Origin of the sequence: Sorangium sp. KYC3313, from assembly GCF_052075895.1 — a bacterium.
In the GTDB taxonomy this organism is placed as follows: Bacteria; Myxococcota_A; Polyangia; order Polyangiales; family Polyangiaceae; genus Sorangium; species Sorangium cellulosum_B.
Genome location: NZ_CP197255.1, coordinates 8,078,822 through 8,136,492 on the forward strand (window position 1 = coordinate 8,078,822; position 57,671 = coordinate 8,136,492).

Genomic DNA, 57,671 nt, shown 5'->3' on the forward strand with positions numbered 1-57,671 from the left:
GACGGCGCTGACGACAGCCTCCGAGGTGCAGCTCTCCGGCGTCCCGTCGCCGATCACCGTCGTCGGTGACGACGTGTCGGCGGCCTGAGCCTCGGCCGGAACAGCGCAGCTCCCCTCTGCGTTGCCTGCCGCGGGGCCATCGCCCTCATGCACCGGAGGCTCCGGGGTCGAGCCGCCCGAGCCCGGGCCGGCCCCCGAGGCGCTCGTCGCTCCGGCGCCGCCCGTGCCTGTCCCCCCGTCGCCCCCATCCGGGTCGTCCCCGCAAGCCGCAACCCCGGTCGCCATCGACAAGCACAAGATCAGTCCCAGCGATCGACGCATCACGCCCTCCTCGATCCGAAAGGTTTTGCTCAGCGGCGTGGACACCTCTCGGGCGGCCGCTCCTCGCGTGGCCAGTCGCCAGCATCATCGCAGAGTACCTCCGTCGTGCGGCGGTCCGCTCATCGATCCCACAGCGACCGAAGAGCCCATGGCACACCCGCGACACGGATGTCCCCCGAGATCAACCGCTGCGCCCTGTGAGGTTGGGCGCACACACCAGGCACACGCGTTGCAATGATGGCTCATCGGAGGGATGAGATGCGAAACACAGCGTGGATGGTCGCGGCGCTCCTGGTGGTCGGCTGCGGCGGGGCGGACTTGCCCGAGGGCTGGGAGGATGCGGAGGCGATCGAGGGCCTCACCCAGAGCGAGTGCAAGGCGGGCGCGTACGACGACACGGTGCAGGAGGCGCTCGTGGCGACGCCCGAGCGCGGCGCTGTTCACCTCGAGTACCGCGCCGCGCAGTTCCGATGCGATCAGGAGGTGGAAGGGTTCGTCCGGATCGCCGACAGCAGGGTGGATGTGCTCGTACAACCCGTGGACATGGACCCCGGGTCCGTGGCCGGGTGCGACTGCCGCTATGACATCGACATGGCCATCAAGGGCCTGAGCAAGGGGGTCTTTGCCGTCGAGCTGTACCGCCGCTGGGACAACATCAACGATCCGAACGATCCGAAGAAGATCGGCTCCACCGAGGTGCAGATCCCCTGAGGGCGGCCGCAAACCGAGGCGGAAGCCGTGGAGCTCCGCCGCACGGCGAGCGATGTGCACCCGAACCCCCGCCCTTGATCCGGGCGCCGAGGCCGCCGCTGCGCGGCCCACGACGCCAGGCGAGCCCGACGTGGTCCGCTTGCCACCTCGGGAGCGGCCATGCAAACTGGTCCGCACGCCATGGTCGAGCTGAACGATCAACAGATCGAGCGCTTCATCGCCGATGGATTCGTCCGGATCGACGCGGCGTTCCCGCGGGTCCTCGCCGACGAGGGCCGCGCCATCCTGTGGCGTGACACCGGGATGGATCCCCACGATCCGAAGACCTGGACGAAGCCGGTCGTTCGACTCGGGCTGTACGGCCAGCGGCCGTTCGCCGAGGCGGTGAACACGCCGGTGCTGCGGGCCGCGTTCGATCGGCTGGTCGGCCGCGGGCGCTGGCAACCGCTGAACACGCTGGGCACCTTCCCCGTGCGCTTCCCGTCTCCGGACGATCCTGGGGATGCCGGCTGGCACGTCGACATGAGCTTCGGCACCGAGAACCCCGACTTCATGTCATGGCGCGTGAACGTCGCGTCGCGCGGCCGCGCGCTGCTCATGCTGTTCCTCTTCTCGGACGTCGGCGAATCCGACGCGCCGACGCGCATCCGGGCGGGGTCCCATCTGGACATCGCGCGGCAGCTCGCGCCGGCAGGCGAGCCGGGGCTGACGTTGCGTGAGCTGGCCGCGAACGGCTTCGCCGAGACGGCCCAGCGACCGCAGGTGCTCGCGACCGGCGAGGCGGGAACGGCCTACCTGTGCCACCCGTTCCTGGTCCACGCAGCGCAGCCGCACCGCGGCACGCGCCCGCGCTTTTTGGCCCAGCCGCCCCTGCTTCCAACCGAACCGTTGCGGCTCGATCGCGAAGACGGCGAGAGCTCACCCGTCGAGCAAGCCATCCGCGCGGCGCTGCGCGGCGATCCGTGAGCATCGGACACGCCTCGACACACCGGCCGCGCGCGTCGAATCACCGTCAGCCCGCGGCCGCGCGCGCCCCCCGCGCGCGCCGCACCCGGTCGACCGCGACGGCGATCACGATGATCGCGCCCGTCGCGATCTCCTGCACCCAGCTCGGCAACCCGAGGTGGACGCCGCCGGTCCGGATGACCGTGATGAGCAGCGCCCCGATCACGCTCCCCGCGACGCTCCCCTCGCCGCCCGAGAGCGGCGCGCCGCCGATGACCACCGCCGCGATGACCTCGAGCTCCAGGCCGATCGAGTCGGTCGGGTCGCCCACCGTCAGCGTCGAGAACTCCATCACCCCCGCGACGCCGGCGAGGAGGCTCGACAGCGTGTACACCGCGAGCTTCACGCGCCCCGTGTCGATGCCGCACAGGCGCGCCGCGGCCTCGTTGCTGCCGACCGCGAACACGTGCCGCCCGAAGCGCGTGAACAGGAGCACGGCGAAGACCAGGATCGCCAGCGCCGCCGCAATCCACAGCCCGGGCGCGGTGAGATCGGACGACAGCAGCGCGTCGAGCCCGCGCGGATCCGCGTCGATCTTCTGCTCGGACGCGAGCCCCTTCGCGGCGCCGCGCAGCGCGCTCATCGTGCCCAGCGTCACGACGAAGGGCACCATCCGCGCCCGCCCCACGAGCGTCCCGACGAGGGCGCCCACGAGGCCCGCCGCCGCCGCGGCGACGAGCGCCGCCGGGAGCGCCGGCACCCCCGCGCGCAGGAGCTTCGCGAGGACGACCGTCGTGAACGCGACGAGCGAGCCCGTGGAGAGGTCGATCCCGCCGGTCGCGATGACGAGCGTCATGCCGACGGCGCAGATGCCGACCACCACCGTCTGCCGCGCCATCGTGAGCAGGTTCTGGCTGCGCAGGAACGTGTCGGGCGTCAGCGCCGCGAAGAGCGCGTAGACGAGCAGCAGCGCGACGAGCGGCCCCACCCACGGCGGACGCTTCTTCACGAGGATGCCTCCAGGAGGAGCGACGCCTCGGTCCATGACGACGCGGGCCGCGGCGGGTCGAGGGTCCCCCGGCGGAGGACCGCGATGCGATCGCAGGTCGTGACGAGCTCGTCGAGCTGGCTCGACACGAGCACGATCGCCTTGCCGGCGCGCGCCAGCTCCCGGAGCAGCGCCAGCACATGCGCCTTGCTCGCCACGTCGATGCCGCGGGTCGGCTCGTCGACGAGGAGCACGTCGAAGTCCTCGCGGAGCAGCCGCGCGATCTGGACCTTCTGCTGGTTGCCGCCCGAGAGCTCGCCGGCGCGCTGCTCCGGCCCGCGTGCGCGGATCGCGAGCTTCTCGATCCAGCGCGCGCCCTCCGAGAGGACCGATCTCGGCCTGGCGAGGCGCGGGGCGCGCGGCGAGAGCCAGACGTTCTCGGCGAGCGAGCGGCCGAGCATCAACCCTTCCCCGCCGCGATCCTCGCTCAGCAGGCCGATCCCGCGAGGAGCGCGCAGCGCGACCGTCCCGCCGCGCCTCGGATCGAGCCCCGCGAGGATGCGGAGGAGCTCCGTCCGCCCCGAGCCCACGAGGCCGGCGATGCCAAGGATCTCCCCCCGGCGCAGCGTCAGCGACGCGCGCTTCGGCCGCTTCACGCCGGAGACGCCGTCGGCCTCGAGCACCACCTCGCCGCCGTCCGGGCGCGCCGCCTCGGACACCGCGCTCGCGCGTGTGTCGGCGCTCGCGCGCGTGTCATCCAGCGTGCGGCCCAGCATCTCGCGGACGATCTGCGCCGGCTCGATCTCACGCGGATCGCCCTCTCCCGCGACGCGGCCGTCGCGGAGCACCGTGTAGCGATCGGCGTGCGCGCGCACGTCCGAGAGGAAGTGGGTCACGAGCAGCACCGCGAGGCCGGCGCCTCGCAGGGCGCCGACGCGTTCGAAGAGGCGCGCGGCGTCCGACTGGCTCAGGCTCGACGTCGGCTCATCGAGGACGAGGAGCCGCGCCGCGAGCCGCCCGTCCCCGCGGAGGCCACCCTGCGCGAGCGCCCGCGCGATCTCGACGAGCTGCTGATCGGCGACGCCGAGCTCCCCGGCGCGCGCGTCGAGCGGCACGCGGCCCGGATCGGCCGTGACGAGCGCGATCGCCGCCCGCGCCACGGCGCGTGCGCGCGAGCGGTCCCGGATCCCGAGCCGCGCGCGCGCGAGCGGCTCGATCCCGAGCACCACGTTGTCGACGACCGTGAGGTGCGCGCAGAGCGTCCGCTCCTGCGGCACCAGGACGACGCCCGCGCGGCGTGCCTCCTCGGCCGACGCCGGCGCGTACCGCGCCCCTCCGAGCAGGATCGCGCCCGCGTCCGCGCGCTCCATGCCGAGCAGGACGCGCGCCAGCGTGCTCTTGCCCGCGCCGTTCTCGCCGAGGAGCGCGTGGACGCTCGCGGGCGCTACCCGCAGCGAGACGCCGCGCAGCACCGGGTTCGGGCCGAACGCCTTCGCGAGGCCGGTCACCGCGAGGACGGGCGCGCGCTCTCCGCCCACGGGCCGCTCACTCCCCGAGCCACCTGGCGAGGTCGGGTCTCACGATCTCCTGCACCGCCGGGTCGTCGAGGTCCTGCCTCGTGACGACGCGCGAGCCCGTGTCGATGCGCGCCTCGACCTTCTCTCCGTGCAGGTGCGCCACCATCGTCTTGATCGCGACGTACCCCATGTTGAACGGGTTCTGCACGACGAGCGCCTCGATGTCCCCCTCGCGGAGCGCGCCGAGGAGCTTCTCGGACGCGTCGAAGCCGACGAACTTCACCTTCCTCGCGACGTTCGCCTTGCGGAGCGCCTGAAGCATCCCGAACGTCGTCGACTCGTTCGGCGTGAAGACCCCGGCGATGGCCCCTTCCGCCGCCTTCTGCGCGAGCAGCAGGCTCTCGCTCTTGTGGAACGCCGACTCCGTGGTGGCGCCGCCAACCTGGTTCTCGCTCGCGATGGTAATGCCGGGCATCGCGCGGACCGCGTCGAGGAACCCCTTCTCGCGGTGCTGCGTGCTCGCCGAGCCCTCCTGGTAACGGAGCACGACGACCTTGCCGCCCTCGCCGATCGCCTTGCCCAGGTGCTCACCGGCGAGCCTCCCGGCCGCCTCGTTGTCGGTCGCGACGAAGCTCACGTGATCGTCGCTGGCGAGATCGGAGTCGAACACGACCACCGGGATCTTCGCCTGCCTCGCCGCCCGCACCGGCGCCCTCAGCGCCGTGGCGTCGAGCGGCGCGAGCACGATGCCGGACACGCCCTGCGCGACGAAGCTCGAGACGACATCGACCTGCGCCTTGAGGTCGTCCTCCCGGAGCGGCCCTTTCCACACGACGTCGACGTCGAGCTCGCGCGAGGCCTTCACCGCGCCTGCGTGCACGCTCTTCCAGAACTCGTGTGTCGTCCCCTTCGGCACGACGGCGATGCGGAGGCGCGCGCCGCCCCTCGCGCCCGCGCCTGCATCCGTGGACGTCGTCGCCGATGACGACGTCTTGGAGCACGCGGCGAGGACGGCAATCGCGAACGCGCACACGACGACATGGACGCTCATGGGCGCGAGAGGATAGTCGACGGATCGCGCCCACGCTCGCGCGGGCGAGCATGTCGCCGGCGGAGATCCGTCCAACAAGCACCCTGGGAGTTCTCGGCTGCCCCCGGCGCGGGCAAGCTCATCCCGGCGCGACGCTCGCCTGCAGCTCGTCATTCACCCGGGTCGAACCGACGAGCGCGCGCGCCGGTCGACCCGGGTCGGACGGCGCCGCTCAGTCAGCTCGGCGGCGCCGACTTCAATTCAGAGGCCGAAGAGCTCCTGGAGAAACACGCCGCCCTTCCCGGCCCCTGCGTGCGTGAAGAACAGGCGCCCCGAATCGAAGTCGCCGCCCTCCGCGACCCACTCGGCCGCGTGGGCGCGCAGCCGGGCGAGGGCGCGCGGCGGGAACGCGAACGGCGAGCGCGAGCGGTAGACGAACGTGGCGTCGTAGTCGACGGGATAGCTGGTGAGCGTCAGGTAAAACCACCCTTTCCGCTCGAACACGAACGGCGACTCGGTATAACCGCTGTTGCGCATCGCCGTCTCCGGCCCGAGCGTGAGCGCCATGGCCGGCGGGCTCCAGTGGAAGAGATCCAGCGACGTGCGGTAGGCGACGCCGCTCAGCGGCGACTCGATCGACGCGCAGCGCGTATAGTACACAACCCATAGATCGCCGAGCCGGGCGAGCATCGGATCGCGGGCGACGCAGAACTCCTCGAAGAGCGTCCCTCCCTCGCGGCTCCAGGTGAATCCGTCGCGCGAGCGCGCGATCCGGAAGCCGGATCGGTCGGGGTCGTGCGTGCCCACGTGAAAGATCATGACCAGGCTGCCGTCCCGGTCCCGGACCATGTGCGGGGCCCAGATCCAGCGCTCGTCGGAGAGGGCGCGAATCGAGAAGCGCTCCGGCGCCAGCGTGAGGCTCGGCGAGACGGATTCCATCCAGCTCACCGGCCCAGGTCCAGGCGCGGTGGCGAGGACGAACTCGCGCTCGGCGTCCGGTCGATAAGGCTCGCGGTGAAAGATCCCGGTGAGGATCCAGCGGCCGTCGGCGAGCTGGATCATCGCGTGATCGTTCACATAGAACGGCCCCCCGGGGAGGCTCTCCGAGTCGAAGATCTTCACCGCGGGCCCCTGCGTGAGCTGAGGCGCGGGAGGCCCGGAGAAGAACCGCAGCGTGTACCCCCGCTCGCTCCACGGCGCCGGAGACTGTGTCGCGTCGATCTCGAGGACCGGGCGCCTTCCTGCGCCGCACTGCTCGGGGAGGAGGTCGATCCAGAGCGCGTCCTCGGCGAGCGACCGGACAGGGTTCGCCTGCATCTCGTGGAGCACGCCGACCTCCCGCCCGTCGAGCCTCACGCGCGCCGTCTGGGGGGCGTTCGCCGCGGAGTACGCGCGGAGCAGCAACAGGCCGCGCGCATCGGACGGGCATGCGACCTCGATCCGGGTGATCCCGCGGCCCTCGCTGGACCAGGATCGCCGCCAGAGCTCCAGCCGCTCGGCGTCGACAGCCGAACGCACGAGCCGTTGCCGCCCGGCCGCACGGACCTTCTGCTCACCGACCACCTGAAGATCCGAGAAGGCGTAAGAGAGGCCCAGCGAGCGCACCCGCAGCGGCGTGTAGGCGCCGGTCGGCCCGGCCTCCATGCCGAAGCGCAGACCGGAGCGGCTCACGATGGGATCGGCCACGTGCAGGCGGTACAGGGAATGGACGAACGTGGCGTTCCTCCATCCATCCTCGGGATCGACGACGAGGAAGCGGAGCAGCCCGCTGAAGGGGTTATGGTGCGCGCCCAGGAAATAGAAGCCTCCATTGAAGTAGTCCTCGGTGCCGGTCCCTATCTGCAGCGGGTGCGACATCCCGTCGGTCCGGATCATCTCGTCGCCCTCGAGGTACGTCCGATCGTTCGGCCGGCCGCCGCTGATCTCCTCGAGGAGCGCGACGAGCTGGAGCGGCTCATCGCTCTCGAAGAGGGGCATCGTCGTCTCGCGTCCGGGGGCCCTCTGATCGCGGTATTGCGCGATCAGCCGCACGCCTCGGCGGGCGGGCGCGAGGTCGACGGCCGCCTCGACACCCGCGATCTCCCGCCCGGGCGCGGCCTCGATCGAGAGCACCTCGCCTTCGGCCAGCGGGATCGGCAGGCGCGTCGCGAGCCTGCCCGTCCCTGCGGCGTCGGGCGTCCAGGCGGCGTGCAGCGCGCTCCGGAAGGTCGTCCATCCGCCGTCGGCGTCGGTGCCCGAGCTGGCGAGGCCGAAGAAGAACGACGCGGGGATCGGCGGCTGTCCGCCGATCCTCACCGACAGGTCGTTCAAGCGCCCCGCCGGGATGTGAACGTCGATCCCGGATACGGTCGCGGGGCCAGTCGCCAGGACGAGCGGCGCGCTGGCGCTCACGCTCTCCCGGCGCGGCGGGGCAGGCAGGGTGGCTGTCCATTCCTCCGTCATGAATCGCGAGAGCTCCTCGGGCGTCGGTCCCGACGCGGCCCCGGGGCCCTCGCGGTAGGTGATCTGGTAATAGATGGGAACGCCCCGGAAGCGGACCTTGGCCTCGCTCGACCAGGCGAAGGGGACGTAGCTGGTGTACGCGCCCGAGCTCGCGTCCACGTCGAGCACGAGAGGCGATCTCCAGGGGCCCCTGCCCCCGAAGAAATCGCCGGGCGACCCGCGGAACGCCGTGTGTCCGTCGACTTCGATCCAGATCTCCTGGTCCGGCCTCTCGAGCTCCGCGCGGGGGGCGGTCATCCAGATCCGCGCGATTCTCCCCTCCCCGCGGGCGTGAAACAGGACCCGGTGGTCCCCCTCGAGCGCGACCCCCGGGCGATATCCATCCTCGTTGCCCCCTGCAGGGTCATGCGTGGTCACGCTCCGTGTCATCCACCCGGGATGAAAGGAGAGGAGATCCTCCAGCACCGGCGTGATCGACGCGGCGCCCGGCGCGATGGCGAGCGACGCGCCGAGGAGATGGCGGGCCGCGCTCGAGACAATGCGGTCCAGGAGCGCGCGCGCGCCGCGCCCATCGAGACTTCCGGCGTTCATGATCGAAACCTAATGGCGCGGACAGCGCCAGGGGAGCGGGCTCGGCGAGGCACCTCGCTTGCACCGCCCCGAAGCGAGGACATGCGCGGCGCACCGATCGCGCACTCGAGGGGGGTAATTCATGCGCACCCGCCGCGATCGACGCTCTGTCGAAGGCTCGCCCAGCGTCGGGCCACGCGCATGCGCGCGAGGCCTCCTGCTCGCGCTCCTCTCTCTCACGCCGCTCGCGGGCGCCGGCGACGCGCCGCGCCGCGCGCTCGCCGCTCCCATGGAGCAACGGGGCGCCCCGGAAATGTCCCCTGGGCCGCGGCTAGAGCTCGATCGCGCAGCCTACGCCGAGCGGCTCCGCGCGATGTGGAGCGGCGCGTGCATCGCCAACTGGACAGGGCTTCGCACCGAGGGCGTCCGCATCGAGCGCCCCTTCTTCACCGACGCTGATTGGGGAAAGCCCCTGGGGCGCGACGGGGCGCCGATCGACTTCGTCCTCCTCGACCCCTGCCCGGCCGACGATGACACCGACATCGAGTATGTCTACCTCCACCTCATGACCGAGGCGGGGACGCTCTTCCTCTCCCCGGAGCGAATCCGAGACGGATGGCGCGCGCACATCAACGACTTCATCTGGGTCTCCAACCGGAGGGCGCGCGATCTCCTCGAGCGCGGGGTGCTGCCCCCCGCGACGAGCGATCCGGCGCTCAATCCGGACGCGCTCCAGATCGACGCCCAGCTCACCACGGAGATCTTCGGCGCCCTCGCGCCCGGCATGCCGGATCTGGCGCTGCGGATCGCCGACCTCCCCATCCGGACCACCGCGCGCGATCACGCCGCGCACGCCGCGCAGTTCCACGTTCTCCTCTTCTCGCTCGCGGCGACTGTCGATCTGGAGAAGCCGCGGCGACAGGAGATCGTGCGCATCGTCCGTGAGGCCAGGAGCTACCTGCCGGCGGAGTCCAAGGCCGCCGACGTCATCGACTTCGTGCTGTCCGCCTATCTATCGACCAGCGATCGCGACGACTGGGCGCGCACCCGCGATGCCATTGCGGATCGCTACCAGGAGCGGGCCCAGGCGTCGGGCTTCGTCTATCGAGGGTTCACGGAATCCGCGATCAACCTGGCGACAGCGACGCTGGCCCTCCTGTTCGGTGAGGGGAGCTTCCGCCGCACCGTCCAGATCGGCACCCTGTCCGGCTGGGATTCCGACAACGGCACGGCGACCATGGGCTCGCTCGTCGCGCTCATCGGCGGGATGGAGGAGCTGCGCCGCGCCTTCCCCGGCGCGCGCCTGTCCGACCGTTATCGTATCCACCGCACGCGCCCCACCCTGCCGGATCGGCTGCCGCAGGATCGCGAGGCCGAGGACACCTTCACGGATGTAGCGACGAGGATGGCCGCGCTGGTCGACCTCGCCGTGCATGAAGGGGGCGGCCAGGTCGAGCCGACCCGATGGGTCATCCCGCCTCGCCCCCGCGACGGCGCAGGACCCAGCGCGCGCGCCGCACCCGGGTCCGGGCCGCGGCCCCGCGCTCCTCGCTCGGCGAGATGACCTGACGTCCCACGTCTGGTACTTCGAGTCGAGGTCCCCCTGGGCGTCGAACAGCCAATCGCCATCCGGCGTGAGCAAGGAAGCCCCTTGCCAGAGCACGGCGGAATCTTGCCTCGAACCGGCGCGGACGTCGATACGCCGCCCGGGGAGATGCTCGAGTTCACGCCCAGCGGGCGGCGTGGAACCGTGGCAGTTCGATGCGTCGATGAATCTTTGAATGGGGTCGGTTTCCGAGAGGGCGACCCGCACGCGAGCCGCTCTGTCGATCAGCGCGTGCAGCATTGCTGTACGATAACACATCCATTCCCGCGCCTGGAGCGCGCGCCACGAGGGCGCCGCAGCCCAGCACCCACGGCGCGCAGATGTGAGATTTCACGCCGGCGACGATGCTGGCTGGGCGATCGGGATCGCATTGCGCGATGACGGCCACGACTCGACGCTGCGCCTTTTCGGACCGTATCCCGCGCAAAGATCAGCGTCATCGACTATACTCGTCACCGATCCCGGGGCTCCGGCAAGGCGCGTCAATAGAAAATTCCACGTTCGGAGACCTCTCGTTGCCAGATAACTTCGTGCCCGCGGACCGCGCTGGCACGCGTTCGAGGAGGAGTCGGCTCATGAGATTGCCTAGGATAGCCATTGCCTTGCCAATGGTGGCTTTGATCGGCGCAGGGTGCGGCGGAACCAACGACGGCAGCGAGGGCGGAACTGGCTCGCAGAGCAGCACCGGCAGCTCCGGCGCCGGCGCCGGCACCGGTACCAGCACCAGCACCGGCACCGGGAACGACGACTTCGGCAACGGAGACGACCTGGGCTCGAGCGGGAACTCGGGCTCGAGCAACGCCAGCAGCGGGGGCTCGACGGGCGCGGGGGAGGCGTGCGCCACCCAGTCGTCCCAGGCCGGGTTTCAACAGGTGTACCTCGTGTTCGCTTTCGACGTATCGGCCAGCATGACGGCGAGCGACGTGGAGTGGCGCAGGAAGGATCTCAAGTGGGATCCCGTCGTGGCCGCGACGAAGCAGTTCTTCGTGGATCCCGCGTCCACCGGGTTCCAGGCGTCGCTCACGTTCTTCCCTAGCTCGGCTCAGACGACTCAGGCGTGCCAGGCCGCCGACTACTCGACCCCGGATGTCCCGATGACGCCGCTGCCCTCCCCGGCGTTCGGCGAGGCGATCGACGTCATCGAGCCGGAGATCAGCGAGAGGCTCTCGTGGCGCACCAGCACGCCGACGGCGTTCGCGGTCGAAGGCACCGTCGCTTTCATCGAGGCGCAGCGCCAGCAGAACCCCGGGAAATATGCGATCGTGCTCGTGACCGACGGCTATCCGGAGGGGTGCCGGCAAGGCAACACGCTCGCGGACGTCGTGAGTAACGTCGAGGCCGCGCTCTCCAGCAACATCTCGACCTTCGTGATCGGGGTCGACAGTCCGCAGGGGCAAGGCGCGCCGCCCAGCCTCACGAACCTGCACGAGATCGCCGCTGCGGGCGGCACGGGAGAGGCGTCCATGCTGAACACCGGCGATCCCGCGCAGACGACGGCCGCGTTCAAGGCCGCGATCGAGAAGATCCGCGGCGCCGCGGTCTCGTGCACGATCCCGATCCCTCCGCCGCCCGACGGGAGGAGCTTCGACAAGCAAAAGGTCAACGTGACCTACACGAGCGCCACGACCAACATGCCGACGACCCTCACGTATGACCAGGCCTGCGCGGCCGCGGGCACATGGCGCTACGACGACCCTGCGAACCCGACGGCGATCGTCCTCTGCGACGATACGTGCGCCGTGGTCCAAGCCGACGTCGAGGTCTCCTTGGGCGTCGACTTCACCTGCGAGGACGTGCTCCAAGTGCCCCAGTGATCGACGGCGCTCGCTGACCGACACGGCTCTTCGCGAGGAGGCGCCGGCCAGCTGCTCGCCTCCCGATACGCACCCTGCGAGTGGGTTCACGATCCAGGATCGGGTCGTGAACCCGGCTCAGGCCAGAGAGACTGACGCAGACCTGGAGAGAGCGCGCCGGCCTCCGTACGAGATGCGGGCGCGCCCGAGCTCCTTCGGTCGAGGGAGCTCGTAGAGCTCAGCGCGCCGGCTCCGCGTCAACCACCACGGTCCAGGAAGTCCATCAGCCACTGCATCGCCGGCCGCATGGTGCCGTTCTCCTGCTGGAGGCCGGTGCCGGTCCTCCAGGTCTTGCCGACGATGTAACCCCACAGGGTGATCCCCGGGATCTTGGGGTGATTCCAGAACATGGTGAACTGCTCCTCCATGATCTGCTTCTGCCTGTTGTCGTTCGCTTCGCCGATGTCGTACTCCGTGATGTACACGGGCTTGCCCAGCTCGGCGAGCGAGTCGATGTATCCCTTGACCGTGTTGGTGTTGATCTTGAAGGCGTCGTGCGCCTGCGCGCCGAGGGCGTCGACCGGGGCGCCCGCGTCGATCACCTTCTTCGCGATGTCCTTGAAGTGCCTGTGCTCGTTCTCGTACTCGATGTTGTTGTAGTCGTTGAGGATCAGAACGGCGTTCGGGCAGAACTCGCGAGCCCACTTGAAGGAGTTGACGATCCAGTCCCAGCCGCTTGCGCCGTTGCCGCCGAGGCCGGCCGTGTACGAGGGCGTGGTGTGGGGCGGCGGCTCGTTGACGACGTCGATGTACTTCGTGTCCGGGTAGCGCTTGCAGAACTCCTCCATCCAGCTCCGCACGGCTTTCTTCTGCTCGTCCGGCGAGAGGCTCCCGACCCAGGAGGGTTGCTGGCTGCCCCACACGAAGACGTGGTGCTTGAAGATGATCTTGTTGTCCTGCGCGTACTTGTAGGTCCTGTCGAGCGAGCTCCAGTTCTTGTTCCCGCGGGAGCTCTCGACCGAGCCCCACTTGCCCTCGTTCTCGGGCGTGATCTGGTTCCAGTACTTCGCGAAGCCGTCGCGCACGGCGCCGCTCGTCGTGATGTTGCCGACGAACTTCCCCTCGGGCTCGGATCCGCCGGTTCCGGTCGACGCGCTGCTCGACGCGCTGGTCGAAGCGTCCCCGCCGCCTACCCCCGTGGTCGCGCCGCCGGAGGTGGCGCTGGTCGTCGCGGGATCGCCCGAGCTGCTGCTGGTGGCAGGGCCGACGCCGGTCGTCGTGCTGGCGCTGGAGCTGCTGTTCGTGCCGTTGCCGGAGCTCGTGCTGGCGCTCCCCGCCCCGCCCGAGCCGCCCACGCCGTCGTCAACCCCGTCGCCCCCATCGCCACATCCAAGGAGGGTCGCCATGCCGAGCGCGATCCAGGCCGTGCTGCACAGCAATCGAGAAGAACGCTTCTTGTTCATGTTGGACTTCCGCAAATCGGACGATTGTCGTTGGTGAAGCTGGGAGCGAGAACGCCGAGGGGCAGCGGCACGAACGGCGGCGCCCACGCTCAGCGATACGCACGCCGTGCAACTCGCGACGGATGATTCCCGCCACACCTGGAAGTGATCACGACACGCGCGCGAAGCGTCCTACATCGCAAGTTCCTGGCTGACAGGAAACATGCATCGACAGCGCATATCACAATCATGAAGCAACTTTGCAGCTCAAGCGGCAGCCCGGCTCGGTGCCCCTGGCTTGCCCGCTAAAGGCCCGGTCCGTGAACACATCACGGAGTCGGTACGGTAGAGCGCGCACGGTCTCACCGGCGCCGGGGGACGGCCGTGCTCTTGCGCACGACGAGCTCGGTCTCGACCACGACCCGCGACCACGAGCGCTGGCCGCTCTCGATCTGCCCGAGCAGGACGTGGAGGCACCGGCGCCCGAGCTCGGAGAAGTCCTGGCGCACCGTGGTGAGCGGCGGCGTGAAGTAGGCCGCCTCCGGGATGTCGTCGAAGCCGACGACGCTGATGTCGCGCGGCGTCTCGCGCCCGCTCTCGTGGAGGAAGCGGAGGAGGCCGAGCGCCATCTGGTCGTTGGCCACGAACACGGCGGTGACGCCCGGCGTGCGCGTCAGCTGCGGGGCGAGCTCGTAGCCGGAGCGCGCGCTCCAGTCCCCCCGCAGGAGCGGCGGGATCTCTGCGCCGGCTGCCAGCAGCGCCGAGCGCCAGCCGTCGATGCGCTGGTCGGCCTCGAGCCAGTCGGTCGGGCCGGCGATGTGCCACACGGTCTTGTGGCCCAGATCGAGCATGTGGCGGGTCGCGGACACGGCGCCCCCGAGCTGGTCGACCGCGACCACCGGCACCGAATCGTCCGGACCGCCCTCGACCGCGACCACCGGCACATCGGAGGTGACGTGGCGGAGCGCGTCCACCGCCGACCGCTGCGGGGCGATCACGACGATGCCGTCGGCCCCCTGGTCGCGCAGCCGCTGCACGGCCTCCAGCACGGGCGCGCGGCTGAACGATTTCAAGCTGGCGATGCTCACGCCGTAACCCGCGTCGTGCGCCGCCTCCTCGAGCCCCAGGAGCGTCGACGCCGGACCGTAGAGCGTCGTGTCGAAGCTGACCACACCGAGCGTCCGCGACCGTCCGGTGACGAGCGCCTGCGCCACCGAGCTGGGCCGGTAGTCGAGCTGGCGGATCGCATCCAGCACCCGCTCCCTCGTGTCGCGGCGCACGTGGGGGCTGTCGTGCAGGACCCTCGAGACCGTCTGATACGAGACGCCAGCGAGCTTGGCCACGTCGACCATGACCGCGGCCCGCCGCCCGCCGCCCCTCTTGACGCGGCGCATCGGAAGAGATTTGTCAGCCATCGGCGCGGGAGGATAGTCGCGGACCGCTCGATTGGAACGGAGTTCTTCAATGTGAGCGTTCACAAACTGGTCGGAATTCTTCATTTCACTCGGCTTTCGCGTCACTTGGCGGGTGCGCGCCGAGGATCCTCGCCATCGGGATCGAGCGCGGCACCGACGCTGGTCGTTCGTCGTCGTAGATGCCATTCCCGGTGGGGCCGCGATCGATCCCGCATATTTCACGCCGGCTGTCATATCTGACCCATGCGAACGGCATGCCGACGTCTGCTGGCGGGCATGGCCAGCTCGACCAGGTCGGCAGCCCGGCCTCTCCTCCCCTGAGGGCGGCGCTCCGGAGGAGCGCTGCTGGCCCTCCGACTCAACCGGTTCAGAAATCGTTGGGCGCCGGTCGATTCCAGTTGACATGGCCCATGTGAACGCTCACAATTCGGGGGACATCCTTAAAACATTGCGCCGGCTGGGTCATCGTCGTACGCACCTGGGTGTCCGTCATCGATGGCAGCGCGATGAGAGACAGGGGGCCTGACCTGCTGCGCGGCGCGCTCGCCTCCCGCGCCGCAGCCAGCTGGGGTCGGCCGCGCGGCAGCGGCGGTTCGTGGAGGTGTTACGCGGCGCAGCGCCGGCTCGTCTACCGCAGCCCCAGACGTCAGGAAGGCACGTTTTCACAGAGCAGGGCGGACTCACAGGAGGGATCGTGTGAAGCTATCTTCTTTATTGGCCGCCACCTTGGGGCGTGCGCCCCGCAAAGCGCGGAGGTGGCTCGATGGCCGACGTCGCGCAGCCGGAGCCATGAAATCTTCCACTCGCGACAGCGGTCCGAACGCCGCGTGCAATCGATGGGAGGTGAAAATGTCCACTCACAGCGGGGTGGTCTCCCGGCTGTTGCAAGCGGCCGCGTGCACATCGCTCCTCGTTGCAGGGTGCGTGGGCGATATCGGCAGTGGATCGAGCACCTCGGGCTCCTCGGGCTCCTCGGGCGCCGGCGCGAACCCGACGGGCGGCGGCACGAGCTCCTCGGGCGGCGGAGACGCCGTGTGCAACCCGCGGCTCGAACGACGGGTCGTGCTGCTCGCCGACCTGCAGTTCATGAACGCCATCCGGGATCTCCTGGGGGACGAGGCCATCGAGGCGGAGCAGGCGCCGGACGCGCGGATGAAGCCGTTCGCCAAGAAGGGCTTTGTCGTGGGGACCTCCCTTGTGCATACGCGGCTCGCGAGGGCTGCCTACGCGGCCGAGAGCATCTCGGGGCGCTTCGAGCAGGTGACGGGGTGCGCCCCCAACGGAGACGACGCCTGCGCCAAGACGTTCCTGACGAAGTTCGCGCAACGGGCGTTCCGCCGGCCCGTGGACCAGGCGGAGCTCGACAACCTGTGGTCGGTCTATGCGCTCGGGAAGGAGACGAGCTACGAGCAGGGCGTCTCGCTCGCGGTCGAGGCGCTGATCGCGTCCCCCTCGTTCTCCTACCGCACCGAGCTCGGCGGCGACGCGGACGGCGACGTGGTGAAGCTCGCCGCGCACGAGGTCGCGAGCGAGCTCTCGTTCTTCTTGACAGACAGCGTGCCGGACGCGGAGCTCGCCGCCGCCGCCGACTCCGGGGCCCTGAACGATCCGGAGGAGCTGGCGCGCCAGACCGAGCGTCTCCTCGGGAAACCCGAGACGCGCAGCAGCCTGAACACCACGCTGATCGCGGCGTGGGGGCTCAGCAACCTCTTCGGCACGGTGAAGGATCCAGGGCTCTTCCCCGAGTACACCTCCGCGCTCCAGGCGAGCATGTTCCACGAGACCGAGCTGCTCGTGGACGACCTCCTGTGGAACCGCGGAGGGGACGTGTCGGAGCTGCTCACCACGAGGGAGACGTTCGTGAACGACGTGCTCGCGAAGGTCTACGGCGTGGAGCACACGGGATCGAGCCCGGAGGAGTTCACCAAGGTCGAGCTGCCGGCCGACGAGCGCGCCGGGATCCTCACGCAGCCCGGCCTGCTCGCGACGCTGGCCCGGACCGACAACACGAGCGTCGTGGCGCGCGGGCTCTTCGTGCGCGGCGCCCTTCTCTGCCTCGGGAAGATCCCGTCGCCCCCGGAGTCGCTCTCGGACGCGATCAAGGAGCTGCTCGAGGCCGACATGACCGAGCGCGAGCGCGCCGACGCGCGCGCTGCGAACTCCACCTGCGCCGCGTGTCACGCCCAGTTCGATGCGTTCGGCCTGCTGCTCGAGAACTACGATCCGGTCGGCCGGTACCGCGACACCCTCGACGGGGAGCCGATCGACGCGCGCGTCAACCTGGGCAACATCGCCGAGGTCGCGGGGAGCTACGCGAGCGCCGTCGAGTTCGCCGAGGCCGTCGCGCAGAACGACGGGTTCGCCGCCTGCATCACGCGGCACCTGCTGACCTACGGCACGGACGATGAGACGCTCCAGACCCGCGACTGTCAGGTCGAGCGCGTGATCGAGGCGCTGCCAGCGGGCCAGCGGACGCTGACCAACGTCGTGAAAGCCATCGTGACGTCGCCCGCGCTGACCGAGCGCGCCAAGGAGGAATGACCGTGGGCTACAACCTTTCTTACGGATGGTCTCGCCGCCGCTTCCTGCAAGGCATCGGCGCCGCCGCGGGTCTCATGACGGTGCTCAAGGGCCTCGAGTCGGCCGCCGAGGGCGCGGCGCCCCCGAGGCGCCTGCTGATCGTGCAGCGCCCCGTGGGCACCGTGTACGAGAACTACTGGCCGCAAGGGAACGGGACCAACTTCACGCTCTCCCGCATCCTGACGCCGTTCGAGGCGATGAAGGCCCGGATGGTCGTGATGCGCGACCTGAAGCTGCCGCACGAGGGGTCCGTCGGCGGCGGCCACGAGCGCGGGACGGTGCTGATGTGCACGGGGGCGCGGACCAAGCAGCTGTACCCGGGCAACGGCGGCGACGATCCGATGGCCGAGGCGCCGAGCATCGACCAGCTGCTCGTGAAGCAGTCGGCCGAGTTCCAGGGCACGCCCATCGCGTCGCTCCAGGTGTCCTGCGACAACCGCGCCGACACGCCCGAGGTGTCGACCCGCCACATGTCCTATTCGGGCGCGCGGGCGCCGATGAAGCCCTACTACCAGCCGCAAGAGGTGTACCGGCGGGTGTTCGGCACGCTGATGCCGGGCGGCCCGACGAGCGATAACCTGGATGCCCTGGCGCGGGCGCGCCTGCAAAAGAAGAGCGTGCTGGACTTCGCGATGAAGGACCTGAAGCGCCTTCAGAGCCTCGCGCCGAGCTCCCAGCGAGAGGCGCTGGAGGGGCACGCCGCCGCCATCCGCGAGGTGGAGGCGGAGTTCGACGCGGACCCGAGGGATCCCGCGACCTGCGGTATGCCCCAGGAGCCCGAGGTCATCCAGGTGAGCGGGCACATCGATCCCTACGGCAGCTCGCACGTCGTCTCGGAGCGCGACGACGTGAAGCACGCGCGCATCGGCACGCTGCATTTCGCCGTGATCAAGGCCGCGTTCCGCTGCGACCTGACGCGCATGGTCACGTTCCAGTGGTCCCCTGGCACGAACCACGTGAGCTTCGGCGAGCTGTGGCCGCCCAACTCCTCCATCTTCAAGGTGCACCACACCACGAGCCACGATCCCGATACGCCCGACACGCTCGAGTTCCTCACGCGGGTGGAGGAGTTCTACGCCCGCTACGTCGCCGGCTTCCTGAAGGAGCTCGCGGAGACCAAGGACGTGACCGGCGGGACGCTGCTCGACACCACGCTGGTCCCGTACATCACGGAGGTCGGCACGCGGCACCACAACTGGGACAAGATGGCGTGGGTGCTGTTCGGCGGCGAGGGCACCACGCTGCGCGGCGGGCAGGTGTGGACCAACGGCAACCGCGGCGGCCGCTCCACCAACGACCTGTGGATGGCGATCGCGCGCTCCTTCGGGGTCCCGGATCTCGTGATGGGGGACAACGACCAGCACACCACGGCGATCGAGGGGCTGTTCGGCTGAACGTGGGCCAGACGTAGGCGTCAATTAAGCTTCACGCCGCATCTTCTCACATCCGAACGTTTACGTTGGTGAACGATGGTGGGTGAAGGGGGCGGGTTTCGTGCCCTGAACGTGACCGACCGAGCTTGGTGAACGCCTGGGACACCGATCACGTTGATCGAGCGAGAAATGCGCCGCCAAGGCGCCAAGGACGCCAAGAACAAACCACACTCTTGGCGTCCTTGGCGCGCTTGGCGGTTCAAATTCCTGTTCTTTTCCGGGGTTTCCACCCGGTTGTCGCTCTGGGAAGCCTCGGGGATGGGATACGGCGGAGCTTGGCGTGGACGCCGCCTGCGAAAGGTGGTGAGGTGGACATGATGAAGTCGAGCTTCCACCTGCACCTCTTGAGCCTCATGACGCTCTGCGCCTGCGGCGAGGCGCCGGACAGCCCCGCGGCGGCGACCAACGGCGGCGGCACGTCGGAGAGCAGCACCTCCGCGTCCGGCGGCGCTGCCAGCAGCGGAGCAACAGGCAGCGGAGCTCCGGGCTCCGGCGGCGCAGGCGGCGCGGGCAGCGCGGCCGGGAGCGGCCCGACCGGCACGGGCGCCGGGGGGAGCTTCGTGCCCGGCGGCACAGGAGGAGGCGACTCCGCTTACGTCCTCGATTGCGGCGCGAACGGCGTGGCCATCGAGAGCGCGGGCCCACCGGAGAACCGCATCAACTACGTCATCGTGGGCGACGGCTACGACGCCACGACTGTGAACACCACGTACCTCGAGCACATCGAGGAGGCGATGGCCAAGCGCTTCAGCAGCCCGATCGGCGAGCCGTACGGCAGGTACCGCAAGTTCGTCAACATCTGCGCCGTCAAGCTGGTCAGCCGCTCGAACGGCATCCCTGGAGCGCTCGGCTGCACGGGCGACGACGAGAGCCGCCTCGCGGAGTGCGACACCCGCGCGGCGGATCAGGCGCTCAAGGCGAACCTCCCCGAGGAATTCGAGGTCGACTGGCACGCCATCGTCTTGAACAACGATCGTTGGTGGAACACGGGCTCGGCCTGGATGCTCTGGTCCGGCGGGCATGGGGAAGCCGCCGGAGCGGCCCTGCACGAAGGTGGCCACGGCTTCCATCAGCTCGCCGACGAGTATTGCGCCAAGGCGACGGGCTCTGCCTGCGGCGCGAACACGTGCAGCGGCAGCGGCACGGAGTACGTCGAGGTGAACACCACGGGCAACTGCACGACGACGGCGGGCAAATGGGACAAGTGGCTGGAGTACGACGCCGCCGACGCCACGGGCGTCCAGGGCACGTTCATCGGCAGCCGCTACGTGGACAGCGGACAGTACCGCCCGTCCTCGAACTCGATGATGAACAGCCTGTTCGGAGACAACAAGAACACGAGCTTCAACCCGGTCTCGCGCGAGAAGATGATCATGGACATCTGGATGCGCATCAAGCCGATCGACTCGGCCGATCCGCCGGCAGGGGCCGTCACGGATCCGGCGACGCTCGCGGTCAAGGTGATCGATCCCGACGTCATCAGCGTGGATTGGACGCTCGACGGCGAGGTGATCGCGACGGACGGCGGCCCCGTCTACAACGTCGCCGCGGCGGGCCTCGCTTCGGGCACCCACACCATCGTCGCCGAGGCCTACGACAACGCCGGCGAAGAGCTGGTGCGCTACCGCAGCGGCGAGTGCCTCGACCCTCCTCCCTCGACCAATCCCCGCTACTACGATCCCTGCTGGGGTCGCGACAACTGGCCCCGCTCGCGAGAGACGGTGACGTGGACCGTGACGATTCCATGAGGTCGGCGCGCAGGCGCTGGTCCGTCGCCGCGCTGCTGCTCCTCGGCGCGGCGCTTTACCTCGTGCATCGCTCTCGAGAGCCCGACGCGCGACCGCTGCCTTCCTCTCGGCACGAGGCGTCGCGAGAGGAGGCGCCGCGCCGTGAGTCGAACGAACGACCGGCATCGGCCGGCAGCACCGTGCTCGCCGCGGCGATCGACGACCTGCCCGTCATCGGGCCGAGCCCCGACGACCGCCACCACGGCCCCGCCCACCCCCACCCCATCACGCAGCGCCACGTCGAGATCCAGCATGAGAACGGCCTGATCGGGCTGCTCAACGACGCGATGAGCGCGCGGAACGGCGCGCGTATGCGGGAGCTCGTGCACGAATATCGTCGCACGCACCCCGGCGACCCGAACCATCTCCAGGACGGCTACGAGATCATCGCAAACTGCCTCGACGCGCCGGGCGAGGCGTCGAGAGCGGCGGCGGAGGGCTACTACGCCGAGCATCGCGCCTCGACCGTGAGGCGCTTCATGCGCAGGATCTGCCTCGAAGGCGGCTGAACCGCATCCACACAGGCGTTCGCCAAGCTCGTTCGCTCACGCTCAGGGCACGAAGCCCGCTCCAGCACCATCGGTCACCAACGTGAACGTTCACGTGGGCGTGATCGTGGTCGTGAGCGTTCACGTGGTCGTGGTCGCGGTCGTCGCGTGAGCCTGCGGACCATCGCCCCCTCCCGGCCTGACCGCACGAGAGTAGAGTTGCAGCCTGGTTCATCCTCCGGGACGGAGAAGCGTCGCGATCCGGTAGATTGTGATTGACAGTCACATTGTGAACGTTCACATTGAACGCGGGGCACATCCTTAACTGGCTTAGCCCGGCCAACGGGTCGTCATGCGCAAGGGAACATTCGTCATAGGGATCGATTTCGGCACCGACTCCGTTCGGGCGGTCGTCGCGGACGCGCGGAACGGCGAGCTCGCGGGGGCCTCGGTCGCGTCCTACCAGCGCTGGGCGCAGGGCCTCTATTGCGACCCGCGCGCGCACCGGTTCCGGCAGCATCCGCTCGACTACCTGCATGCCATGGAGGCGTCCATCCGCGCGGCGCTGGACCAGGCGGGCAGCGACGTCGCCGCGCACGTGCGCGGGATCGCGGTCGATACGACCGGATCCACGCCGGTCCTGGCCGACGCGAAGGGCAGGCCTCTCTCGCTCAGCCCACGCTTCGAGGAGGACCCGGACGCGATGTTCATCCTCTGGAAGGACCACACCGCGGTGGCCGAGGCGGCGCGGATCAACAGCGTCGCCCGGACCTGGGGCGGCGTGGACTACACGAAGTACGAGGGCGGGGTGTACTCGTCCGAGTGGTTCTGGGCCAAGGTGCTCCACGTCCTCGAGACCAATCCGGCGGTCGCGCGCGCGGCGGTCACCGTCCTGGAGCACTGCGACTGGATCCCCGCCGTCCTGACCGGCACCGACGACCTCCGGCAGATCAAGCGGAGCCGCTGCGCCGCCGGGCACAAGGCGATGTGGCACCCGGAGTTCGACGGTTATCCCTCGAACGATTTCCTGGCGAGGCTCCATCCGCGCCTGCCCGCGCTCAAGGCCACCCTCGGCTCGCAGACCTGGACCGCCGACGTGCCCTTCGGGACGATCTCGCCCGGGTGGGCCGCGACGCTCGGCGTCCCGGACGACGCCGTCGTCGCCGTCGGCGCCTTCGACGCGCACATGGGCGCGGTCGGCGGCAACATCCAGCCGAACCGCCTGCTCAAGGTCATGGGCACGAGCACGTGCGATATGCTCGTCGTCCCGAAGAGCGGCGCGCCGGAGGTCCTCGTCGCCGGGATCTGCGGCCAGGTCGACGGCTCGATCCTCCCGGGCGCGATCGGCTACGAAGCGGGGCAGTCCGCCTTCGGTGACGTCTTTGCCTGGTTCAAGCAGCTCCTCAGCTGGCCGCTCCTCGCCATCCTCCCTGCCCTGCCCGGCGACGGCAACTCGCTCCGGACGACGGTCGCCGACGTGACGCTCGCCGAAGCGGCGATCGAGCGGATCATCCCCGAGCTGGAGCGGGCAGCCGCGGAGATCCCGCCGGCGCGGAGCTCCGTGCTGGCGCTCGACTGGCTGAATGGGCGCAGGACCCCGGACGCGGACCAGCGGCTCAGGGGCGCCATCGTCGGCCTCGATCTGGGAACGGACGCGCCGCGGATCTACCGCGCGCTCGTGGAGGGGATCGCCTTCGGATCGCGCGCCATCGTCGAGCGCTTCCGCTCCGAGGGGCTCCGCATCGACGGCATCATCGGTGTCGGCGGCGTCGCGCGCAAGAGCCCCCTCACCATGCAGGTCCTCTCGGACGTGCTCGACATGACGGTCGAGGTCCGCGCCGGCGAGCAGCCGGTCGCGCTGGGCGCGGCGATGTTCGCCGCGACCGCCGCCGGCCTTCACGCCACCGTCGAGGACGCGCAGCGCGCGATGTCGCCTGGGACCGAGGCCCGGTATCTGCCGGATCCCACGCGCGCCAGGCTCTATGACGCGCTGTATCGGGATTACGTCGCGCTGGGATCGTTTGTGGAGAGGGAGTTGACGCAATGAGCGGGATCGCCATGCAGGATCTTCGAGAAGGCTTCGAGGTGTGGTTCTTGACCGGCAGTCAGGACCTCTACGGTGAGGAGGCGCTGAAGCAGGTCGCCGAACACGCGCGGGAGATCGCCGCGTACCTCGACGCATCGGGCAAGCTCCCCGTCAGGGTCGTCTGGAAGCCGACGCTCAAGAGCTCCGAGGCGATCCTCGCCGTCTGTCGCGAGGCCAACGCGTCGCCGCGGTGCGCCGGCGTGATCACGTGGATGCACACGTTCTCGCCCGCGAAGATGTGGATCGCGGGGCTCAAGCGCCTGGAGAAGCCGATCGCGCACCTGCACACGCAGTACGGCCGCGAGCTGCCCTGGGACAGCATCGACATGGACTTCATGAACCTGAACCAGTCGGCCCATGGGGACCGCGAGTTCGGGTACATCGGCGCTCGCCTGCGCATCGACCGGAGGGTCGTCGTCGGCCACTGGACGGACAGCGACGTCCTCGCCAAGCTCGACGTCTGGGCGCGCGCCGCCTGCGCCATCCTCGACGGGCGGCGGCTCAAGATCGCGCGCTTCGGCGGCATGAACATGCGAGAGGTGGCGGTCACCGGCGGCGACCGCGTCGAGGCGCAGGTCAAGTTCGGCTGGTCGGTGAACGGCTATGGCGTGGGCGATCTCGTGGGCCGCATCGCCGACGTCGACGAGCGCGAGGTCGATCGCCTGGTGGCGGAGTACGACGAGGCGTACACCATCGCTCCCGCCCTGAGGAGGGGCGGAGATCGACACGGCGATCTGCGGTACGCGGCGAGGCAGGAGGCGGCGATGCGCTCCTTCCTGAAGGAGGGCGGCTTCGGCGGCTTCACCACGACCTTCGAGGATCTGCACGGGCTCAAGCAGCTCCCCGGCCTCGCGGTGCAGCGGCTCATGGACGACGGCTACGGCTTCGGGGCGGAGGGCGACTGGAAGTCCTGCGGCCTCGTCCGCGCCCTGAAGGTCATGGCGACGGGCCTGCGCGGGGGCGTCTCCTTCATGGAGGACTACACGTATCACCTGGTCCCGGGGCGAGAGCGCGTCCTCGGCGCCCACATGCTGGAGATCTGTCCCTCGATCGCCGCCGGGAGGCCGTCGCTGGAGATCCACCCGCTCTCGATCGGCGGCAAGGGGGACCCGTGCCGGCTCGTCTTCGACGCCGGGGTCGGGCCCGCTGTGAACGTTGCCATGATCGACATGGGCGGCCGTATGCGGATCGTCGCCAACGAGCTCGAGTCGGTGGCGCCCGACAAGGCGATGCCGAAGCTGCCTGTGGCGCGCGCGGTGTGGATCCCGAAGCCCGATTTCAGGCTCGCCTGCGAGGCGTGGATCCTGGCTGGAGGCGCCCATCACTGTGCCCACAGCCGCGCCGTGACCATGGCGCACGTGGAGGACTTCGCCTCCATCGCCGGCGTCGAGCTGGTCCGCATCGGCGAAGGGACCGACATCCGCTCGCTCAAGAACGAGCTCCGCTGGAACGATCTCGCCTACCGGCTGGCGCACTGAGGGCCATGACGTGAGCGCGACCTATCGAGAGCTGCGCGAGCGCGCCTTCACGGCGAACATGGAGATCCCGCGCCGGGGGCTCGCGATCTACACGTTCGGCAACGTCTCGGCGTTCGATCGCGACAGGGGCGTCCTGGCGATCAAGCCGAGCGGCGTCCCTTACGAGCGGCTGTCGGCCGACGACATGGTCGTGGTCGATCTGGAGGGGAAGGTGGTGGAGGGACACCTCCGCCCCTCCTCGGACACCAGGACGCATATCGTTCTCTACTCGAGCTTCCGCGGGTTGGGCGGCGTGGTGCACACGCACTCGACCTACGCGACCGGCTGGGCGCAGACAGGGACCCCGATCCCGATCTACGGTACGACGCACGCGGATCACCTGGCCGAGGACGTACCCTGCACCGAGGTGATGCGGCCGGACGCCGTGGAGGGCGATTACGAGACGGAGACGGGCAAGCAGATCATCGAGTGCTTCAAGGATCGTAACCCGCTTCACACACCCATGGTGCTGGTGGCGGGACACGGCCCGTTCGCGTGGGGAGAGGACGCCGAGAAAGCGGTGTACAATGCGGCCGTGCTTGAGGAGATCGCGAGGATGGCCTTCATCACCCGCACGATCCACCCGGGCGCCGCGCGCCTGCCCGACGCGCTCGTGCGCAAGCACTTCGACCGGAAGCACGGGAAGCGGGCGTATTACGGGCAGAAGTGACGCCGGACGTCGGAGGACGACGGCGAGGATGAGCGAGGTGCCTCATGGAACGAGGCGATGGACGACGAGAGGAGAGGAGCTGCGCCATGAAGAGGAGAAACTTTGTCACCACGGGGATGGTGGCGCTGGCCGGGCTGGCGCTGATCCTGGTCGGGCCGGGCTGTCAAAAGGAAAATAAGCAGATCACGCTCGGGTTCTCCCAGATCGGCGCGGAGAGCGAGTGGCGGACCGCGAACACGAAGTCGATCGAGGAGTCCGCCAAGGCGGCCGGGATCGATCTCAAGCTCTCCGACGCGCAGCAGAAGCAGGAGAACCAGATCAAGGCCATCCGGTCGTTCATCGCCCAGAAGGTCGACGTCATCGCCTTCTCGCCCGTGGTCGAGACCGGCTGGGAGCCCGTCCTGCGCGAGGCCAAGGAGGCCAAGATCCCCGTCATCCTGACCGATCGCGCGGTGGACACGAAGGACGACAGCCTCTGGGTCAGCTTCATGGGGTCGGACTTCGTCGAGGAGGGCCGCCGCGCCGCGAAGTGGCTGGTCGAGAAGACGAAGGACCAGAAGGACCCGATCAACATCGTCGAGCTGCAGGGCACCGTCGGCTCGGCCCCCGCGATCGATCGCAAGAAGGGGTTCGAGGAGGTCATCAAGGACAAGCCCCAGTTCAAGATCATCCGATCCCAGACGGGCGACTTCACGCGCGCCAAGGGCAAGGAGGTCATGGAGGCCTTCCTCAAGGCGGAGGGCAAGAACATCAACGTCCTCTACGCCCACAACGACGACATGGCGATCGGCGCGATCCAGGCCATCGAGGAGGCGGGGCTCAAACCCGGCAAGGACATCCTCATCATCTCGATCGACGCGGTGAAGGGCGCGTTCGAGGCGATGATGGCCGGCAAGCTCAACGTGACGGTCGAGTGCAGCCCCCTCCTCGGGCCGCAGCTGATGAGCGCTGTGAAGGACCTGAAGGAGGGCAAGCAGCTGCCGAAGCGCATCGTCACCGAGGAGGGCGTCTTCCCGATGGAGACCGCCGCTCAGGAGTTCCCGAAGCGCAAGTACTGAGCGCGCGTAACGGTGGCGCCGGGGAGGACGTGAGCGATGCAGAGCGGAGCCGTGCCCGTGCTCGAGATGAAGCGGATCTCCAAGGGATTTCCTGGTGTGCAGGCGCTCTCGTCCGTCGATTTTCGCCTGCTGCCCGGGGAGGTGCACACGCTCATGGGGCAGAACGGCGCGGGCAAATCGACGCTGGTCAAGGTCCTGACCGGCGTCCACCCCCCGGATGACGGTCAGATCCTGCTCGAGGGCCGGGAGATCAGGCCCTCGAGCCCGCAGGACGCGCAGGCGCTCGGCATCAGCGCCGTGTTCCAGGAGGTGAACCTCTGCCCCAACCTCTCCGTGGCCGAGAACATCTTCCTCGGGCGCGAGGACGCCGGCGTCTTCGCGATCCGGTGGGGGGAGATGCGCCGGAAGGCGAGCGCCCTGCTCTCGGACCTCAACATCCACGTCGACGTCACCGCGCCGCTCTCGACCTTCTCGATCGCCGTGCAGCAGCTCGTCGCGATCGCCCGCGCGCTCTGCGCCAAGGCGAAGATCCTCGTCCTCGACGAGCCGACCTCGAGCCTGGCCGAGGACGAGGTGAAGACGCTCTTCGCGGTCATCCAGCGGCTCAAGGCGCAGGGGATGGCGATCCTGTTCATCTCGCACTTCCTCGACCAGGTGTTCGAGATCTCCGACCGGATCACGGTGCTGAGGAACGGTCAGCTGGTCAGCGAGACGCCGGCCGCCGAGCTGTCGCGCATGGAGCTCGTCACGCGGATGGTCGGGCGCGAGGTCGCGGAGGACGGCCCGGCCCGGGCCGAGCGCGCGCGGGCGACGATGCCGGCGGGCGGGCAGGCGCCCCTGTTGCGGGCGCGAGGGCTCGGCAAGAAGGGCTCGGTCAGCGATGTCGATCTCGATGTGCAGCGCGGCGAAGCGCTCGGCCTCGCCGGCCTCCTGGGCGCCGGAAAGACGGAGACGGTGCGGCTCTTGTTCGGGCTCGACGGGGCGGACCAGGGATCCATCGAGATCGACGGGGAGCCGGCGCGCATCGGCTCGCCGCTCGACGCGATCGCGCGCGGCCTCGGCTTCTGCCCCGAGGACCGGAAGGTCGAGGGGATCCTCGGCGACCTCTCGCTGCGCGAGAACATCGTCGTCGCCCTCCAGGCCAAGCGCGGCATCTTCCGCAACCTGTCCCGGGACGAGCAGGACGACATCGCCCGCCGCTACATCCAACGGCTCGGCATCGTGGCGGCCGACGCGGAGGTGCCCATCTCCAAGCTGAGCGGCGGCAACCAGCAGAAGGCGCTCCTGGCTCGCTGGCTGGCGACCGATCCGCGCATGCTCATCCTCGACGAGCCGACCCGCGGCATCGACGTGGCGGCCAAGGGCGAGATCATGGGCAAGGTCATGGAGCTCTGCGATCGGGGCATGGCGGTGGTGCTCGTCTCCTCGGAGATGGCCGAGGCGCTGCGCTACTCGGACCAGGTCGTCGTCCTGCGCGACCGGCGCAAGGTGGCGGAGCTCGCCACGGACAAGACCGACGAGCAGGCGGTCTACCAGATCATCGCGGGAGGTCAGCCGTGAGCGCGCCCGCCGCCTCCCTGCGCCGGCTCGCCAGCGGGAGCACGTTCTGGCCGCTGGCGATGCTCGGCTCCCTCCTGCTGTTCAACCTCCTCAGCAATCCGCAATTCTTCGCGATCACGGTCAAGGACGGCCACCTCTACGGCAGCGTCATCGACATCCTGAACCGCGCATCGCCGCTCATGATCATCGCCATGGGGCTCACCCTGGTGATCGCCACCCGCGGCATCGACATCTCCGTCGGCGCGGTCGTGGCCATCTCCGGCGCGGTCGCGGCGGTGCTGATCGGCGGCGAGCTCTCGCCGAGCGGCGGGACCGGCATGGCGGACGCGACGCGTGTCCCGCTGCCGATCGTCGTCTGGAGCGCGCTGGGCGTGGCGCTGGCGCTCGGCATGTGGAACGGCACGCTGGTGTCGATCTTCGGCATGCAGCCGATCATCGCGACCCTGATCCTGCTCGTCACGGGGCGAGGCATCGCCCAGCTCATCACGGGCGGCCAGATCATCACCATCTACTACAGCCCGTATCACGTCATCGGGAACGGCTTCCTCCTGGGGATCCCGGTCTCGCTGTTCATCGTGGCGGGCGTGAGCGCCGTCGTCTGGCTCTTGACCCGCAAGACCGCGCTCGGCATGTTCATCGAGGCGATCGGCGTGAACCCGGTCGCCTCGCGGCTGGCCGGGATCCGCGCGCGCACGATCACCTTCGCCTGTTACGCCGTGTGCGGCCTGTGCGCCGGCATCGCCGGGCTCATCGTGAGCTCGAACGTCAAGAGCGCCGACGGGAACAACGCGGGCCTCCTCTTCGAGCTCGACGCCATCCTGGCCGTGGTCCTGGGCGGAACATCGCTCTCCGGGGGCAAATTCACGCTGGCGGGGAGCGTCATCGGCGCCCTGATCATCCAGACGCTCACCACCACCATCTACTCAGCCGGCGTGCCCCCGGAGGTCAACCTGGTGGTGAAGGCGCTCGTCGTCTTCCTGATCACCATCCTGCAATCGCAGAAGGTCAGGGATCTCATCGCAAAGCAACGGACGAGGAGAGTGGTCACACCATGATCGACACCGCCGCCGTGACCGGACGGAGCGGCACCATCGCCGCGACCGGACGGAGCGGCACCACCGCCGCGACCGGGCGCTCCGTCCGGATCGACCCGAGGCACCTGCCGCTCGCGGTCACCAGCAGCCTGTTCGTGCTCATGTTCGCGGCCGGGTCGTACCTGTTCAACGGGTTCTTCTCGCTGCAGGTGTTCCTCAACTTCTTCATCGACAATGCGTTCCTCTTGATCACCGCCATCGGGATGACCTTCGTCATCCTCTCCGGCGGGATCGACCTCTCGGTCGGCTCGGTCATCGCGCTGACCACGATGGTCTCGGCGTCGCTCGTCGAGAAGCACGGCGTGAGCCCTGCCGTGGTCATCCCGCTCGTGCTGGCCATGGGGTCGGGCATCGGCCTCGTGATGGGGGTCGTCATCCAGTACTTCAAGGTGCAGCCCTTCATCGTCACGCTGGCGGGCATGTTCCTGGCGCGCGGGCTCTGTTACCTCATCAGCATCGACTCCATCACGATCCGCAACGGTTTCTACGTCGACGTCTCGTCGCACCGCATCCCGTTCCTGTTCGACACCTCGATCACCTGGAACGTGGTCATCGCGCTCGCGCTGTTCGCCGCGGCCATCTACGTCGCCCACTACACGAGCTTCGGCCGCACGGTCTATGCGATCGGCGGCAGCGAACAATCCGCCCTGCTCATGGGCCTGCCGGTGCCGCGGACCAAGGTGCTCATCTATACCTTGAGCGGGTTCTGCTCGGCGCTGGCGGGCATCGCCTTCACGTTCTACATGGTGTCCGGCTACGCGTTGCACGCCGGCGGAATGGAGATGGACGCCATCGCCGCCGTCGTCATCGGTGGGACCCTGCTGACCGGCGGCCATGGTACGGTCGTCGGCACCCTCTTCGGTGTGCTCATCTACGGCACAATCCAGACCCTCATCATGTTCGAGGGCACGCTCAGCTCCTGGTGGACCAAGATCGTCATCGGCCTGCTTCTCCTGGTCGCCTGCCTGCTCCAGCGGCTCTTCGAGCGGCGCGCCCGTACGGCCTGACAGGACGGGGATGAAGTGCGTTCCGCCAAGGTCCGTGTGGCTCCGATAGGCACTTTTGTGCCCGTTCATTGATCAATTCGGAAGCCCTCGGGAATTCAAGGATCCACAACAAGGAACTGAGAGGTCATCGTGCGCTCTTATGCAGCAGGGATTGTCACTTTCATTGGATTGATCGCGATGGGGTGCGGCTCGGACGAGCCCAATCCCAGCCAGGCGGGATCTAGCACCTCGTCCGGGCCAACCTCGACAAGCTCCGCGGGGCAGGGCGGATCCGGAGGTGGAACCGGCGGCGACGGCGGCGGCGGCGGCGACGGCGGCTCCGGGGGCACGGGTGGCTCTCCGAACGCCGGCGGCGGTGGGGCGGGCGGCGACGGCGACGCGGCCTTCGAGGTGACGACCTACCAGAACCCCGTTCTGCCCGGTGATCACCCGGACATGAACATCTACCGGGAAGGCGACGCCTTCTACCTGGTCGGGTCGAACTTCCACATGATGCCCGCCTTCGAGATCCTGCGCTCGACGGATCTCCTCCACTGGGAGCGCATGAACCGGGTGGTCCACTCCACCGCTCCCGCGCTGGAGGCGCAGCTCGGCCCGGGCCAGGGCACCTGGGGCGGCTTCATCGTCAAGGCCGGCGATGTGTACCGGGTCTATTACTCCATCGGGGCCACCCAGCATTTCTCCTCGGCGCCGAGCCTCGAGGGCCCGTGGTCAGAGCCCACCAAGGTCGACATCTTCCCCTACACGCCGCCCGGCAGCGAGACCTCGTACGAACGAGGGACCGGCTCCGACAATTCGGTGTTCGTCGATCCCGACAGCGGCAAGACGTACATGATCATCAAGAACGGCCTGTGCAAATGGGACGCGGATCACCCCAACGACTTCGGCATCAACCTGGTCACGGAGATCGATCCCGACACCGGGATGCTGCTGCCCGAGTCGAGCATCGACATGAGCTTCATCAACTGGGACCAGGAGACCGGCGGCTGCGGCGATTTCACGAATCCTGACTGGAGCAAGTGGGCCGAGGGGCCGACGATGGCCAAGCGCGGCGAATGGTACTACTACTTCGTCTCGACGCACACGGCCTGCGGCGGCCAGCTGCACGCCTGGGCTTCGAAGAAGCTGGTCGGCAGCACCGCCGAGGACTGGACGTGGCTCGGCTATGTCCTTACCGGCGAGGAGCCGTACGCCGGCGTCCAGCACACCACGTCGCCGATCGCGCTGGAGGACGGCTCGTGGTGGGCCTTTGCCCACTCGTACGACTGCAGCAACGTGGGCACCGACGACACCAAGACCTCGAAGAACGGCGACTGGCAGGGGCTTGGCCGCGAGGGGCTGCTGCTGGAGGTGACCTGGGTCGACCAAGAGGTGAACGGGAAGACGATCCCGGTCCCGCGATTCCCGACCAAGAAGGGCAATCTGTCCGCGCCCAAGCTGCCGCAGAGCGGCGTGCCCTTCCTGCTGCCCGTGAACGACGATTTCTCGTCGGCCACGATCAACTCCGCGTGGACCACCTACGGCGCGTCGGAGGAAAAGTACTCGGTGGCGGATCGTCCGGGGTGGCTGCGGATCACGCCGGGTACCGGAGAGACCGCGTGGGTCGTTCAAAAGGACGCGCTGCACTCGAGCAGCATGGTCGCGAGGGTCGAGTTCACGCCCGCGACCGACGGGGACGCGGCCGGCATCCGCGTGGGCAACGGCTACTGGCAGGACGAGCAGGTGCTTTCCTGCCCGACGTGGATGAACGACGGCGAGCAGTTCAGGCTCCCCGCCATCATGGACGTCTCGGTGGCGCGGGTCATGGAGGGCGAGGAAGACATGATTCGCTTCTCCTTCCGGTCGCGCTCGGTGCAGGCCCCGGCCGAGGCGGGGGCTGCGTACAGCGAGCTTGCCGAGCCGGTCGTCGTGGGCGCGTCGGTCCCCGCACCCTCCGGGAAAGCGGTCTGGCTGAAGCTGGTCCGCTCCGAGCACAAGGCTACGGGCTGGTTCAGCACGGATGGCGTCGAATGGACCCAGGTAGGCACCGAGGTCGACATCTCCACGCTCGACGGGTTCTATGCCATGGCTCACACCTGGATTGGCAACCAGGCCGGCATGTTCGCGACCAATAGCCGTGCCTACTTCGACCTGTTCACCTATCGTGACGGATTCACCCCGATCCCGGCCGCGGAGGCGGACCAGCAGTCCGGTGCCCAGGTCGTGTCGAGCACGTCGGCGGGGCCGGTGCTCGGTGATCTGGAGAACGGCGATTGGGCCATGTTCGGGAGCGTCGACCTCGGCAGCGGGGGTGTACAGTCGAAGGCGATCGCGCTGGAGGCCTCGAGCGCCGGGGACGGCGGCACCGTGGAGGTCTGGATCGATCCGCTGGCAGGCGGCTCGATGATCGGCACCTGCGCCCTCCCCGGTACCGACGGCTGGGAGAAGTGGACGACGACGACGTGCAACGTGGCGCCCACGTCGGGCACGCACGAGGTCTACTTGAAGGTGAAGGGCGGCCAGGGCGAGCTCGTGCGCCTCGCATCGCTGCGTTTCGTGCCCACCAACTGACCTGCCCGCCATGGGTGGCAAAGCCGCCGGCGGAGTCGCCGGCGGACCCTCCCTTCCCGGCCGGCCTGACGGCCGCGAGCAGCGAGGAAGCTGCGGCTGGACCTGAACCTCCAAGAAGTGTGGCGCGGCCCCGTACGCCCGCCGGAGCCGGCGCGCTCGGGGCCGACGGGCCTGCCGCTCTCGCCGTGGCAGGCGTGATCAGATCGGCGCGCTCGGGGAATCTCTGAGGCCGATCAGCGAGCCATTCCTCGTTGCAGCGAGGGGCTGTGCGGTCGTGTCCACGCCTGCTCACGCGCATCTCGCGCGTGAAGCCTCGCCGAAGCCCGGCGATCCGGGCGCGACGGCGGGAGCAGGCGCCGGCGCGCCGACCGGAGGAGGCGCCGGCGGCGGCTCGGCGACCGGAGGAGGCGCCGGCGGCGGCTCGGCGACCGGAGGAGGCGCCGGCGGCGGCTCGGCGACCGGAGGAGGCGCCGGCGGCTCGTCGACGGGAGATCCCGACCCGCCCCACCCGGAGGATCCTGAGAAGTACGTCGCGTTCGAGCCCACCCCCGACAGCTTCCCCATGGCCGCGGAGGGCAAGGCCGCGCCGCTTGTCGTGAGCTCGAGCGATTTCTCGGGCGTCATCCGGGTCGTGAACGATCTCAAGGCCGATATCGGCCGGGTCACCCGGATCGAACCGCAGGTCTCGCTCGACGAGATCCCGGCCACGGACGACGTGGTGATCATCGGGACCCTGGGCAGGAGCCCGCTCGTGGACCAGCTGGTGAGCGCCAACAAGCTCGACGTCACCGGGATCGAGGGCAAGTGGGAGACATCCCTCCTGCAGGTCGTGAGCGACCCGGCGCCGGGCGTTCGCCGCGCGTTCGTGATCGCCGGCAGCGACCAGCGCGGGACGATCTTCGGCGCGTACGACGTCTCGAGGAACATCGGCGTGTCGCCCTGGTACTACTGGGACGACGTCCCGGCGCACAGGCACCCCGCGCTGTACATCCTGCCGGGGCGCTACTCGCAGGGGGAGCCGAAGGTGAGGTACCGCGGCTTCTTCATCAACGACGAGAACCCCGCCCTGGGCACCTGGGCCCGCAACACGTTCGGCCCCGCGCCCAACGCGAGCCACCAGGACGGCTTCGACCACGAGCTCTACGCCAAGGTCTACGAGGTGATGCTCCGCCTCAAGGCGAACTACCTGTGGCCGGCCGTGTGGGGCAGGTCGCTCTTCGACGACGATCCCGAGAACCAGAAGCTGGCCGCCGAGTACGGGATCGTCATGGGGACTTCGCACGAGGCCCCGATGATGCGGGCGCAGGACGAGTGGAACCGCTATGGAAGCGGGCAGTTCAACTTCGACCAGAACACGGAGTTCCTGAAGAAGTACTGGACCGACGGCATCAAGCGGATGGGGAGCTACGAGAGCGTGGTGACCGTCGGGATGCGCGGCAACGGCGACCTCCCCATCGACAACGGCGGCAACATCGATCTGATGCAGCGGATCGTGAAGGCGCAGCGGGAGATCCTGGGCCAGGTCACGGGCAAGGACGTCACCACCATCCCGCAGGTCTGGACGCTCTACAAGGAGGTCCAGGCCTTCTGGGACGACGGCATGCGGGCGCCGGACGACGTGATCATCAACTGGTGCGACGACAACTGGGGCAACATGCGCGAGCTGCCCGATCTGTCCGCGCCGCCGCGGTCCGGCGGGTACGGGCTCTATTACCATTTCGACTATGTGGGCGGCGGCCGGAACTACAAGTGGGTGGACACCAACCTCCTCCCCAACATCTGGGAGCAGCTTCACCTGTCGTACCGCTATGGCGTCGATCGGCTCTGGATGGTGAACGTCGGCGACCTGAAGAACGAGGAGCACCCGCTCGAGTTCTTCCTGGACTACGCGTGGAACCCCGAGCGGTGGCCGATCGAGCGGCTCCCCGTGTGGGAGAGGAAGTGGGCGGCGCAGCAGTTCGGGCCGGAGCACGCGGCCGAGATCGCCGAGGTCCTGACCATGTACTCGAGGCTCCAGTCGCGCCGGAAGCCCGAGCTGCTCAACCGGCTCATCACGGTCAGGGCCGGCGCCAACATCGCCCAGGATCCGAACAACGCCATCGTCTATTCCGACGGCAGCCCGTTCAGCCTGACCAATTACAGCGAGGCGGAGCGGGTCGTCGCGGAGTGGCAGGCGCTCGCGGCCGAGGCGGAGCGCCTCAACCAGGAGCTGCCGGAGGAGTACCGGGACGCCTACTACCAGCTCGTGCTCTATCAGGTGAAGGCCAGCGCCAACCTGTACGAGCTCCGCCTGGCCGGGTTCAAGAACATCCTCTACGCCGCTCAGGGGCGCGCCGCGACCGGCGACATGGCCGCGGCCGCCGAGGCTCGGCTCGCCGACGACAAGGCGATGTCGCGCTACTACAACGAGACGCTGGCCGGCGGGAAGTGGAAGGGCTTCCAGACGCAGCCCAAGATCGGCTACGGCGGGAACTATCCGGACTCGGGCTGGCAGCAGCCGGAGAGGAACAACACCGTCCTGGAGGACTTCATCTGGCCGTCGCTCAAGCAGATCAACGTGCCGAACAGCGCGAGCATGGGCGTGGCCATCGACGGGTCCGACAAGTACTGGCCCGCTGAGCGGACGGCCGCGGTGCTGCCCGAGTTCAGCCCGTTCCAGACCCACCCGGCGCAGTACATCGAGGTCTTCAACCGCGGGCAGCAGGCCTTCGACTACCAGATCGCGGCGTCCGTGCCGTGGGTGAAGATCACGCCGAACAACGGCAAGATCGAGAAGGAGGTGCGCGCCCTCGTGAGCGTCGACTGGAGCGCTGCGCCCGAGGGGACGACGGAGGTGCCCATCACCGTGACAGGCCCGAGCGGCGGCAGCGTGGTCGTGCAAGCCATTGTCAAGAATCCGGCCGTGAACCTCGCAGAGCTCGAAGGGTTCGTGGAGAGCAACGGTTACGTCTCCATCGAGGCGGAGCATTTCACCCGGGCCGTGAGCGCGGATCCGATCTCCTGGCAGCTCATCCCGCACATCGGCCGGACGGAATCGGGCATGACGCCGTTCCCGGTCACCTCGGCGAGGCAGACGCCCGGCGGAGAGAGCCCGCGCCTCGAGTACAAGATGAACCTCTTCACGAGCGGGAAGGTGACGGTCTGGGCCTACCTGTCGCCGAGGAACAACGTGCGGCACTCCGACGGCCTGAAGTACGCCGTGTCGATCGACGACGGGCAGCCGCAGATCGTCAATACCACCACCGCGCTCAACGGCATTCCCATGAACAAGTCCTGGGAGAGGAACACGTCCGACAACGTGAACCTCACGTCGACCACGCACACCATCGCGCAGCCGGGCGAGCACGTGCTGAAGTTCTGGATGGTCGACCCGACCGTGGTGGTGCAGAAGCTCGTGGTGGACACGGGCGGGCTCAAGCCGAGCTACCTGGGACCCCCGGAGAGCTACCGCGCGACGAAGTAGCGAGGCGCGCGCAGCAAGCAGTACAGGCGCCGGGGAGACGCGGCGTATCAACCTGGATCGGGTCGCCGGCATTCTTGCCACACCGAGACACTTCGCGACGTCCGTCCACGGCGCGTCGGGTCCTGCCCGTGTCGCGAGCGCCGAGCCGCAGGCTTGGCATAGGGCTTGCGAGCCTTGCGATCGCCAGCAGAGGCCGACACGATCGAGGCCGCTCAACCCACCATGACCAATCGCTTCGACAGCCTGATCGCGCGCCTGCGCAGCGCATGGAAGCGGACCAAGCAGCCCACCGCCCCGCGCGCCTACCGCTGCCAGTGCGAAAGGCCGGTGTTCTTCCGCAACAGCGAATGCCTGGGCTGCAGGACGCCGCTCGGCTACGAGCCCGAGCGCGCCCAGGTCCTGCCGCTCGAAGCCGGTCCGACCGAGGGCGCCTGGCAGATCTGGCACGACACGGCGGACCCGCCGCGGCGCTACAGGCGCTGCGCCAACTTCGACCTGGCGTCGGGCTGCAACTGGCTGATCCCGGCGGCGGCGGAGGCGCCCGCGCTCTGCGCCGCGTGCCGGCTCAACCGCACCATTCCAGACCTCTCGGTCGCCGAGCACCAGGCGCTGTGGCGCCTGCTCGAGATGGCCAAACGACGGCTCGTGTCGCAGCTCCTGGCGCTGAACCTGCCGGTGAAGTCCAAGATCGGTGAGGATCCGGAGCGCGGCCTCTGCTTCGACTTCCTCGCCTCGCCGCCCGACGGGCCCAGGGTGATGACCGGCCACGCCGACGGCGTGATCACGCTGAACATCGAGGAGGCGGACGACGCCACGCGCGAGCGCACCCGCGCCGCGATGCGCGAGCCCTACCGCACGCTGCTCGGGCATTTCCGGCACGAGGTCGGCCATTACTACTGGGACCGCCTGGTGCGCGACAGCGGGTGGCTGGCGCCGTTCCGGGAGCTGTTCGGCGACGAGCAGCAGGATTACGCCGCCGCGCTGAAGGCCAACTACGAGCAGGGGCCGCCGCCCGACTGGCCCGAGCGCTTCGTCAGCGCCTACGCCAGCATGCACCCGTGGGAAGACTGGGCCGAGACCTGGGCCCATTATCTCCACATGGTCGACACCGTCGATACGGCGCTCAGCTTCGGCATCGACGCCGACGAGGTGGAGCTCGACGTCGAGCCATGGGGCGCGGACGCGCTGTGGCGGCCGGACGACCGAGGGGCCGAGACCTTCCTGGGCTTCTTGAACGCCTGGGTGGAGCTGACGGCCGTGCTCAACGAGATGTCGCGCAGCATGGGCCAGCATGACTTTTACCCGTTCGTGCTGCCGCGCCCCGCCGTGGCGAAGCTGCAGTTCATCCACCTCGTGGTGAACGGGGCCTCGCCGGCGGTGCGCTAGCCGGCGGAGCACTCACGGCGGGGCGCTCGCCCGCGCCTACCGCCCGTACAGGCGCTGGAGCCGCTTCACGAACTCCGGCGTGAACACGCCGTCCACGCGGATCGAGTACCGGAAGAACGGGTCCGGCTCGACCCCGTGGTAATCCATGTCGTTGAACCAGTAGATGGGCGCGCGGACGACCGTGCGCTCCTCCCCTGCCCTGTCGCAGACATAGAAGCGCTTGTCGCCGCGCGGGTCGAACGAGATGGACTGCGCCGCGCCGATCGCGCTCCCCGGCTCGGTGTCCCGGTGCGCGGGCGCGTGATCGTTCGCCTCGAGGCCGAAGATCACGCACCGCCCGATCTCGACGAACGGCAGGCCCCGGATGAACTCGACCGTCCGGGGGAACATCGCCTTGGCCTCCGCCGAGAAGTCCTTGCCTGCGCCCGAGTGCTTGTCTTCCCAGCGATCGTTCTCGAGCAGATGATAGCAGACCTTCCAGGGGAAATAGACGCCGTAGCGGTATTTCAGGTACAGCATCTGCGCCCGCGTGAGCGGGTGATCCGTCTCGTCCCCGAACGTGTACTCGCGCCGCCGGTCGGGATCGAAGGCGGACGGGTCGTCGCCGAGCGCGATGAAGTCGCAGAACTCGTCGCGCGAGAAGCCCCCGATGACCTGCCCGTAATCCACGTACGGGTCGTCGTGCACCCAGGGCGCGACCACGCCCATCCATTTCAGGCTGCCGCCGGTGTACGAGGGCTCGACCCGGCAGAGGCCGCGCACGATCTCGCGATCGAGCTCGGGGAAGCACGCCGCGTCGATCAGCGGCGACAGGTCGATGTACGGGCGGCCCCACAGGCCGCAGAGCTTGCTCATGCCGTCCTCGCTCCGAGCGGTACCCGCGCGCGACCATGCCGTCAAACGTGCGGGCGCCGTCCTCCACCAGGGCGCAGGTCGACGGGGCGTAGCCCGGCGCGAACGCCGCCGGGTGGAAGTACCTGCCGCCGATCACGAGCGTCCGGTCGGGCGCACGCGTGACCCAGCCGGCGGGCGGGCCGCGCTCGCGAACAGGTTGCCGAACCACCGCCGCGGTCCGCCGCCGAACGGCATGGACGCGCAGCGCGGGCGGGAAGCCGCGCTCGGGACCGAACGCCTCGGGGGCCTGCCAGAAGGATGGGCCGTGGCGCAGGCACCGAATTCGACTCCCGCCCGAATTGTTCAATCCACCGACATGCGCGTGACGTCTCGCATCGAGGCATAGGCGAGTATGCCTATACATCGAGTCAGCCGGCTTGGGTACGACGTCGTGGCAGTCACCTGCATCGGGCGAACGCGGCTTCTTCGATGCATGGTTGAATTGTCAATACAAGGAAATAAGTGGCTTTCGCCGCTTGAAACCTCGGCGCCAAGCGGACACTGGAGAAATAAAATGAGGTCGATACGTTCCTACGTTGCTACGAAACTGAGCGTTCTCGGTCTCCTGAGCATCGGCATCTGGGCCTGTGGTGAGGCCGATGACGGTGGTACGTCCTCGACCGGCGGAGGCGCCCCTGACGGGACCACCACCAGCAGCGCGGAGGCCACGGGCACGGGCGGTACGGCCACGAGCGGCGCCGGAGGCGCGGCAGCCGGCAGCACCTCGAGCAGCAGCAGCAGCAGCAGCAGCAGCAGTGCGAGCACCGCGGAGGCCAGCAGCTCGGCCAGCGGCGGAGAGACGGTCGGCACGGGCGGGGACCCGGCCGAGTGCGTCAAGGGCCAGACCAAGGGGAATCAAGTCGCGGTCATCGGCGAATCGTTCATCGCCGCGACGCACGGCATCACGCAGCAGATCGAGAAGCAGGCCAAGGCGAACGGCTCCCTCCCCCAGAACGACCGCTACATCGACAACTCGGTCAGCGGCACGACGCTGGCCAACGATCAGATCCCCAGCCAGTACCGCAAAGCCGCGGAGAACGGCATGATCAAGTACGTGCTGATGGATGGCGGCGGGAACGACTGCTTGCTGAGAGGGGACGGCGACGGGGCCCTCGCGGCGGCGAAGTCGCTGTTCGAGACCATGGAGAAGGACAACGTCGAAAAGGTGGTCTATTTCTTCTATCCAGACCCCATCGGAAACAACTTCTCGTCGCTCAAGAGCTGCCTCGACACGCTCCGGCCGAAGATGAAGGAGCTGTGCGACGGGCTCACGTCGCCGAAGTGCTACTGGCTGGACCTTCGTCCGACCTGGAACGGACACAACGACTATACGCAAGACGGAATCCACCCCACCTCTGCCGGTAGCATCGCCACCGGAGATGCAGTCTGGGAAGTGATGAAGGAGAACTGCGTCGCCCAGTAACGAGAGATCGGTCCACGGGCGACCCCACCGGCCGCAGCGCTCGCTCATGCCGTCCCCGCGCGGAGCGCCGAGAGGTACCTGCGCGCGACCAGGCCGTCGAAGGCGTGGACGCCGTCTTCCACCATGGCGTAGGTCGACGGCGTGTAGCCGGGCGCGCGGATCCCGCGCTGCTGCCGCTCGCAGATGGCGCGGTCTTCCCGGTTCACCGCGTCCCAGAAGGTGAACACGTCGCCCGGATCGAAGCCTTTCGTGAACGCCGCGGGGTGGAAGTACGTGTCGGCGATCACGAGCGTCCGGTCGGGCGCGCGCGGGGCGAGCCGGTACGTGAGCAGGTAGTCGGGCTGGAGGCTCGTGAGCAGGCCCGGGAAGAGCATGGCGTCGCGCACGCGCCGCCGCTCCGCCTCGGGCACGATGAGCGGCCGCGCGCCGGGCGCCGCGCTCGTCGAGACGGTGTCGGCGCCCGGCGCGAGGTCCATGACGCCGCCGAGCCACGGGCCCCCCCGGCCCCAGGACACGGCGTCGTCGCACGGGGTCAGCCGCTCCAGCGCGGGGTGCACGCGCGGGAAATGGTGAGACTCCTGGAAGTTCTCCGCGCAGAGCTTCCAGTTCGCGGCGACCTCGTACTCCACCCGCCTGCCCCGCCGGAGCGAGCGCAGCCCGGGGCGCGAGAGCCAGGGCGGCGCCTCGCCGATCGCGCTCTCGAGCGGCGGCGCGCCGGGATCGAGCGTCACGAAGAGGAAGCCGAAGAGGGCGCCGGCGCGCGCCGGGAGGAGCCCGTGCGCGCCGCGGTCGAAGCCAGGCGGCGCGTGGGGCGCGGCGCGCAGCGCGCCGGAGAGCTCGTAGGTCCAGCCGTGGTACGGGCACTCGAGGTGCGCGAGGCGGCCGCACGGGCCGTCGAGCAGCGTCGCCGCCCGGTGGCGGCAGACGTTGTGGAACGCGCGGATCTCCAGATCGGCGCCGCGGAGGACGACGACGCCCGCCGGCGTGAGGGGGGCGAGCAGCCACTCTCCTGGGCGGGCGATCTCGTCCTCGCGGCCGACGCAGAGCCAGGAGCGCCCGAAGATCTCGGCCTGCTCGAAGGCAAAGACGTCCTCGTCCCAGTACGCGCGCGCGGGCAGCGGCCGGGCGCTGGGGAGCGGCGCCAGCACCGCGTCGAGATCGGCGGGGGTGAGAGGGAGCTCCGGCAAGGCGGGCGATGCTACCAGAACGAGGGCGCGGATCGCGCCGCCCGGGAGTGGCTCAGGGGGCCGGCTGCGGATCAGCACCCGAGGATGCTGGCGTTGCCGCACGAGTAATAACACTCGTCGCAGTTCACGCATGTATCGTAGTCGAGATAGAGCCGCGCTCCGTCCGGATGTCTGTCCATGCACGCGGTGAAGCAGGCGTCGTCCCCGTCCTTGCAGGTCACGGCGCATCGAGCGAACAGGATGCAGTCGTCGTCGAGGATGCACGCATCGAGCTCATCGGCGCAGCTCCCCTGGGCCGCGCATCCGACGCACCCGCTCGTGTCGCTGCCGCACTCGTCGAGGTCGTCGCAGGTCAGGGTGGCGTTGCAATCGGCGAGGTCCGTGCCCTCCTCGCAGAGGCCGGTGCCCTCGGGCTCGTCGCAGACGCCGTTGTTCTTGGAAGCGCACGGCGCGCCTGCCGCGCAGTCCGCGACGTCCGTGCCCTCCTCGCAAAGGCCGGTGCCCTCGGGCTCGTCGCAGACGCCGTCCAGCACGCGGTCGCACGGCGCGAGCTTGCAGTCGTCGACGTCCGTGCCCGCCGGACACCGGCCCGTGCCCTCGGGCTCGTCGCAGGTGCCGTCGCCGGTCGAGGGACAGGAAGAGAGGCAGTCGGCGGCATCGGTCCCGGCCGGGCATTTGCCGGTGCCCTGGGGCTCGTCGCAGATGCCATCACCCGCGCTGGGACATTGGCCCGTGGGTTCGAGACAGCCCAGGAGGGCCGCCGCAAGGACGTCGCAGACCTCCGCCAGGTGATGACCGTCCACGCACCGGCCCTCCAGCCGGACACAGTCGATGTACGCCGCGTGCTCGTCCTGGCAGCGCTCCTCGGCTCGCTTGGCGCTGGCCTCCTCGTCGGCCTCGCACAGGCCCTTTTTGTCGCCAGAGCAGTCCTCGCAGGCGCAGCGGGCCTCGCAGACCGTCCCGTAGACCGGCTGCTCGGTCTTGCCATCATCGCTCCCCGAGCTGGCGCAGGCCGCGAATAGACCGGCGATCGCTGCTGTGATCATCACGTGTCGGACACGCATGGGGTCTCCTCATCCTCTGGCTGAAATGAGAGGTCGTCCGCGGACGCGCAGGGCCCCGACGCGACGCGGCAAGGGCAAGACGACATGGCTGGCGCTGGAAGCACCAGGGCACCCTTCACCTGCGCACACGGCGCCCGACCGCCTTTCGTTTCGTCTGTGACTGGAAAATTCAACTCAAAGAAAACGGCTACCTATACCAGCTCCGACGGCTGCCGGTCAATCGTCGCGAGGCGGCGCTTGAGTCGACAGCGGGCGGGGGCAGCGGCCGCCGCTGCGCTCGTGGCGACAGGGGCGGAATGGCCAGAACTTCACGGAACTCGGGAGGTGCGCTCGATGCGCTCGGGCTTGCCAGCGAGCTGAGGAGCGGACGCCCGAAACCTCACGGACATCGTGAGGTGCGCTCCGGCTCGGGAAGGTGCTGAGGAGAAGAGAGACGCGCAGGTCGGCAAGGACGGCTCGCCGGACGGGTGGAACGGGTGAAAACGAGTGGAGAAGAGAGCGTCGCGACCTCCAAAACGCGCTCCACGAACGTTGAGCGGACGCGACAATCGCGCGCGCTCGGCCGTCGAAAAGCTGCTTCGCTCGTCGCTGGCCCCGGGGCGCGGATGAGCGTGGACGAGGTAGGATGCGGACTGCGCGGGCGCCCTCCGCCCGAAAGCGCCGTGAAGGAGTAAAGAGGCGTTGGCATCCGCGCCGTTTCGACAGAAGATGCGTGCGCGCGTATCGCGCTGCGGCTCCTTGCCTCCGACGGCCGGCGCCGCGTCACTGGACCCCTACCGGCTGGAGAGCAGCGGATGAAGATGCGATCTTTGGTGTGTCTCTTCGTTCTTGGACTGATGACGACGACGGCGTGCGGCGACGACGACTCGACGATCATCGGGACTGGGGGCGGCGGGGGTGCGGGCGGCGGCACCGGCGGTGAAGGCGCCACCTCGGCCAGCAGCACGACAGGAAACGGCGGCAGCGATGCCGGCACCGGCGGCACCGGCGGCGGCACCGGCGGCGGTGACACGGGCGGCGGCGGCGGCACCGGCGGCACCGGCGGCGCCGGCGGCACCGGCGGCGCCGGCGGCACCGGCGGCGGTGACACGGGCGGCGGCGGTGCGGGCGGCGCCGGCGGCACCGGCGGCGGCGACACGGGCGGCGGCGGCGCGGGCGGCGGCACCACCTCGAGCTCGGCCTCATCGAGCAGCGCCTCCTCGACCTCGGCCGCTGCCACCACCGGCGCTGGCGGCGACGGCGGCGGTAGCGTCTCCTCGACCTCGGCCGCTGCCACCACGGGCGCTGGCGGCGACGGCGGCGGCAGCGTCTCCTCGACCTCGGCCGTTGCCACCACGGGCGCCGGCGGCGACGGCGGCGGCAGCGTCACCTCCACGACCTCGGTCACCACGGGCGCTGGCGGCGACGGCGGCGGCAGCGTCACCTCCACGACCTCGGTCACCACGACCGCGGCCACCACGGGCGCTGGCGGCGACGGCGGCGGCAGCGTCACCTCCACGACGTCGATCACCACCACCAGCGCCGGCGGCGGCGAGCTCGGTGGCCCAGGCGCTGCCTGCGCCAGCGATGCGATGTGCGCGAGCGGCTTCTGCCTCGTGGAGAGCGAGTCTGGCTTGCCTTCCGGCTACTGTACCGCCGGCTGTGGGTCGGACGACGACTGTGGCGACGGCATCTGCATCCCGGTGGACGACACACTCTCCATCTGCATGGCCGCGTGTGCGACGTCGGCCGACTGCCGCGACGGCTATAGGTGCGACGACGGCTTCTGCTGGCTTGGCTGCACCAGCGACGATCAGTGCACGGAGGTGGGCTCGTGCCACGAGGCGTCCGGCGGCTGCTTCCTTCCGGACGGCAGCCCTTGCGAGACGGACGCCGAGTGCGGTGGCTTCCTCTGCATCACCGAGGCCGTGGACGGCTATCCGGGCGGCTTCTGCACGGGTCTCTGCGAGGATGACAGCGACTGCGACGGCGGCATCTGCAGCGCCTCAGGCTACTGCCTCATCGAGTGCGCCACGTCCGCGGACTGCCGCGACGGCTATGGGTGCACGGCGGGGCTCTGCGCTCCGGCCTGCACCAGCGACGCTCAGTGCACGGGCGACGGTGCAACCTGCCTTGTGGACCTGGGTCACTGCGTCCCGCCGCCCGGCGAAGGCGCCGACGGTGTCTCTTGCACGGCGGACGGCGACTGCGCCGGCCTCTTCTGCGTCCCCGAGGAGTGGGGCTGGCCCGGCGGCTACTGCTCGGGCTACTGTGACGCATCGAATCCCTGCGCCGGCGGCGGGGTCTGCGCATCGGACGACACCTGCAACAGCGCGTGCGCGACGACGGACGACTGCCGCAGCGGCTATACGTGCACGCCGGAGGGCTGCGTCCCGGCGCCGGCCGAGGGCGCCGACGGCGACCCTTGCACCGCCGACAGCCAGTGCATCGGCGGTCTCTGCTACACCCCCTGGCCCGGCGGCTCCTGCACGGGCTTCTGCGATACGGACGGCGACTGCGCCGAGGGCGGCGTCTGCGCATCGGACAGCACCTGCAACCACGCGTGCGCGACGGATGGCGACTGCCGCAGCGGCTATGTGTGCGAGGCGCAGGAGGGCTGCGTCCCGGAATGATGACCCGATGACGGGCAGGCTCGCAGGCGGGTCCGTACGACCTGACGACGGACCCCTGCGGCGCCCCTGAAGCGATGAACCTCCGCGTCGCCATGAGGCGACGACGAGGCCTCTCCCACGAAGCGCGGCGCGGCTGCTCCACCACTCCCGGCGCGGCCGCCGCGCGCGCCCCCTCCCCGCTCCACCAGCTCTCCACGAGGCGCCGCTCGGCGCTCAGCCCTGCCCGCGCGAGCGGCGGCGGCGCAGGCCCGCGAGCGCGACCAGCGCGAGCGCTGCCGCTGCCCCGGGGCCCTGGCCGGCGGCGGTCCGGCAGCCGCAGCCGTCGGCGCTGTCGGGCGCGACCCCGCCCGAGCTGGCCGCGGCCTCGGCGCTGCCCGTCGCCGCCGCGCTCCCGCTCGATCCGGCCGTGGCGCCCCTTCCCCCCTCGCCTGCGCTCCCGCCGTCGCCCGCCGCTGCCGCGCTCCCGCTCGATCCGGCCGTGGCGCCCCTTCCCCCCTCGCCTGCGCTCCCGCCGTCGCCCGCCGCCGCCGCGCTCCCGCTCGATCCGGCCGCGGCGCCACCCCCGGTGGCGCCGCCTCCGGCGCCGGTGGCGTTCCCTTCCTCTGCAGCCGCGCCCCCGGCGCTGCTCGCCGACGACGCGGTCGACGAGCCCTCCTCGCGGACGAGCGCGAGGTACGCCTCGGCGAAGCGCTCGCCGAGGAGCTGGTACGCGGCGGAGTCGAAGTGATACGCGTCGTCGGGCGCTCGCGCGGTGAAGTCGTCCGTGTCGACCCACGCGACCCGCGGGTCCTCCTCGGCCACGGTCACCTGCGCCGCGCGCACGGCGTCGATGTTCGCCTCCCTTCCGGCGGCGATGGGCCCGCCGTTCGCGGGGTAGAGGTTGTCGCTGACCCTGCCGAGCACGACCGGGAGCCCGGGGACGCCGAGGTCCGCGCGGATCGCCGCGATGAAGCCGCGCAGCGTGTCGCCGTAGGAGAACGCGGCCGACCACCCCGCCTCGTTCTCGCCTTGCATCCAGACGAGCGCGGCGATCTCGTACGCGTACCCCTCCGACTCGAGCCGCGCCAGGGCACCGTCGAGCCGCGTCACCTCCTCGGGATAGCGGAGGGCGCGGTCGCCCTCGTACGTCGCGGAGTCCAGATTGCCGAGGAGCGCGTGGTAGAGCTGCGACTTGTAGAGCACCTCGGGATCCGGCGCGAGCCCGCGCCCCCAGTGTTCGACGAGGTTGGTGCCCCCCTGCGCCATCTTCACGATCGCGATCCGGTGCTCCGGGTACGCCGCGGCGATCGCGCGGCCGAACGTGATCTCGGGCCCGTAGCGGCGGGCTTCGCCCTTCGGCTCAAGCGGCCCCCAGTCGGCGCTCGTCGCCGCGGCGTACGGCCCTCCCTCACGCGCGTCGGGGTTGTAGTGGTCGTACCAGACGTCCGGCTGGCTCTGGAGCTCGACCGGGAGCTGGCGGCCCACGCCGTAGCCGACCATGTTCGACTGGCCGGCGAGGACGAACACCTTCACCGGCTGCGCGAGCGCGGGAGCGGAGAGGGACAGCACGAAAGCCGCCAGGGCGATGCAAGACCGCTGCATGGCGCTGTGTATCCCCCGCGCGCGGTGGAAGGTCAACGCGGCGGGATCGCGATCGACCGGAGGGAGCGCGCGGCGCCTCGGCGCCGCGCCGATCGAGGAGAGCGCGCGGAGAGACCACGACGCACGAGGGTGGGAGCCTCGTTTGCCAGGCGCTCGCCTTGCGTCCTCAGGGCACCTATGGGGCGTTTGTGCGCCTGACAGACGCGCGGTACCGCCGAGCTCGCCTCGCGATCACGTCGTTTCGGGCGTCGACTGGTAGGCCGCGCTCGACGCCGCGTAGACCCCGTTGGTCGCATACGAGTAGCGGTGCGGCCGGACGTGGTGCTCCGCGTGGCGCGCGCACCAGAGCGCTGCGCCGCCCGTCTCTTGCCGGTGCTTCACGCACTCCGGGCAGGGCGGCTCGATCTCGGGGACCCGGCCGGCGGTCGCGTGATCCTTCGGCCGGACGATCCACACCGGGCAGCGCGCGAGCCGGGAGACGCGCTCGGCGACCGAGCCGAGGAGCAGCCGCTCGAGCCCGCGGTAGCCGTGCGAGCCGACGACCACGAGGTCGGCGTCCAGGTCGGCGGCGAGCTGGGCGATGTTCTCGGCCGCATCCCCGCGGCGGAAGTGGACGACGACGCGCTTCAGCCGCCCCCCGTCGAGCTTGTCGCCCATGGCGCTCACGCGCTCGCTCGCGCGCTGCTGGAGCAGCTGGAGCGCCACGTCGGGTTTGGTGGCCGCCATGGGCGCCCGCGCGAGCCCGATGCCGACCCAGCTCTCGGGCTCGACGTAGACCCCGTGCACCTCGGCGTTCTCGCGACAGCAAGCGGACTCGAGCGCCTGATCAAGCGCACGGTTGCTCGGCTCCGAGAAGTCGATCCCGACCACGACGATGAACCGATTCGTTGCGTTTGCGCTCGACATGACAGCCTCCTCACCCTCCATGCGAGGCCCCGACCAGCGGTCGCCTCGCTTTACCCATCTGCTCATCTACCCGTCTGTCGAACACTTTATTTTGCACGCCGCATGCCAGGCGTTCCGGGGGCCGGAGAGGAGGGGTTCGCGCGCGCTGGCTCCCTCGCGCGAGCGGGGCTCTTCCCGCGAGCTGGACGCTTCGCGCGAGCCGAGAGCGAGCTCCTCTCGCCGCGAGCGCTGTGGGCGGGCGCCTTGCGAGGCAGCCCGCGGCCGTTTGCGCCGCGGCGCAAACGGCGCGCGGAGGCGCAGACGTGACCGCGGCGTACCAGGGCCGCCGCCGCACGCCGGCGATCTCGCGTGCGTGGCACGAACGGTGCTCATCCCACAGCGCACCTCGAGCGAAGGACGCAGAGGCGAACGGGAGACGACGATGACAACCCTTGGACCTACCGGCGGAGAGCACCAGCTCCGGCACCACACGATCCGCAGCGCGCACATCGTTGGAGACGACGGCGAGGAATCGGTCGTGGCGACGGTCTACTGTCCGTTGCGGGAGCGCTCGATGACGGCGCGAGAGTGCGAGTCGTGCCATCGCTTCCATGCGCTGCACTTCGACAAGAGCTCGCGCACGACGTCGGTCGTCTGCCATGCCAGCCACGCGGCGCCGGGCACGGAGGAAGCGGATCCGCTGCGCAGCGCGGGCATCGACGTGGCCGTGAATCCGGAGGCGCCGCTCGCCGAGATCATGACCCAAAACGTCATCTGCATCCGATCGGAGGTCTCCCTCGACGACATCACGGCCCTGCTCGTCCGCCACGAGATCAGCGGGATGCCGGTCGTGGACGCGGCGGGCAGGCCGGTCGGCATGGTGTCGCGGGCCGACGTGCTCCGCGCGGCAGAGGAGCGCGGCGACACCGAGGAGTCGCGGCGGGTGGCCTCGCGGTCGGGCGAGGTCGCGCCGCTCGAGATGCGTCAGGGCTTCCATGTCTACGAGCCCGTCAGGGTCACCGCGCGCGACGTGATGACGCCCGTCGTGGTGCAGCTGCACGAGAGCGCCAGCATCCGGCAGGCCGCGTCGCTCATGGCCTACGAGGGCGTGCACCGGCTGCCGGTCATCTCGGACGACGGCAAGGTCGTCGGCATCGTGTCGTCGCTCGACGTGCTGCGGTGGTTCGGGCGGTGCTGCGGGTACCTGATCCCGCCGGCGCGCAAGCGGGCCTGAGGAGATGGCTCGCCGATGAAGCGTACGCGCCGCACGCCCGCTGCGTGTCGTAGCGCGAACGCCGATCCCGGCGGTCCGCATCTTGCAAACCCGCCTCGTGGCCCATCGTGGCAAACCGAGCTTGATCGAAGGGCGCCGGTTCGATCAGCTCGAATGGATCATCGCGGACGCCCAGCGCCAGGGGAGGCCCCATGAGCTCTTCGACCATTCGCATCCAGGACTGCATGACCCGGAGCCCTCACTCCATCGGCGCCGATCAGAAGGTCGGCCTCGCCCGCGCGCTCATGCGCGGACATCGCATCCGGCACCTGCCGGTGCTGAGCGGCGGCCGGCTGGTCGGCATCCTCTCCGAGCGGGACATCTACTGGATAGAGACGCTCAAGGAGCAAGAGGGGGATGAGCTCGTCGTCAGCGAGGCCATGTCGCCGTGCCCCTACGCCGTCGCGCCGAGCGCGCCGCTCTCCGAGGTGGTCCGCGAGATGGCCGAGCACAAGTACGGATCGGCGGTGGTGCTGAACGGCGCACAGGTCGTCGGCGTCTTCACGACGACCGACGCGCTCGCCGTGCTGGCCGCCGTGCTCACCGAGAAAGAGATGTCCTGACGGCGAACCGGTCGAGCTGGGCGCGCGCTGCCTGCCCGCGCGCGGTGACCCCCCATCGCGGCGTGGAGCCGCAGACCCGGATCGCGGAGCGCCGCGGGCACGAGCCTCGTGCCGCGCCCCACACGCCGGCGCGCGCCTCGCCGGGCGCGCGAGGTGCGCCCCAGGATCCTGCCATGATATAGAGCGGCCCGCCCGTCCATGAGCCCTCTTGATCACAACGACGTCGCCGTGAAGCCCTCCGCCCCCGTGCCCTCGCTCGACGATCCGCTCGACGAGGGATCCGGGGCGCCGGCCGCGCCTGCCTCGGCGTACGACGCGGCGCTCCGGGAGGCCGAGGAGCTGCGCAGGCGCCCCTATGTCGCCGCGGGCCCGGAGAACATCATCCGGCAGCACAGCAAAGGCCGGATGACGATCTGGGAGCGCATCCGGGTGCTCACGCCCGAGCCGCCACGGGTCGTCTTCGAGAACTGGGGGCCCAACCTGGACGGCGCCTCGCTGGTCACCGCGATCCTGCGCATCGGCAGCCGCGACGTGGCGCTGTACGGCCACGATTTCACGGTCCGCGCCGGGTCGATGGACGCGACGAACGGCCGCAAGCTCGCGCGGCTGTTCCAGCTCGCGGGAGAGCGGGGCATCCCGCTCGTCGGCCTCAACGACAGCGCCGGCGCCTACGTCCCCGCGGGCGTCGGCGGGCTCGACGGCTACGCCGAGGCGTTCGCGGCGCTGCGCAAGATCAGCGGCGTGATCCCGAGCATCATGTGCATGTTCGGGTTCAACGCGGGCGGCGGCTCCTACCTGCCGCGGCAGGGCAGCTTCGTCATCCAGCCGGGCGGCACGTTCTTCGGCCTGACCGGGGCGGCGGTCGTCAAATCGGTCCTCGGCGAGGTGGTCTCGCCCGACGACCTCGGCGGCCCGCGCGTCCACGGCGCCTCGGGGGTGGCCGATCTCACGGTGCCAGACGAGGTGGGCGCGCTGCGCACCACCGTCCGGCTGCTCGGTTACCTGCCGAGCAACAACCGCGAGAGCGCGCCTTTCCAGCGGACGAGCGATCCGGTGGGCCGGGAGACGACCGAGATCGACACGCTCCTCCGCAGGACGCTCTCGTCGCCGACGGGCTATAACACGCCGCTCGATATCAACATCATCATCCAGCGCATCTGCGATCACGGCGACTACTTCGAGGTGCAGCCGCAGCGCGCGCGCAACACGATCACCGCGTTCGGGCGGGTCGGCGGGCGCGTCGTCGGCTTCGTGGCGAACAACAGCGCGGTCGCGTCGGGGCAGATCGACGTGGCGGCCGCTTACAAGAACGCGCGCTTCATCCGCTTCTGCAACCTCTACAACATCCCGCTTCTTTTCATGGAAGACACCACCGGGTTCCTCCCGGGCAGGGAGCAAGAGGCGATGGGCATCGTGCAGGCCGGCCGGGCCATGCTCGACGCGATCATCGACGTGCGCACCCCGCGCATCCTGCTGCTCGTGCGCAACGCGTTCGGCGGTGCCTATGCCTCGTTCAACAACTACGCGACCGGCGCGGACGTCGTGCTCGCGCTCCCCACGACCCGCGTCGCGGTGATGGGCCCCGCCGGCAAGGAGTTCGTCTACAAGGACGAGCTCCGCAAGGTGCGCGCGCAGGCGAGCGCCAGGGAGAAGGCCGGCGTCAAGGAGCGGCTCGCCCGCGGCCTCGACGAGGCGAAGGCGAAGGCGGAGGCCCGCGACGAGGCCGCGGCGTGGCTGAAGGCGAGAGAGGCGGAGTTCAGCGCGCGGTACGAGCGGGAGCTCATGAACCCGCGCGAGGGGCTCAGCCTGGGCTCCATCTCGCGGCTCGTGATGCCGCGCGAGCTCCGCTCGGTGATCGCGGAGAACCTCGAGTTCCTGCTGCGGCACTACCAGCCAGGGCCGTTCACCGGTGTTCAGCGGGAGTTCCATTGATCATGGATGGATTCGATGCGAAGCGAGGTTACGACCGCAACCCGAGGGTGGTGCGCGACCGCAGGCTCGGCCGTTCGGGCTCGGCGTGGGCGCGCTCCTTCGCCGCCGACGACGTGCGGCCGCTGATCGTCTGCCGGGGCCCGATCCGGAAAGAGGCGATGGATGTCTTCGCCCAGATGGGGATCGAGCGCTACGGCATCCTCCTGTCGGAGAAGGACTCGATCGTCTACACGCACGCCCTGGCGCCGGAGCTTCGCTGCATCCACCCGGCGCACGTGCACCGCGTGAAGGACTATACGGGCGCCACCAAGGACGAGCGCGTCAAGCTGATGCAGGAGATCGTCGCGATCGCCCGTGCCGGCGGCTACACGCACGTGTTCGCGGGCTACGGCTTCATGGCCGAGGACGAGGAGTTCGTGCGCACGCTCGAGGAGGCGGGGCTCGTCTTCATCGGCCCGCGCTCGTCGGTGCAGCGCGCCGCCGGGCTCAAGGACGAGGCGAAGCGGACGGCGCTCGCGACCGCGGTCAGCGTGACGCCCGGCATCGACGACGCGACCCGGCGGATCGTGCTCCGCAAGTGGCCCGATCACGCGGCGCTGCGCGCGGCCGCGGCCGAGCGCGGGCTGTGCGGCCCGAAGGGCGCGGGCGCGCGGCTCTCCGACGAGGTCCCGCTCGCCGAGGCGGCGGACGCGCTGCTCGCGGCGGCGTACGCGCAGCGCGTGGATCTCTACACGACGGACGAGCTCTGCGTGGAGCTCGAGCGGGGCGCGGCCGAGCTGCTCGCTCGCCACCCGGGGCGGAGGATCCGGCTCAAGGCCATCGGCGGCGGCGGCGGCAAGGGGCAGCGGCTCCTCGCCGGCGTCGCGCCCGACGCGGCGCCCCTCGGGGCCGCGGCGCGGGCGCGGGCGGCCGAGGTCCCCGCGCTGGCGCGGGAGGTCCTCGCGGAGGTGAAGGCCGCGGGCGTCGGCGACAACAAGAACATCCTGCTCGAGCTCAACATCGAGGAGACGCGGCACAACGAGATCCAGCTGATCGGCAACGGCGCGTGGTGCGTCGCGCTGGGCGGGCGCGACTGCTCGCTGCAAATGCACGAGCAGAAGCTGCTCGAGGTGGCGATGACGCAGGAGGGGCTGCGCGAGGCGATCGAGCGGGCGCGCGCGGCCGGCGAGGCGCCGCGCGCGGCGTCGCTCGAGCGCGAGCTCGCGTCGCTCGCCCGGATGGAGGCCGAGGCGGAGCGGTTCGGGCAGGCGGTCGGGCTGAACTCGGCCTCGACGTTCGAGTGCATCGTCGAGGGGGATCACCACTACTTCATGGAGGTCAACACCCGGATCCAGGTCGAGCACCGGGTGTCGGAGCTCTGTTATGCCCTCCGCTTCGAGAACCCGGCTGATCCGGCCGACGCGTTCGAGGTGACCTCGCTCGTCGAGTGCATGGTCCTGCTCGCGCGCCACGGGGAGCGGCTGCCCCGGCCGATCCGCGTCCGGCGGGAAGGGTCCGCGGTGGAGGCGCGCCTCAACGCGACGAACGGCGCGCTGGAGCCCCACGCGGCCGGCGTCATCGTGTCCTGGAGCGATCCGCACCCGCACGAGATCCGCGACGATCAGGGCATCTGCGTGAAGAACCCCGACACGGGGGTGTTCATGCATTACCGGGTCGCCGGCGCCTACGACAGCAACATCGCGCTCCTCGTGACCTACGGCGCCTCGCGCGAGGAGGCCTACCAGCGGATCTGCGAGATCCTGCGCACGACCACGCTGCGCGGCAGCGATCTTCACACGAACCTCCTGTTCCATTACGGGCTCGTGCACTGGTTCCTCGCGCGGAGCGTGTGGACGAAGCCGACGACGCGCTTCGTGGTCCCCTACCTCACGCAGGTCGGCCTGCTCGCGGTGGAGCTCGGGGAGCTCGATTTCGACGCGATGTGGGCCGAGCTCGGCGCCCGTCACGAGCGCCGCCTCGCGGCGCGGGCCGGGGCCGCGGAGGCGGCGGGCGGAGGGGCGTTGAAGAAGGTCTTCACGCTGAAGGACACGCTGGTGCGCCGTCCCGTGGAGAAGATCTGCGCGGAGCCACACCTCCTGTCGGCGTGGCTCAGCCGGAACATGGGGTCGTTCGAGATCCGGTCGGGGCGGGTGCGCTGGCTCAAGAACCCGATCGAGGTGCTCGCGGACACGTACTGGCTGCTCAACATGACGCCGCAGCCGCAGGCGCCCGCGGCCCATGTGATCTGGGATCACGACCAGGAGGTGCTCTCGCGGGCGCTCGGTTTCTACCGGCGCGTCGGCGAGCGGATGGGCCAGGCGGGCAGCGCGCCTCCGTGGCCCGAGCTGCGAGCGCACCTGTCCGGGGATACCGCGCCTCACGGCTACGACGCCGAGCTCTGGCGGCGGGTTCGGGGCTCGCACCTCGGCTTCCAGGCGGGCCTGGAGCTCCTCGACGCGCTGGTCCTCGCGGGCGACGCCGCGCGCTTCTTCGAGCTCCGCGCGCGGGAGGACGGCACGGTCGCCATCCCGGAGCGCCTGCTCGATCGCGAGCTCTCGGCCCGCATGCGCAAGGTGCTCGCGCCGCCGCCCGCCATGCGGGCCAACGAGATCGTCGCGGTCACCGGCGGCATGTTCTACGCGCAGGAGGCGCCGGACCGGCCTCCGCTCGTGACGAAGGGCAGCCATTTCGCCGCCGGTGATCCGCTCTACGTGATCGAGGTCATGAAGATGTTCAACAAGGTGCTCGCGCCCTGCTCCGGCACCATCGAGGAGGTGCTCATCGACGGCGGCGAGGGGACGATCGTGCAGAAGGGCCAGCCGCTCTTCCGCGTGAAGCCCGACGAGGTGCTCGTGGAGGAGGACTCGGCCGAGCGCGTGCGCCGCCGGCGCGAGGCGACGCTGCGGTACGTGGACGCGATCTTCGACGCCGAGGGCCCGTGAGGCGGCCGCCTCGAAGCGCGCAGAAGCGCGCAACCACCGCTCGATGAGGTGGGAATTCTGCCGGTCGGGCTGCCTCACCTTGCCGTGGGCGCCCCAGCGGGCCGCGCGAAAGCCGCGCGAAGATCGAACGGCTCGGGCTGCACCATGTAGGAGGTGATTGTACGCTTCAATACCGGCGAGGAGGGCAACAATGTGGCCTACCTCCGCGGGGTGAGGTACCCTGATTGCCGAGCGCGCTCGCGCGATGGGATGACCGACGAACCGAAGGTCAAGGGGGTGGCGTTTCGCTCCGTGGTTGCGAGCTTTGGCAAGCTACGCGGCGAGCCTGTCCAGAAGCGCAGCCTGGATGAGATGTGTGAACCGCTGCGCGACGGCATCCGCTACGGCAGCCTCGTCTCCACCGGCTGGTACCCGATCGCCTGGTACAAGGACCTGTTCCAGGCCATCCGGCGCACCACCGGCGAAGGCAAGGAGCTCATCCACCAGATTGGCCGCCAGTGCACGCACGACGACATGAGCGGCATCTACAAGGTCATCGCGGGCCTCATCTCCCCTTCCACCCTCTTCTCCCTCGGCCAGCGCGTCTTCTCTAACTATTATTCGGCCGGCCACGTTCGTGTCCTCGAATCCCGCCGCGGCTTCACCCGCGCTCTCTGGATCGGCTGCCAAGGCTTCGACGAGAACATGTGGACCGAAGTCATCGGCTCCTGCGAGCAGCTCCTCGTGATCGGCGGCGCCGATCACGTCCGCCAGCGCATCATCGCCGGCGGCGGCGATAACGACGATCACCTCGAGTTGACCGCTCACTGGAGCTGAGGCTCCGTGCAGAGCGTCCGATGTCCTCAGGGCTTGACCTCGCAGCCGCCCCTCCGGCAGACTCCCGCGCCTCGAGCACTTATGCCGCACAGAATCTGCGTCGCCACGCCGTTCGCGCTGGCGTCCGCCGTGGTCCTCCAGGCCGGAGCCGTCCGTGCGTCGGGCGCGCTGGAGATCACCGGCGCTCCCACGAGCGCCAACGGGCTGAACGCACGGGCGCTCGCGCGGGGACCGGAGGCCGCGTTCTTCAACCCCGCGCTCCTGCCGTTCGCGCCCGCGACGACGCAAGCGGGCCTCTTCGTGCTCGTCACGCACGGCGACATCACCCTGGCCCCGCGCCCCCCGGGCATCGACGTGCCCGAGTCGGTGTACGATGGCCAGATCCGGAATCCGGACGGCTCGACCTCTCGCCTCACCCACCGGCCCATGCCGGGGTCGAAGCTCCCGAGCCCCCGGGACGACACGCGCGACCGGCAGATCAACAGCTACGCGACGCTCGGGCTCGTGCGGCCGCTCTGCGAGGACCGCCTCGTCCTGGGCTTCTACGCCCTCCTGCCGCTCAGGAGCTTCCAGGAGCAGCGGGCCTTCTTCGCCGACGAGCGCGCGCAGTACTTCTCGAATCGGCTGGAGTTCGAGCTGCTGGGAGATCGCTTGTCGGTCACCAGCCTGGCCGTGTCGATGGCTGGCCGGATCACCCGCTGGCTATCCGTGGGGGCGGGCGTCGACGTCACGATCGGCACCAGCGCGCGGACCGCCGTCCACGTGCCCGACGCGAGCGACCAGCGGGCCGCCCTCATCAACCCCGACGTGGAGGTCGAGAGCGTCTTCGCTCCTTACTTCGCCTTCGCGACCAGCCCCGCGCCCTGGCTGCGCCTCTCGGCCACGCTCCACCTCGCCGCGGCGTCGGACACCGACGGCGAGAACAGGATCCGCTTCTGGAATTACACCTATCCGGAGGGCGAGACCTCGGTCCCCCAGTCCTATCGCTTGACGCTCGGCCACCAGCCGACCCGCGTCGGCGTGGGGGCCTCGGTCATGGGCCCGCCAAGCGAGGACCGAGGGGGCGAGCGCGCCGCGCGCTCGAAGAGCCCGGCGCCGCCCGCCTGGGAGATCGGCGGGCACGCGCTCCTGACGCGGTGGTCAGAGTACCGCGATCGGCACGCCGAAAGCCCGCCCGACCCGTGGTCGAGCACGGTGTCCGTGGGGCTCGGCGGCGCGGTCGTGCTGGGGAGTCGCAGGGTCTCCGCGGACGTCGCCTTCACGCCGTCTCCCGTGCCGGACCAGACCGGCAGGACCAACTACGTCGACAACGCGCGCCTCGCGGTCAGCGCCTCGTTCGAGACGCCGGTGTCGCTCTTCGGCGCCGACTTCGGCGTGGGAGCGTTCCTGCACGGCCAGCTGCTCGTGCCACGGGAGGTGTCGAAGAGCGCGTCCGCCAGGAACCCCGTGATCGATGAGGTCCCAGACAACCTTGTCGACATCGTGAGCGGCGAGCCGCTCGACGGCGTCGAGGGGCTGCAGACGAACAACCCAGGTTATCCCGGCTTCTCCAGCGGCGGCTGGCTGGCCGGCGCCGGCTTCGTCCTGCGGCTGCCCGAGTGAGCAGCGCAGCGAAGCCGGCGTCCTCTCGATCGGACGCCCGGAGGCGCGCGGTCACGCGGGGCGCCGCGACCGCCGGGAGGTGGCTTTACTGGAAGAGCGTGTCGGCCCTCTCCTTGATCCAGGCGCAGTCCGCGCCGTCAGGGGTACGGACCATCACGAAGGTGCTGCTGCACTCCTCCGGATCGGGGTACGTCCTCGAGGCGGCCATGGTCGCCTTGAGGCTCGAAGGGTCCGTTTCGAGCACGCTCTGCTCCGACACGAACCCGAGCCGACCCTCGATGCGATCGGTCGCGACCGCCACGCCGTCGAGCTCGGTCCGCGCCCGCTCGGCCACGTACACCGACCCATCGATGAGCCCCTGGAGCTGAACCGTCATCCCCGGGTGTCCATCCTCGTCCTGATCGACGACGCGAGCGTCCGCCGGATCCGTGGGCAGCTCGTCCTGCGCCGGGTCGTCGAGCGCCGCGCCGATCACCTCGTGGAGGGGCCCGAGCTTGTAGCGGAGCCCCCCTTCGCTCGCCGCAAACGTGCCCTCGCGGGTCACCGGCGCGAGCGCCTCGCGGAAGCTGTCCGGGATGACGGCGTGCACGATCGCGTCCGGGTCCTCGGTGTAATGGTCGCAATACGTGCCCTGCAGCGAGATGGCGTCACCATTCTGCTGCTGCGTGATGAGCATCACGCTGACGATGCGCGTCTGGAACGGCGGGAGACCCTGCGCCTGGGTGAGCTGCGACCCGATGGCGCGGTACGCCCACGTGCCGGAGACATCGGTGACCTCCGGCGCAGCGGTCGGAGAGCAGCCCGGCGATTCCCCGCCCGCGCCTCCCGTCCCCCCGGCCCCCGTGCTCGTCGTCGCGCCCGTCGTCGTCGCGCCCGCGTCGACAGCAGGATCCGATCCGCAACCCAGGAGGGGCAAGACAAGCAATCCAACGAACAGGTTGTACCTCATTCAAAGCTCCATGCATCGCCGGCCCGGGCGTCGAGGCGGCCGTGAGGAGGGCCGCTTGCGGTCGTCCATGGCCAGCTCGTCTGCGTTCGGGCGACCGGCGCGGTTGTTAGCATGAGCGCGCGCGATGGACGCGCGTCGACGCGCCTGCTACTCATTTTTTCCGCCGTCGGGCCAGGGCAATGCGGGAGAGCCGAGCGATCCGCGTCGTCGGCGGCGCGCGCCTCTGTTCAGGCCTCCACGCGCCGAGGACGCTCCGCGCTCGCGAGTTCGCGGCGCAGCGGCCGACCCTCCCTGGAAAAGACGATGGTGCCGTCGTCCACCGGGCCGAGCTTCATCGCGAGCAGATCAAGGACGTAGTTCTGGCGGAAGTACCACGGCGCCTTCGTTCCCTGCTTGGGCAGGTGGTCCACCGAGCGCCGCACATAGCCCGACGTCAGGCCGAGCAGCGGCCGAGGATCGGGGACGGATTCGTCAGGACGCGGCAAGCACTGCCGGTAGCCATGACGATCC

The 57,671-nt window shown here is 69.8% G+C and carries 40 protein-coding genes (2 of these 40 running past the window's edge); 26 read left to right on the top strand and 14 right to left on the bottom strand.

Features of this window, described 5'->3' with window-relative positions:
* On the bottom strand, positions 1–321 hold the start of the coding sequence (locus ACSRUE_RS31155; RefSeq protein WP_441286762.1) for a hypothetical protein. Its footprint begins 846 nt before the window's first position; only the first 321 of its 1,167 coding nucleotides appear in the window; the start codon lies at positions 319–321; its stop codon lies beyond the left edge, outside the window.
* Between the two features lie 258 nt (positions 322–579).
* Between ACSRUE_RS31155 and ACSRUE_RS31160 the strand changes: the two genes are divergently transcribed.
* Together ACSRUE_RS31160 and ACSRUE_RS31165 are read left to right on the top strand one after the other, a co-directional pair.
* Complete coding sequence (locus ACSRUE_RS31160) at positions 580–1,032, top strand: hypothetical protein (protein ID WP_441286763.1); 453 nt, start codon at positions 580–582, stop codon at positions 1,030–1,032.
* Positions 1,033–1,191: 159 nt separating this feature from the next.
* On the top strand, positions 1,192–1,998 hold the full coding sequence (locus ACSRUE_RS31165) for a phytanoyl-CoA dioxygenase family protein (protein ID WP_441286764.1): 807 nt from the start codon (positions 1,192–1,194) through the stop codon (positions 1,996–1,998).
* 46 nt (positions 1,999–2,044) lie between these two features.
* Here the strand turns inward: ACSRUE_RS31165 and ACSRUE_RS31170 are convergent, their stop codons facing one another.
* The 4 genes from ACSRUE_RS31170 to ACSRUE_RS31185 form a co-directional block, all read right to left on the bottom strand.
* Positions 2,045–2,986 (bottom strand): ABC transporter permease, encoded by a 942-nt coding sequence (locus ACSRUE_RS31170; RefSeq protein WP_441286765.1) that lies wholly within the window; start codon positions 2,984–2,986, stop codon positions 2,045–2,047.
* Entirely contained in the window at positions 2,983–4,503 is a 1,521-nt protein-coding gene (locus tag ACSRUE_RS31175) for a sugar ABC transporter ATP-binding protein (protein WP_441286766.1), read from the bottom strand. The genes ACSRUE_RS31170 and ACSRUE_RS31175 overlap by 4 nt, the downstream gene beginning before the upstream one ends.
* Positions 4,504–4,510: 7 nt before the next feature.
* Positions 4,511–5,533, bottom strand: coding sequence for an ABC transporter substrate-binding protein (locus tag ACSRUE_RS31180; RefSeq protein ID WP_441286767.1), 1,023 nt, complete (start codon positions 5,531–5,533; stop codon positions 4,511–4,513).
* 240 nt (positions 5,534–5,773) lie between these two features.
* Positions 5,774–8,545, bottom strand: a complete 2,772-nt coding sequence (locus ACSRUE_RS31185) for a DUF2961 domain-containing protein (RefSeq protein ID WP_441286768.1) — start codon at positions 8,543–8,545, stop codon at positions 5,774–5,776.
* A 292-nt stretch (positions 8,546–8,837) separates the two neighbouring features.
* On the opposite strand from ACSRUE_RS31185, the gene ACSRUE_RS31190 reads away from it, so the two are divergent.
* Together ACSRUE_RS31190 and ACSRUE_RS31195 are read left to right on the top strand one after the other, a co-directional pair.
* Positions 8,838–10,088: an ADP-ribosylglycohydrolase family protein gene (locus ACSRUE_RS31190; RefSeq protein ID WP_441286769.1), complete on the top strand. Its 1,251-nt coding sequence runs from the start codon at positions 8,838–8,840 to the stop codon at positions 10,086–10,088.
* A gap of 650 nt (positions 10,089–10,738) precedes the next feature.
* Positions 10,739–11,944, top strand: coding sequence for a vWA domain-containing protein (locus ACSRUE_RS31195; RefSeq protein ID WP_441286770.1), 1,206 nt, complete (start codon positions 10,739–10,741; stop codon positions 11,942–11,944).
* A gap of 236 nt (positions 11,945–12,180) precedes the next feature.
* Here the strand turns inward: ACSRUE_RS31195 and ACSRUE_RS31200 are convergent, their stop codons facing one another.
* Together ACSRUE_RS31200 and ACSRUE_RS31205 are read right to left on the bottom strand one after the other, a co-directional pair.
* Positions 12,181–13,386 carry an endo-1,4-beta-xylanase gene (locus tag ACSRUE_RS31200; protein WP_441286771.1) on the bottom strand — a complete coding sequence of 402 codons (1,206 nt, stop codon included), beginning with the start codon at positions 13,384–13,386 and terminating at the stop codon, positions 12,181–12,183.
* A gap of 341 nt (positions 13,387–13,727) precedes the next feature.
* Positions 13,728–14,780, bottom strand: a complete 1,053-nt coding sequence (locus ACSRUE_RS31205; protein WP_437767883.1) for a LacI family DNA-binding transcriptional regulator — start codon at positions 14,778–14,780, stop codon at positions 13,728–13,730.
* 849 nt (positions 14,781–15,629) lie between these two features.
* Here ACSRUE_RS31205 and ACSRUE_RS31210 point away from each other — a divergent pair.
* From ACSRUE_RS31210 to ACSRUE_RS31275, 14 genes are all read left to right on the top strand, one after another.
* Positions 15,630–17,321 (top strand): DUF1592 domain-containing protein, encoded by a 1,692-nt coding sequence (locus ACSRUE_RS31210; RefSeq protein ID WP_441286772.1) that lies wholly within the window; start codon positions 15,630–15,632, stop codon positions 17,319–17,321.
* On the top strand, positions 17,318–18,754 hold the full coding sequence (locus ACSRUE_RS31215; RefSeq protein ID WP_441286773.1) for a DUF1552 domain-containing protein: 1,437 nt from the start codon (positions 17,318–17,320) through the stop codon (positions 18,752–18,754). Before ACSRUE_RS31210 ends, ACSRUE_RS31215 begins: the two co-directional genes overlap by 4 nt.
* A gap of 353 nt (positions 18,755–19,107) precedes the next feature.
* Positions 19,108–20,541: a M64 family metallopeptidase gene (locus tag ACSRUE_RS31220; RefSeq protein WP_441286774.1), complete on the top strand. Its 1,434-nt coding sequence runs from the start codon at positions 19,108–19,110 to the stop codon at positions 20,539–20,541.
* On the top strand, positions 20,538–21,089 hold the full coding sequence (locus ACSRUE_RS31225; RefSeq protein WP_441286775.1) for a hypothetical protein: 552 nt from the start codon (positions 20,538–20,540) through the stop codon (positions 21,087–21,089). The genes ACSRUE_RS31220 and ACSRUE_RS31225 overlap by 4 nt, the downstream gene beginning before the upstream one ends.
* A gap of 331 nt (positions 21,090–21,420) precedes the next feature.
* Entirely contained in the window at positions 21,421–23,115 is a 1,695-nt protein-coding gene (locus ACSRUE_RS31230; RefSeq protein ID WP_441286776.1) for a ribulokinase, read from the top strand.
* Positions 23,116–23,126: 11 nt separating this feature from the next.
* Positions 23,127–24,632, top strand: a complete 1,506-nt coding sequence (gene araA / locus ACSRUE_RS31235; RefSeq protein ID WP_441286777.1) for an L-arabinose isomerase — start codon at positions 23,127–23,129, stop codon at positions 24,630–24,632.
* 58 nt (positions 24,633–24,690) lie between these two features.
* On the top strand, positions 24,691–25,341 hold the full coding sequence (gene araD, locus ACSRUE_RS31240; protein ID WP_441293149.1) for an L-ribulose-5-phosphate 4-epimerase AraD: 651 nt from the start codon (positions 24,691–24,693) through the stop codon (positions 25,339–25,341).
* Between the two features lie 86 nt (positions 25,342–25,427).
* A complete protein-coding gene (locus tag ACSRUE_RS31245; RefSeq protein WP_441286778.1) occupies positions 25,428–26,399 on the top strand; it encodes an ABC transporter substrate-binding protein in 972 nt (323 codons plus the stop codon).
* Between the two features lie 36 nt (positions 26,400–26,435).
* Positions 26,436–27,959, top strand: coding sequence for a sugar ABC transporter ATP-binding protein (locus ACSRUE_RS31250; RefSeq protein WP_441286779.1), 1,524 nt, complete (start codon positions 26,436–26,438; stop codon positions 27,957–27,959).
* A complete protein-coding gene (locus tag ACSRUE_RS31255; protein WP_441286780.1) occupies positions 27,956–29,014 on the top strand; it encodes an ABC transporter permease in 1,059 nt (352 codons plus the stop codon). The genes ACSRUE_RS31250 and ACSRUE_RS31255 overlap by 4 nt, the downstream gene beginning before the upstream one ends.
* Positions 29,011–30,060, top strand: coding sequence for a galactofuranose ABC transporter, permease protein YjfF (yjfF, locus tag ACSRUE_RS31260; protein WP_437767894.1), 1,050 nt, complete (start codon positions 29,011–29,013; stop codon positions 30,058–30,060). The genes ACSRUE_RS31255 and yjfF overlap by 4 nt, the downstream gene beginning before the upstream one ends.
* A 390-nt stretch (positions 30,061–30,450) precedes the next feature.
* Positions 30,451–32,610 carry a family 43 glycosylhydrolase gene (locus ACSRUE_RS31265; RefSeq protein WP_441286781.1) on the top strand — a complete coding sequence of 720 codons (2,160 nt, stop codon included), beginning with the start codon at positions 30,451–30,453 and terminating at the stop codon, positions 32,608–32,610.
* 562 nt (positions 32,611–33,172) lie between these two features.
* Positions 33,173–36,073 (top strand): glycosyl hydrolase 115 family protein, encoded by a 2,901-nt coding sequence (locus ACSRUE_RS31270; RefSeq protein WP_441293150.1) that lies wholly within the window; start codon positions 33,173–33,175, stop codon positions 36,071–36,073.
* Positions 36,074–36,295: 222 nt separating this feature from the next.
* A complete protein-coding gene (locus ACSRUE_RS31275) occupies positions 36,296–37,459 on the top strand; it encodes a zinc-binding metallopeptidase family protein (RefSeq protein WP_441286782.1) in 1,164 nt (387 codons plus the stop codon).
* A 36-nt stretch (positions 37,460–37,495) separates the two neighbouring features.
* Here the strand turns inward: ACSRUE_RS31275 and ACSRUE_RS31280 are convergent, their stop codons facing one another.
* Positions 37,496–38,314 carry a hypothetical protein gene (locus ACSRUE_RS31280; protein ID WP_441286783.1) on the bottom strand — a complete coding sequence of 273 codons (819 nt, stop codon included), beginning with the start codon at positions 38,312–38,314 and terminating at the stop codon, positions 37,496–37,498.
* A gap of 553 nt (positions 38,315–38,867) precedes the next feature.
* Here ACSRUE_RS31280 and ACSRUE_RS31285 point away from each other — a divergent pair.
* Positions 38,868–39,776, top strand: coding sequence for an SGNH/GDSL hydrolase family protein (locus ACSRUE_RS31285; RefSeq protein ID WP_441286784.1), 909 nt, complete (start codon positions 38,868–38,870; stop codon positions 39,774–39,776).
* Positions 39,777–39,820: 44 nt separating this feature from the next.
* Here the strand turns inward: ACSRUE_RS31285 and ACSRUE_RS31290 are convergent, their stop codons facing one another.
* Positions 39,821–40,963, bottom strand: a complete 1,143-nt coding sequence (locus ACSRUE_RS31290; RefSeq protein ID WP_441286785.1) for an aromatic ring-hydroxylating oxygenase subunit alpha — start codon at positions 40,961–40,963, stop codon at positions 39,821–39,823.
* Between the two features lie 71 nt (positions 40,964–41,034).
* Entirely contained in the window at positions 41,035–42,027 is a 993-nt protein-coding gene (locus ACSRUE_RS31295; RefSeq protein ID WP_441286786.1) for a latent transforming growth factor beta-binding protein, read from the bottom strand.
* A gap of 800 nt (positions 42,028–42,827) precedes the next feature.
* Between ACSRUE_RS31295 and ACSRUE_RS31300 the strand changes: the two genes are divergently transcribed.
* Positions 42,828–44,639: a hypothetical protein gene (locus ACSRUE_RS31300; RefSeq protein ID WP_441286787.1), complete on the top strand. Its 1,812-nt coding sequence runs from the start codon at positions 42,828–42,830 to the stop codon at positions 44,637–44,639.
* 213 nt (positions 44,640–44,852) lie between these two features.
* Here ACSRUE_RS31300 and ACSRUE_RS31305 read toward each other — a convergent pair whose 3' ends face one another.
* Together ACSRUE_RS31305 and ACSRUE_RS31310 are read right to left on the bottom strand one after the other, a co-directional pair.
* A complete protein-coding gene (locus ACSRUE_RS31305; RefSeq protein WP_441286788.1) occupies positions 44,853–46,220 on the bottom strand; it encodes a sialate O-acetylesterase in 1,368 nt (455 codons plus the stop codon).
* A gap of 231 nt (positions 46,221–46,451) precedes the next feature.
* Positions 46,452–47,126 carry a universal stress protein gene (locus ACSRUE_RS31310; protein ID WP_441286789.1) on the bottom strand — a complete coding sequence of 225 codons (675 nt, stop codon included), beginning with the start codon at positions 47,124–47,126 and terminating at the stop codon, positions 46,452–46,454.
* 421 nt (positions 47,127–47,547) lie between these two features.
* On the opposite strand from ACSRUE_RS31310, the gene ACSRUE_RS31315 reads away from it, so the two are divergent.
* The 6 genes from ACSRUE_RS31315 to ACSRUE_RS31340 all read left to right on the top strand — a co-directional run bounded on the left by ACSRUE_RS31315 (position 47,548) and on the right by ACSRUE_RS31340 (position 56,212).
* Entirely contained in the window at positions 47,548–48,339 is a 792-nt protein-coding gene (locus ACSRUE_RS31315) for a CBS domain-containing protein (protein WP_441286790.1), read from the top strand.
* A gap of 191 nt (positions 48,340–48,530) precedes the next feature.
* Positions 48,531–48,941 carry a CBS domain-containing protein gene (locus ACSRUE_RS31320; RefSeq protein WP_437767906.1) on the top strand — a complete coding sequence of 137 codons (411 nt, stop codon included), beginning with the start codon at positions 48,531–48,533 and terminating at the stop codon, positions 48,939–48,941.
* 198 nt (positions 48,942–49,139) lie between these two features.
* The gene (locus ACSRUE_RS31325; protein WP_441286791.1) at positions 49,140–50,873 is read left to right on the top strand and encodes an acyl-CoA carboxylase subunit beta; all 1,734 of its coding nucleotides are present in this window, start codon (positions 49,140–49,142) and stop codon (positions 50,871–50,873) included.
* Positions 50,874–50,875: 2 nt separating this feature from the next.
* Positions 50,876–53,794 carry an ATP-binding protein gene (locus tag ACSRUE_RS31330; protein ID WP_441286792.1) on the top strand — a complete coding sequence of 973 codons (2,919 nt, stop codon included), beginning with the start codon at positions 50,876–50,878 and terminating at the stop codon, positions 53,792–53,794.
* Between the two features lie 249 nt (positions 53,795–54,043).
* Positions 54,044–54,610: a hypothetical protein gene (locus ACSRUE_RS31335; RefSeq protein ID WP_441286793.1), complete on the top strand. Its 567-nt coding sequence runs from the start codon at positions 54,044–54,046 to the stop codon at positions 54,608–54,610.
* Between the two features lie 81 nt (positions 54,611–54,691).
* The gene (locus ACSRUE_RS31340; protein ID WP_441286794.1) at positions 54,692–56,212 is read left to right on the top strand and encodes a hypothetical protein; all 1,521 of its coding nucleotides are present in this window, start codon (positions 54,692–54,694) and stop codon (positions 56,210–56,212) included.
* Positions 56,213–56,297: 85 nt separating this feature from the next.
* Here ACSRUE_RS31340 and ACSRUE_RS31345 read toward each other — a convergent pair whose 3' ends face one another.
* Together ACSRUE_RS31345 and ACSRUE_RS31350 are read right to left on the bottom strand one after the other, a co-directional pair.
* Positions 56,298–57,161, bottom strand: coding sequence for a hypothetical protein (locus ACSRUE_RS31345; RefSeq protein ID WP_441286795.1), 864 nt, complete (start codon positions 57,159–57,161; stop codon positions 56,298–56,300).
* 227 nt (positions 57,162–57,388) lie between these two features.
* Positions 57,389–57,671: the end of a flavin-containing monooxygenase gene (locus ACSRUE_RS31350; protein ID WP_441286796.1), read on the bottom strand. It continues 1,232 nt past the right edge of the window; only the last 283 of its 1,515 coding nucleotides appear in the window; its start codon lies beyond the right edge, outside the window; its stop codon occupies positions 57,389–57,391.

Coding starts and splice junctions, on each gene's coding strand:
- ACSRUE_RS31160 (WP_441286763.1), top strand. CDS start 580: ATGCGAAACACAGCGTGGATGGTCGCGGCGCTCCTGGTGGTCGGCTGC.
- ACSRUE_RS31165 (WP_441286764.1), top strand. CDS start 1,192: ATGCAAACTGGTCCGCACGCCATGGTCGAGCTGAACGATCAACAGATC.
- ACSRUE_RS31180 (WP_441286767.1), bottom strand. CDS start 5,533: ATGAGCGTCCATGTCGTCGTGTGCGCGTTCGCGATTGCCGTCCTCGCC.
- ACSRUE_RS31185 (WP_441286768.1), bottom strand. CDS start 8,545: ATGAACGCCGGAAGTCTCGATGGGCGCGGCGCGCGCGCGCTCCTGGAC.
- ACSRUE_RS31190 (WP_441286769.1), top strand. CDS start 8,838: ATGTCCCCTGGGCCGCGGCTAGAGCTCGATCGCGCAGCCTACGCCGAG.
- ACSRUE_RS31195 (WP_441286770.1), top strand. CDS start 10,739: ATGGTGGCTTTGATCGGCGCAGGGTGCGGCGGAACCAACGACGGCAGC.
- ACSRUE_RS31200 (WP_441286771.1), bottom strand. CDS start 13,386: ATGAACAAGAAGCGTTCTTCTCGATTGCTGTGCAGCACGGCCTGGATC.
- ACSRUE_RS31205 (WP_437767883.1), bottom strand. CDS start 14,780: ATGGCTGACAAATCTCTTCCGATGCGCCGCGTCAAGAGGGGCGGCGGG.
- ACSRUE_RS31210 (WP_441286772.1), top strand. CDS start 15,630: ATGTCCACTCACAGCGGGGTGGTCTCCCGGCTGTTGCAAGCGGCCGCG.
- ACSRUE_RS31215 (WP_441286773.1), top strand. CDS start 17,318: ATGACCGTGGGCTACAACCTTTCTTACGGATGGTCTCGCCGCCGCTTC.
- ACSRUE_RS31220 (WP_441286774.1), top strand. CDS start 19,108: ATGATGAAGTCGAGCTTCCACCTGCACCTCTTGAGCCTCATGACGCTC.
- ACSRUE_RS31225 (WP_441286775.1), top strand. CDS start 20,538: ATGAGGTCGGCGCGCAGGCGCTGGTCCGTCGCCGCGCTGCTGCTCCTC.
- ACSRUE_RS31230 (WP_441286776.1), top strand. CDS start 21,421: ATGCGCAAGGGAACATTCGTCATAGGGATCGATTTCGGCACCGACTCC.
- araA (WP_441286777.1), top strand. CDS start 23,127: ATGCAGGATCTTCGAGAAGGCTTCGAGGTGTGGTTCTTGACCGGCAGT.
- araD (WP_441293149.1), top strand. CDS start 24,691: ATGGAGATCCCGCGCCGGGGGCTCGCGATCTACACGTTCGGCAACGTC.
- ACSRUE_RS31245 (WP_441286778.1), top strand. CDS start 25,428: ATGAAGAGGAGAAACTTTGTCACCACGGGGATGGTGGCGCTGGCCGGG.
- ACSRUE_RS31250 (WP_441286779.1), top strand. CDS start 26,436: ATGCAGAGCGGAGCCGTGCCCGTGCTCGAGATGAAGCGGATCTCCAAG.
- yjfF (WP_437767894.1), top strand. CDS start 29,011: ATGATCGACACCGCCGCCGTGACCGGACGGAGCGGCACCATCGCCGCG.
- ACSRUE_RS31270 (WP_441293150.1), top strand. CDS start 33,173: ATGGCCGCGGAGGGCAAGGCCGCGCCGCTTGTCGTGAGCTCGAGCGAT.
- ACSRUE_RS31275 (WP_441286782.1), top strand. CDS start 36,296: ATGACCAATCGCTTCGACAGCCTGATCGCGCGCCTGCGCAGCGCATGG.
- ACSRUE_RS31280 (WP_441286783.1), bottom strand. CDS start 38,314: ATGAGCAAGCTCTGCGGCCTGTGGGGCCGCCCGTACATCGACCTGTCG.
- ACSRUE_RS31285 (WP_441286784.1), top strand. CDS start 38,868: ATGAGGTCGATACGTTCCTACGTTGCTACGAAACTGAGCGTTCTCGGT.
- ACSRUE_RS31295 (WP_441286786.1), bottom strand. CDS start 42,027: ATGCGTGTCCGACACGTGATGATCACAGCAGCGATCGCCGGTCTATTC.
- ACSRUE_RS31300 (WP_441286787.1), top strand. CDS start 42,828: ATGCGATCTTTGGTGTGTCTCTTCGTTCTTGGACTGATGACGACGACG.
- ACSRUE_RS31305 (WP_441286788.1), bottom strand. CDS start 46,220: ATGCAGCGGTCTTGCATCGCCCTGGCGGCTTTCGTGCTGTCCCTCTCC.
- ACSRUE_RS31310 (WP_441286789.1), bottom strand. CDS start 47,126: ATGTCGAGCGCAAACGCAACGAATCGGTTCATCGTCGTGGTCGGGATC.
- ACSRUE_RS31315 (WP_441286790.1), top strand. CDS start 47,548: ATGACAACCCTTGGACCTACCGGCGGAGAGCACCAGCTCCGGCACCAC.
- ACSRUE_RS31320 (WP_437767906.1), top strand. CDS start 48,531: ATGAGCTCTTCGACCATTCGCATCCAGGACTGCATGACCCGGAGCCCT.
- ACSRUE_RS31325 (WP_441286791.1), top strand. CDS start 49,140: ATGAGCCCTCTTGATCACAACGACGTCGCCGTGAAGCCCTCCGCCCCC.
- ACSRUE_RS31330 (WP_441286792.1), top strand. CDS start 50,876: ATGGATGGATTCGATGCGAAGCGAGGTTACGACCGCAACCCGAGGGTG.
- ACSRUE_RS31335 (WP_441286793.1), top strand. CDS start 54,044: ATGACCGACGAACCGAAGGTCAAGGGGGTGGCGTTTCGCTCCGTGGTT.
- ACSRUE_RS31340 (WP_441286794.1), top strand. CDS start 54,692: ATGCCGCACAGAATCTGCGTCGCCACGCCGTTCGCGCTGGCGTCCGCC.
- ACSRUE_RS31345 (WP_441286795.1), bottom strand. CDS start 57,161: ATGAGGTACAACCTGTTCGTTGGATTGCTTGTCTTGCCCCTCCTGGGT.